We start from the raw sequence: 56,812 nt of genomic DNA on the forward strand, positions 1-56,812 counted from the left end.
AGGTGGGAACCACCCGATCCCATGCCGAACTCGGAAGTGAAACCACCCCGCGCCGATGGTAGTGTGGAGCTTCTCCATGCGAGAGTAGGTCATCGTCAGGCATCTATACCAAGGCCCCGATCATGCGATCGGGGCCTTTTTTTTGTGGCTGAACTATAGGGCCGTGCGTAAAGCTTCATGGCCATTTGTAAAGCTTTAAGAAAGCTCAGGTCCCGAAATCACTGTCTGTATATAGCCCCCTCAGGTCAGAGAACGTCTGTTCATATACATTGATAAACAGGGGCGATCACTCTAGGCTTGGCAAGCTTAAAAAACGGTTATTCGATCAAAGGTAATGTATGCCAAACACAAGTCCGAGCGAGCTCCTTTTTTACTGTCGACCCGGTTTCGAGACCGACCTGGTTAATGAGCTTGTAGACAAGTTCGAGCATTCGGAATGTGCTTGGCATCCGGTGGCTACGCCTCAAAGCGGTTATGTGCGAATGGTCATCGACAATGACCTGGTCGCAAATGACGTTCATAAAGAAGTGCAGTTATCGTCTTTGGTATTCGCCCGCCAAATGCTTGTTGCCTTTGAGCCCATTGTTCTTGACCGCAACGACCGCATTACCGCAATTATTGATCAGATTGTCGCTGCGGGCTGGAGTTTCGAAGAGCTCTGGCAGGAATCTCCGGATACCAATGATGGCAAAGGGCTGGCCGGGCTTAAAAAGTCTTTGCAACGGCCCTTGGAGAGCACCTTGAAAAAGCGCCAGGCTCTTCGAAGAAAGGCCGGTAAGCGTCGATTGCATCTATTCTGGTCTTCCGGCGATACGGTGCAGGTCGCAATGAGCTTTCCGCAAAACCGCAGTGAGTGGCCAAACGGCATCAAACATTTGCGATCCCCATCGCGTGCGCCGAGTCGTTCAACGCTTAAACTCGAGGAAGCCTGGCACACCTTTATTCCGAGCGACAAATGGGAGCGACGGCTCAACGCCGGGATGCAAGGTGCCGATCTAGGTGCAGCGCCAGGTGGCTGGACTTATCAGCTTGTACAGCAGGGCATGTATGTTTATGCGATCGACAACGGACCCATGAGCGAGGAGCTCATGCGAACCGGTCAGATAGAGCATTTGCGAGAGGATGGATTTACGTGGTCACCGCCTTACCCTTTGGACTGGCTTGTATGCGATATCGTTGATCGGCCCATCCGTGTTTCAGAGATGGTTGAGCGATGGCTGGTCAATCGATGGTGCCGGCACGCGATATTCAACCTAAAATTGCCCATGAAAAAGCGATGGCAAGAAGTGAAGCGCTGCCTCGAATACCTAGAGCAACGACTAAGCGATGAAAACATCGAACATGAGTGTCTCGCTCGTCATCTCTATCATGATCGTGAAGAGATCACCGTCTATATACGACTAAAAGAGTGACAGGTGAGTCAAGTATCGACGCACGATTAAAAGGAGACTGATATGTCTGGTGAGCCCTTAAAGGCAGATGGCATACTGGATACGACAGGACTGTACTGCCCTGAGCCGATCATGATGATGCATACACGTGTCGCGGATATGGCTAGTGGCGATATTCTGCACGTAGTTGCAACCGACCCGGCAACTCAGCGCGACATCCCGCAGTTCTGCCATTACCTGGGTCATGAGCTGATCCAACAGGATACCCTGTCGGATAGCTTCAACTACTTCATACGTATCAACCGTTAGTGCACACGCTTCACTGAAAGATTGCTTCGATTTGCTCACGCGCAAGGGATGCATGGCGTGTGACCTGGGCTTGCATATGAGCCACTGTGCGCTCGAAGTTACCTTCGAGCGTTTCCACGCGATTAAGTGTTTCTCCTTGAATGAATTCCTGCATGCTCAAGGAGAGCGCGTTCAGTTCCATATCGTTCAAGATGCCCTGGCTTTTATGCTCATAGGCAATGACCAATGCTGGAGTACCGTAGCGCATTGAGATAATGCCGCTATGAAGGCGAGTCGCAATAGTGAAACGGCACTGCGCCAGCACACCACCAAGCTGAAGATCACTCAGCTCATCGAAAATGACATGGCAAGCATGCGGATGTCGCATTTTCTTGCGGATATTGTGCAGCGTGACACGATCATCTCGGTGATAACCATTAAGTCCGGTACACGTCGATACACCTATAATCACGTACCCCTGATCAATCAGTGTGTCACACGTAGAGGCCATCTGAGTTTCATATTCCTCCTGAGTGACGCCGAGAGTTCGATCGAACGGGGCAAGGCGACGTGCGGTAATCGCAACAAGTGGTTTCCTTTCAGGATTGAGCGCGCTGATGTCGTAATGTTGAGCCTCTGGAAGCAGCCAGGCTGTGTCTGCACCGTGCTGGACGTTATCAAGACGAATGTCGGCGTCACTTAGAATTTGGTCACTAACGTGTTCGCGAAGATAAACGACCTCGGGGTAGGGCAGCAGCTTCTGACATAATTCACGAAATTTCTGATGTTCAAACGGTCCCACGCTGTGTCCGATCAGATAGACCGGCTTTTGGGCCATTTTGGCGCCGAAAATGATGTCGAGCTGTGTGAACCCATACGCATCGACAATGAACGAGCCGCCTACCTGAATAATGTAATCGTATTTTTCCAGCGCATCGATGGCGTCATTATAGGGTTTAGGAAGACGCTTTCGTGTCTGTTCGATGCCCCAGTTTTTAGTGCTTGAAAGGTACATGATGCCGTTGAGGTATCTCGGCATTACCTTGCGTTTGTAAAAAGGCACTTGAAGCGTTTTTTGACGCGCCTCCTCAAACATGTCTGGTATAACCGGCACGTTGACTTCCGAGAGCACGATTTCCGTGCTGAGCGGATCTCGCGAAGCAATTTCCACGTTGAACTTGTTAAGGTCCAGTACCTCGACCAACCCTCTCAAAATGGCAGCGTCACCTCGGTTCGAGCAGGAGTGGTTTCCGATCAGTAGAATATTCTTGGTGGGCATAGATAACCAGTATCAATGGGTAAAAGGGGATAGTAGTAAAAACCAATGGCACTCAGTGTAGGTTATTGTGCTCAAACTAATACTTGAGTAAGTATTTATAACCATTTTTTTAAGTTTCTAGTTTTACTTAAAACATTCGCTTCACGTAAAAAAGCAGCGCCATGCGCTGCTTTTTTACGTGAAGCGAATGTATGTTTTTGCCCGATCATGGGGTTCAAGTGCCGGTATGTACCATGATTGCTAGAGCGTTCATGGTGTCCGGGTCCTGTTCCTTGATGCGGTTGGCAATCGTTCTCTGAAAGAAATAAATCATCTCGTGGCGGCTTTTACCGGGGTAAAGGCAGTCGTCACCCATAAGGATTGGAGTGTGTTGCACGGCCTCATCATCGACAAGAAGTGCTTCGATACTGCCGTCATTATAAAGCTGCCAGCCGTAAACCTGTTTGAGCTGCCAGGGCCCATCGCTTTCGTCCACGCAAAGCGCATGGGTTCCCTGAGTGTCGGGCAGGCTCTGAAGGAGGGTTTTTTCGTTGGTAGGCTCGTAATCGAAGTAGGCCGCCGAGTGCTCGAGCTCCATTTGCTTGTGGGACGGCGCGACGTCGAAAACGTCATCGGTTTCAGGGTCGCGATAGCCAAGGAAAACGCCATGCTCTGGGTCGTCTATGGTTTCGCAATCCACCAATGAATCGAGCCAGGGGACGACGCCGACAACATCGCCATTTGATTTCATGGCCCACCCAAGAATTGGCATGGCATAGGCAGCATCGGGGTCCGAGGCAACCTGATAGACCATTTGAAGGCCGTCGAGCTCGGGTGCCAATCGAACGATGTGGTGCTGAGCTTTGTACCGCTCACGCATTTCACTGAGGTCGATCACCTTGGCAGGCTGACGTTGCATGATTGCGCCCATAATGCCTCCTTATCGACTTGTTTTCCTTACAGCGATGCTGCTGTGAAAAGGTCCTTAACGCGTGGCTCTCTTCAATTAGTAGCACAACTTCTCTCGAAGGTTAATCACCCCTCGATCAGACCAGATCGATCAAAGCGTTCATACAATGAATAATCGGCAAATACAGCGATTATTTAGACATTACCTTGAGACGGCTGCGCGCGCACGATGCTTTAGGCGAACACCGAGCATGAGCGCCGCGGCCGAAAGCCCGATTATCAAGCCTGTCCAGTATCCGTAGACGCCTAGACCGAAGGTTTCACTCAGTACCACGCCACTGCCCAGACCAATCATCCAGTAGGCGATCAGGGTGCACCCCATTATGACGCGGGTATCCTTATAACCTCGAAGCGCTCCGGCCATGCTGACCTGTAGCACATCAGAAACCTGATAGACGATTGCGATCAGAATCAGGGAGGAGGCGAGTGCTTGAACGGACTCGTTGCCGGTATAGAGCTCAGGCAACTGGTGGCGACCGAGCCACAGAATTACATCGTTGAGCAGGGCCGATAACAGCGAAATCGCAATGCCATTGTAGGCGACGAAACGCGCACGCTCAGGGGTATTCTCCCCCAGCGCCTGCCCGACTCGCACCGTCAAGGCCATGCCGATCGACAGCGGCAGCATGAACAGCAACGAGGTCACGTTCAAGGCAATCTGGTGCGCCGAGACCACGATTTCACCCATGCCGGCGATAAGCAGTGCGATCAATGTAAACAGTGTCGTTTCGGTAAAGATTGCCACCCCGATCGGTACGCCAATATGCGCAAGCTCGCCCAGGCGCTTTATATCCGGTCGAGGCATGCCGAGCCCCTGTTTCACGAAGCGGTATGCAGAGGCTCGCCGGCAATAGGCGTACATTCCGCCATACATGACCCACATCGAGATGGCTGTTGCGATACCGCATCCCAGGGCGCCGAGTGCCGGGAGGCCGATTGCCTCGCCAAGCCACGCCATGCCAAGCGCTTGCCCCACGGCGTCTGAGCCAAAGATGAGCAACGCGTTGGCGGGAATATTGACAGCAAGCCCCAATAGACTGAACAGGAGCGCCGGTCGTGAATGGTTGAGTCCATCAGAATAGGCACGAAGGGCTTGATAGAGGGCAAGTCCTGGTAAGCCGAACGCAAGTGCCCGTAGGTAGTCCGTCGAAAGCCTGGCCACCTCTTGAGGCACGTCCATCCAACCAAAGATTCGCTCGGGCAGCAGTGTAAGAAGAAGTACGCCGAGCCCGCCCATGAACAGCGCAAGCCACAGGCTCTGGCCCTTGTAGTTCGAGACGTCTGAATGGCGCTTGCCACCGACACAGTGGGCGACAATCGGCGTCAGCCCCATCAGCGTACCGGTAATAAGCAGAATCAAGGGCACCCACAGGCTGGTGCCAACCGATACCGCGGCCAGGTCCGAGGCACTCTTGTGCCCCGACATCATGACATCCACGGTACCCATGGCGGCCTGGGCGAGCTGGGCGCCAAAAATGGGGATGGTCAATCGAATCAGCGGGCGCGCCTCATATAGGCTGCGCCGAATCAAGGTCGGCATTGAAGATCACGCATTGCAAAAAAGAAGGCGGAGCGCACAATAGCGCCGTATCAATCCGCGAGTATAGCGAAAGAGTGCGTTAGTTCATGAAACACGACCCGACTGAGTTGATGGCCCTGTTCGATGGCCTGTTCGCAGACACCTTTCAGACTCGGCTGGTCTTTGGCGCGGATGAGCCGCTGTACCTGCCGGCCAACACGAGCTGCACGTATCATCGGATCATGTTTGCCCACGGCTACTTTTCCAGTGCACTTCACGAGATCAGTCACTGGTGCATTGCCGGCGCCGAGCGACGACTGAAGGAGGATTACGGCTACTGGTACATACCAGATGGTCGGGACGCATCCCAGCAACACGCCTTTGAACAGGTCGAAGTCGCGCCTCAGGCGCTTGAATCCCTGCTGTGCGCTGCCTGCGACCATCCCTTTAACGTAAGCGTCGATAACCTCGATGGCGACGCCGAGATCGACCGCTACGCGTTCGAGGCCAAGGTGCGCGCTCGAGCCGAGCGCTATCTGCATGAGGGGCTAGCCCCGCGCCCGCGGGCGCTGTGTAATGCGCTTACGGCGCTCTATCAGCAGCAGACCCCGCTTGACCAGGCGATTGAACATGGTCGCGCGGCGCTATTCTCGATTCAGAGCTGATCTATTCCCGGTTCAGGCCTGATCCTCTGCCTCACTTTGTGCCCGCATGTGCAGCGTCAGCATGACCTGCAGCTCGTCCTCGGGCTTGAACGGCTCAAGGCCAAGTTCATTGAAGAGGTCGTTGCGCTGGCGATGCCACTCACCAAGCGTCAGGTGCTCGTATAGGCTGTCGGCCGGGGCAAGCTGAATGAACGGATCCATCCCGTATTCATCAAATAGCCACGACAGCGCCTGTTCGTCATCGACCAGACCGTTACTGTAGAGCGTTTCGTTGTAGTGATCTTCTTCAAGCTCACGCAGCACATCGATCGGGCTGACCCCCATCATGTTCAGCTCGTCTTCGGTGTAGTCGCCAAGTGAGGCGTCGCTTCGTTGAAGCCAATCCGGATCGGGTTGAATGAGGGTGTGCTTGAGCTGGCCATCGGGCAATGTCCAGGCGATGGCGACCGGCAGGTCCTCATCACCGACTTCGATGGCAATAAATCCAGGCAGATCGGCCATGGTTACGCGTCCTCGGTCAGGGGCAGATTGAAAAAGCGGCGAGCGGTTTCCGTGCTCGATACGCTGAGCTCATGCTCGCGTTCGCCTCGGTAATGGGCGATCTCGCGCACGATCCAGGGTAATAGCGCCGGTTCGTGACGACGTCCCTTGAGCTTTGCCGGCAAATTTCGCGGCAGCAGATACGGGCAATCGGTTTCCACCATTAATCGATTCGCCGGAATGTCTCGAACCAGTGAGCGCAGGTGGTGCCCCCGACGTTCATCGCACAGCCAGCCGGTCAACCCGATGTGCAGATCAAGATCCAGATAGCCGTAAAGCGTTTCCTTCTCACCGGTAAAGCAGTGAATGACGGCGTCGCCAATATCATCGCGCCACTGCTTGATCATATCGAGCATGTCGACGCCGGCGTCCCGCTCGTGCAGAAACAGCGGCTTTTGCGTACGTGCAGCAAGTTCGAGCTGTGCTTCGAAGGCCCGTTTCTGATCGGTTCTGCTCGAAAAGTCGCGGTTGTAATCCAGGCCGCACTCGCCAATGGCTTTGACGCGTTGGTGCTGGGCAGCGCTTGCCATCCAGTCGGCAAAGGCCGGGGTCCAGTCGCTTGCGTGATGGGGGTGAAGACCTGCTGTGGTGTGAAGGGTCACGAGAGCGTCGCGTTCGCAAAGCGTAAGGGCTGCCTCGATGGCAGCGCGCTCCGTGCCGGTCAAAATAAGTGTGGTGACATTGGCCGAGCGAGCACGTTCGAGCACGGCATCCAGATCGGCTGCAAAGCTCTCATGGGTCAGGTTGGCACCGATATCGACCAGCGGCGCGGGCGCGGTAAAGGTTAGGGCGTCCGGTAACATGACGGTCCTTTAGGAAATCGGAAGCGAATTTGAGGTCGTGCATTGTAACGGCCCCGAAAACCCCCGGCTATGCGTTACACTAGCGCGCTGACATTTTCTGCGGGAGGCGGCACATGACGCTGCTGCGACTGGAACAACTTCATCTGGCCTACGGCACGCACGTGCTGTTGGATGGCGCCGAACTCACGATTGAGAAGGGCGAGCGACTGGCGCTGGTCGGGCGCAACGGCGCGGGTAAATCGACGCTCTTGTCGTTGGTCTCTGGCAAGGTCGACCCGGACTCCGGCACGATCTGGCGCGCGCCGGGCCTTCGTATCGGAGTACTCGAGCAGGATCTGCCCGACGCCGAAGGGCGTCGAATTTTCGATGTGGTGGCCGAAGGACTGCCAGACGTCGGTGCTTTGCTTGCGGAGTACGATCAGCTCGTTGCCTCGCCAGACCCGGACATGACGCGGCTTTCGAGCCTTCAAACCGAGCTCGAGGCTCGTGATGGCTGGTCCTATCATCAGCGCATCGATACGGTACTCACCCGGCTCGGGCTTCCAGCTGACGAGTCCATGAGCAAACTCTCCGGTGGCTGGCGCCGGCGCGTGGCGCTGGCGCGGGCACTGGTGACCGACCCTGATGTACTGCTGCTCGATGAGCCGACCAACCATCTGGATCTGGACACCATTCTCTGGCTCGAGGAGCAGCTTCTTCAGTTTAACGGCGCGGTACTGTTCATTACCCACGACCGGGCCTTTTTGAAAAAGCTGGCTACGCACATTCTCGAACTCGACCGCGGGCGCCTTGGGCGCTACCCCGGCGATTACGACAAGTATCAGCAACAGAAAAACGCTGAGCTTGACGCTGAAGCGCGCGAACGGCGCGAATTCGACAAGAAGCTGGCCCAGGAAGAAAAGTGGATACGCCAGGGCATCAAGGCACGCCGCACCCGCAACGAAGGCCGCGTGCGCGCTCTTGAAAGCATGCGTGCCCAGCACGCCGAGCGCCGTCATCAGACCGGCAACGCCCGTCTTAACGTCGATAACGCCGACCGAAGCGGCAAGCGTGTGGTCGAGCTCGAGCACGTCAGTCAGTATTTCGGAAGTGAGGCTGTACTCAAGGACGTCTCGCTCGAAGTCCAGCGCGGTGACCGCATCGGGTTTATCGGTCGAAACGGCGCCGGCAAGACCACGCTTTTGAAGATCATGCTTGGCGAGCAGGCACCGAGCGAGGGCCAGGTTCGTATGGGCACCAATTTGCAGGTGGCCTATTTCGATCAGCTTCGCGCGGGGCTTGAGCCTGAAAAGACCGTGTATGACAACGTCGCTCAGGGGCGCGATCGCGTGACGGTCGGCGGCAAGGACCGCCACGTCATCAGTTATCTGCAGGATTTTCTGTTCACCCCCGAGCGAGCGCGTCAGCCGGTCAAGGCGCTCTCCGGCGGGGAGTCGAACCGGCTGCTGCTGGCGAAGCTCTTCACTCAGCCGGCCAACGTGCTGGTGATGGATGAGCCGACCAACGATCTGGACGTTGAAACGCTCGAGCTTCTGGAAGAACTGCTGATGCAGTTCGAGGGCACGCTGCTTCTGGTCAGTCACGACCGAGACTTTCTGGACAACGTTGTGACAAGCGTCATTGCCTTTGAGGGCGAGGGGCAGGTCCGTGAATATGTGGGGGGCTATCACGACTGGGTGCGCCAGGGCGGCACGCTTCCTCCAGCGCCGTGGGACAAGGGGGCTGAACCGACGGCAAGGTCTGACGCCAAAAAAGCGGCCAAGACACCGGCGGACACGGCAGCACCTGCGGCCAAAGCCAAGCCGAAGAAGTTGTCCTACAAACTGCAACGAGAGCTTGATGAGCTTCCGGCGCGGATCGAAACACTCGAGGCCAGCGTGGCCGAGCTAGAGGCAACGATTTCCGACCCTGATTTCTACGGTCAGGACGCGAGCACGGTCTCAGAAACCCTTGAGGCGCTTGGCAAGACTCAAGGCGAGCTGGATGAGGCGATGGAGCGTTGGATGGAGCTTGAAGCCCAGCAAAACGACTGAGGTTAATGCTGCCTCGCCCTGTATCGGTTGTGGGCGAGGCAGCGACACTCAGTTTGTGCGATTACTCGGCGGCGGTCTTGTCGTTGCCGACGCGTACTGCCAACACATCGCACTCCGCACCGTGGAGCACGCCGGTTGAGGTCGAGCCGAGCAGCAGAGCGAACCCATGACGCCCATGCGAGCCGACCACGATCAGATCGACCTGGCGCTCCTTGGCAAAGCGCTGGATTTCGGAGTCGGGCATGCCGACCACGACATGTTGATCGGCGGCGCTGATGCCATGGGGTGTGGCGATGTCACTCAAGCGCTCGCGCGCGTGCCCATCAAGCTGTTCCTGAATGCTGGTCAAATCCATCGGGATATCCCCGCCGTAGGCAAACCCCAATGGCTCCAGTGTGTGCATGATCGAGATCTTGGCCCCGTTTCGCTCAGCGATCGGCAAGGCGCGTTTGAGCACCAGGTGTGAATCCTTGGTGAGATCGACCGCGACCAGGATATGGCGGTATTCGTTGCTCATGGCGTGTCCTCATGGCCGTAAAAAGAGAATCGGTTCTACTTTAGAACGCGCCATTACCATACACAATCGCATTTGACGCGTTACTTTGGCGCAGTGCGATAACTCAAGCAGAGAGAGTCATGACCGTTTTCTGGATTATTGCCGGATTGATTTTCGTGGCGTTGGCACCGGTGATCAGTCTGAATCCCTCACGGCGACAGCGTCAGATGGTGGCGCTCAGAGACCGGGCGCGCGTGTTGGGGTTTCGAGTGGAGCTGAATCCGCCGGGCCGCCCGCATGCGTCCGAGCGAGATGTGTTGGCGTATCGGTTGATGTATCTGGGTATTCGTCAGGGGCCTGCGTTTCGCTGGACGCCTGATGGGGGCCTCATGGAGGAGGACGGCGCGCTTGATTCGGATCAGCGGGCCTTGTTGGATCGGGTCATCGATGCATTGCCTCAGGATACGCTCTTGCTCACCTCGGGCACGGCCACACTGACACTTTGGTGGCAAGAGCGAGATGAACTCGAGCGTTTCGAAGCGGTCGCTCAGCGGCTACTTGAGTTGCGCCAGGCCATCGCCCCTTATGAGGAGACCTGCTGAGGCTCATCGGCGTCGCAGGTCGATCCCTGTTCGGCGCATAGAAGCTTTTGACCGTTTTTCTCGATGGCATCGAGAATGCTGTCAAACTGATCGAGCGTCTCCTGGTCGAGCCCTGCGAGCATTTCAACGCGCGCCTGTTGTACTACCGACTCAATCTGCTTGAGCAGTGGCATGGCGTTCGGCGTGAGATACACCAGTTTTGTTCGGCGGTCGCTTTCGCTTGGACGGCGCTCGATCAGTGACTGCTGCGTCAGTTGGTCAAGCGTGCGGACCAGCGAGGGCGCCTCGACGCCGATCGCCTTGGCAAGCTCGCACTGAGGCAGCCCTTCACCGTAATGCGACAGATGATAAAGCGTGGTCCAGCGTGTCTGTGTCAGACCCAGAGGCGCAAGGCGCTCATCGATGATGGCGCGCCAGAGCCTTGGAATACGGGTCAGTTTGAGGCAAAGAGTCTCATTCATTTAAAAGATACGTCAGAGTGGTGTGTTCAAAGATTGTCCGAATCTGGTCTTGCTTATGCAAGCGTAATCTTGTGGCAAGCCGTGAATGAGCGCTCCCTAGTCGGTATTGAGCCACCCGATGCCCGGGGTGTGGCGCTGTTCGCCATCAGCGCGCTCGGCACTTGAGGCATCGTCATTGACTTCAAAGCGAATCACGCCGATCCGCTGTCCTGTGGCGGTCATGACATCGACCTGCCAGCGCCCGGTGGAATCTTCCGGAAAATGCAGCTTGTGAGACCAGGCTCGATAGCCGTCGGCGCCGGTTCCACGGATGGTCAGCTTGATGCGGTCAACGACTTTGCCATCATGGCGCCAGACGTGATAGATCGTCTCGTTCAAGCCCCGTGGCGCGTGCACCGAGGTGTACGCATACAGTCCATTCGACTTAAGCGCAGCGTTGGTCAGCGCGATATTGCCCATTGGGGCACGCTCGGCGCGATTGAACGCAGGCGACAGCGCGCTGCTTGTGATCCAAAGCGTTGCGGGTGGAATCCAGGTGCGCCCCATCCAGGCCGCACCGCTTAGCGCGACGGCAAGCCCAATCATTGCAAGCCAGTCCAGTACCCCTCGTCCCTGAAACAGTGTCATTAGACTCGGAAGGCTCAGGATGGGGACCGCAAGCGTTGCCATCAAAAAGCTTTGGCCGGTCGTTACATGCAATAAAAGCGGCGCCGACACCAGAATCAACACGAACGCGCACAGGCCGTGAAAAGCGAAATAGAGCCAGCGTACCCGCTCGGCGAGCTTGAAGTAGAGCGGGTCGATCACGGAAAGCAGCGCGCAGCCAACCAGAATGACCGCGAACAGCGCCTGTCCAGTTCCCCAGGCGGTGGTGACCAGAATGAAGGGCAGGCAGAAACAGAGTGTTTCCTGATGCGTCAGTTGGGTGACAAAGGTCGCGACCAGTCGAGGAAGCCGGGATTTCGCCCGATGCTGGCGCAGGCTGCTCCAGACGTTTTCGCCGATCAAAAGAACCCAGGTGCCAAGAAGTGCCACCGCCAGAAAGCCCCCGAGCGATTGCTGCCTCGTGACCAGAAAAAAGCTGATGACGCCGCTTGCGAAGCTGACGACCGGCCACAGATAGTGATAGCGCTGAAGGCGGTCCATCCAGGCCTTGAGCCAGCCGGGAAGAGCGAGTTCGTTAACCATGAGCTAAAGTAGGCCCTTGAGTCGGTGGGGTGAATGATCTTGATACGTGATACATCGGTATAGATGACCCTGTGCTTGACCATGGTCTTAGACCAAGGTTCATCTTGGCCGACTTGACCCGTTGCTCGCACTCGCCGACGATAAGGATTCAAACACTCGTTTAAATTGGCGGCTGCGGTCACACATCGCCTCTATCACTCAGGACTCTATCACTCAGGAGTAGTGCTCATGCTCTACCAGGGACAGACCTTAAGCGTCGAGATGGATGAGAATCGATTGGCGTGGCTGGTCTTCGACGCCAGCCAAGGCTCCGTCAATACGCTTTCCCAGAACGTTGTGGGCGAGCTCGATGAGGCCATGACCGCATTGGAGAGTCAAACGGAGTGTCAGGGCCTGGTCTTTTCGAGCGCTAAAAAGGCGTTCATTGTCGGTGCCGACATCAGGGAATTCCACGGTGTCTTCGCTGGCGGCTCTCACGCCATTCAAACCATGTGCGAGCGTGTGCATGCGCTGTTCAATCGCATCGAGGATCTCCCGTTTCCGACCGTCGCAGCCATCAATGGCATGGCGCTGGGCGGCGGGCTCGAGCTCGCGCTGACCTGTGATTTTCGCGTACTGGATAAATCGTGCCGTGTCGGGCTTCCGGAAACCAAGCTCGGGATCATCCCCGGATGGGGCGGCTGCGTTCGACTGCCCCGGTTGATTGGCGCCGACAATGCGCTCGAATGGATCGCAGGCGGCGGCCAGCATCCGGCCGATGAGGCGCTCAAGGTCGGTCTTGCCGATGCGGTGCTCGAGGGTGAGCGTTTAACAGAAGCCGCGCGCGATATCCTCGCTCGCGCTGGAAAGGGTGAGTTCGACTGGCAGGCGCGCCGTGCGCTCAAGACTGAGCCTTTGATGCTCAATAGCGTCGATCAGATGATGGTGTTCGAAACGGCCAAGGGCTATATCGCCTCCAAGGCGGGCAAGCATTATCCAGCGCCGGTGCGGGCGGTCGAGGTCGTTCAGAAGGGGGCCGGCGAGACTCGCCTGCGGGCGCAGGCCATCGAGACCAGTACGTTTGCGGCGCTGGCGCAGACCTCGGTGTGTTATCAGCTGGTTGGCCTCTTCGAAAGCGATCAGTTCGTCAAGAAACAAGCCGGGCGCTACGAGAAACAGGGGCGTGAAATAACACTCAGCGGCGTGCTTGGCGCTGGCATCATGGGCGGCGGCATCGCCTATCAAAGCGCCTACAAAGGCACTCCGATTCTGATGAAAGACATCAACAACGAGGCGATCGAGCTTGGGCTCAAGGAAGCGCGCAAGCTAGTGGGTAAGCAGGTCTCGCGCGAAAAGCTGACCGCCGAGGAGGGCGCCAGCGTGCTCGGACGCATTCGACCGACGCTTTCCTACGGGGATTTCGAGCATGTGGACGTAATTGTTGAAGCCGTGGTCGAAAACCAGAAGGTCAAGAGCACGGTGCTTTCGGAGGTGGAACAGTCGCTCGATGACCGCGCCATCCTTTGCTCGAACACGTCGACGATTTCGATCGATACGCTGGCTGACGCATTAAAGCGCCCTGAAAATTTCTGCGGCATGCACTTCTTCAATCCCGTACACCGGATGCCGCTGGTGGAAGTGATTCGTGGCAGCCGCTCAAGCGATGAAACCATCGGGACCGTAGTGGCCTACGCACGCCACATGGGCAAGACGCCGATTGTGGTCAACGATTGCCCCGGATTTCTGGTCAACCGGGTGCTGTTCCCCTACCTGCAAGGCTTCGAGTTCCTGCTGCGTGAAGGCGTCGATATGGTGCGCATCGATAAGGTGATGGAGGGCTTCGGATGGCCGATGGGCCCGGCGTATCTTCTGGACGTCGTCGGACTCGATACTGCCGATCATGCCGCCCAGGTGCTGGCTGAAGGCTATCCCGATCGCATGAAAATCGAAGGCAAGACCGCCATCGAGAAGCTGCTTGATGAGGATCGAAAAGGTCAGAAGAACGGGCTTGGGTTCTACAAGTACAGCGAGGACAAGAAGGGCAAGCCGCGTAAGGAGTCAGACGACACCGTGGCCCGCCTGCTCGAGGGCCACGCCGAGCGCCACACCGACATCGACGACGACACTCTGATTGCCATGCTCATGACGCCTCTGTGTCTTGAAACCGTGCGTGCGCTGGAAGAAAACATCGTGGGCTCCCCCCAGGAGGCCGACATGGCGTTGATCTACGGCATCGGATTCCCGCCGTTTAGAGGCGGCGCGCTTCGCTACATTGACCAGGTCGGCGTCAAGGCGTTTGTCGATCAGGCAACCGAACTCGCTCAGCGCTATGGCGCGCTGTACGCGCCGACGCCCAAACTGCTGGCGCGCGCCAACGAACAGACGCCTTTTTATGACACCGCCGAGGAGACCGCCTGATGCGCTACCATGATGATGATGTCGTAGTTGTCGATGCGCTGAGAACGGCCATGGCCAAGGCCCGCGACGGCGCATTTCGTAATGTACGCGCCGAGAACCTTTCGGCCTCGGTAATGACCGCGCTTCTTGAACGGCACGAGGCGTTTGACCCGGCGTTGATCGACGATGTGATCTGGGGCTGCGTCAACCAGACCCTCGAGCAAGGGTTCAACGTGGCGCGCAATGCCGCGCTTATGACCCGAATTCCTCCGGCGGTGCCTGCGCAAACGGTCAACCGCCTCTGCGGGTCGTCGATGACCGCGCTGCACTCGGCGTTTGCCAACATCAAGGCGGGGCTTGGCGATCACTACCTCGTTGGCGGTGTTGAACACATGGGGCATCTTGAGATGACCCATGGCGTGGATGTCAATCCGGCGGTAAGTCGTCACACGGCCAAGGCGGCCATGATGATGGGGCTGACCGCCGAACTGCTTGGGAAACTCAATAACGTCAGCCGGGCCCAGCAGGACGCCTTCGGCGTTCGCTCCCATGAGCGGGCCGCCGCTGCGCGCCGCGACGGGCATTTCGATCGCGAGATCATCGGTGTCGACGGTCACGACGCTGACGGCTTTCGAGTCCGCGTCGACCGTGATGAGGTCATTCGAGAGGATGCCAATATCGAGGACATGGCCAAGCTCAAGCCGGCCTTTGATCCCAAAAACGGCACCGTCACGGCAGGGACCTCGTCGGCGCTGTCGGTCGGGGCCGCAGGGCTTCTGGTCATGCGGTACTCGAAGGCGCATGAGCTGGGTCTTGAACCGTTGGCCCGGGTGATTTCGGTCGGTGTAGCCGGCTGTGACGCCTCGGTCATGGGCTTTGGGCCGGTGCCTGCCACACAGAATGCCCTCAAGGCCGCCGGGCTCGGCATGCGCGACATCGATGTGGTCGAGCTTAACGAGGCCTTTGCCGCCCAGGCCATTCCAGTGCTGCAGTCACTCGATCTGGAAAGCGTGATCGATGACAAGGTGAACCTCTTTGGCGGAGCGATCGCGCTCGGCCATCCGCTTGGCTGTTCCGGGGCGAGAATCTGCACCACGCTTATGAACGTCATGCAGCACAAACAGGCAACGCTTGGCCTTGCCACCATGTGCATTGGTATGGGGCAGGGCGTGGCGACCATTTTTGAGCGCCCCTGAGCTTAATCAAGCCGCGTCACAAAAAAGCCCGCATTGCGGGCTTTTTTTAGGTCGATGGGGTGGGTTTCGACGTGGCGCGCGCACTCAAGGCTGCGATGGACAGCACGAAGGTGGTCAGTGCAGCGATCAGTCGGTACTCGTTGCGTTCGCGCCAGAGTGCGCGAATGTCGACCCAGTCGCCCGGCATCGCGATCGGGTTCCACGCCTGAATATCGTGGTTGATCGGTACCATCATCAACTTGGTGTAGGCAACGATGCCGCCGAGATAAACGATCAGGGCCAGAATCGTCATAACAAACGACGGGCTTCGCCAGCGCTTGATGTCGAACGCCGCGCTCAGTGCAAGAAATGCCGCGCCGCCAAAAAACATGAAGAGAAAAAACGGGTTTCGAAGATCATGGGTAATCTCGGCCTGAACGGTGCCGTAGATGTCAGCGCCCATGTTCATCATGGCGGGTTGGAGGGTTACCCAGTGCATGGCGAAGTAGCCGGTGATCAGCCCGGTCGTCATGACCGCGAGCATCAAGGGCAGGTTGTCGGCGAAGGTATAGCCCGCGCGTGAAGACATGCGTGTTCCCTGAATCGAAAATGAATTGTCGGTGTGGGGCAATCAAACCATAAAGTGGGGGGCGGGTGTAGGTTCGTTTTGAATTTGCCATGAAAAAGCCCGGCATGTGCCGGGCCTTGAGTACAAATGCGTCGTTAAATGGGCTTAGAACCACATTTCCATCTGGGTGCCAAAGCTCCACTCGCCGCCAGTGTAGCCGTTGGTGCCGAGTGACTTAACATCGTTGTTGCCGGAGGCGTAGTTGTTGAGGTCGCTGTCCCAGTCGGCGTAGGTGGCGAACAGACGAATTTCGGGCCGGACCCAGAATCCGCCAACCTGCGGCTTGAACGTTGGTGCGATGGTGAACTTGGTGTAGTCGCCATCGACCGAGTTGAAGCTGTTGTAGCCCTGCGGATCAAGATCCATGGTCTGCCAGCTCACCTCGTACTGCATCTCGAAGTTCTCGGACAGCTCGTTGGCCACGCGGGCGTTGAGCGTCAGCCACTTGTAGCTGTCGCCGCTGACGTAGCGGTCCTTGCTGTGTTCGGCCAGAAGTGAGGGCGCGAAACGCCAGCTGGGCGTCAGGTAGGTCGTGCCGTATACGGCAAGGCGCACAGACTCGGCGTCTTCGGTCAGATTGCCGTCAGAGCCCAGACTCTTGACCTCGGCACCAAGGCCTTGTCCGTAAAGAACCGCAGCCTTGTAGGTGCCGTCACGAAGGCCGAAGAAGCTCTCGCCGTGGTAGGCCACCATGGTGTGAGCACCGTGCTCGGCCAGGTCGGCCCGTGGGTCGGGCGGAAGCATCCCCGGGTCTAGCTCACGGTCGTCGTTGTTCTTGGCCGACAGCCCATTGAGCATCCACTGCCAGTTACCGATGCGGTTGTTGAGGGTGAAGATGTAGCTCTCGACCTCATCGCCAAATCCCTCGTCACCGATGTAGCCATAATCGCGGCCATAGATGGAAACGTTGCTGGTCCAGTCGTCGGCGACCTGAATGTCGTAGAGACCGGCACCGGTACCTGCAAGGAAGACGACGTCGCTGTCGAGCCAGTGGATGTCGAAGTTGTCGCGGTCAAAGCGCTTACCGGCCCAGATCGAGGCGTTTTCGAGCGGCCCGCCGAAATCGGGAAGGCTTCCGAACTCGGCAAAGATCTGGCGCACGTTGAGGCTACTGTCCCCACCGGTCCAGTCATTACTGCTTTCAACGCCGTCGGCCAGCATGATCTTGTAAAGCGAGGTCGAGCCGTTCTCGTACTCGGCGCGGTGCTCGAGCACGATTTCTGCGTAGTTGTCATCTTCGTTGCCAAGACGGCCAACCGCGCCGCCAACCGAGCCTGCCGGTGTGATGTACGGACCGCCTTCGGTACCGGTCAGCTCGTCATCGAACAAAAGCCCTGCGCGCGCGTAGCCGTTGAGCGTCAGACCGAGCTTCTTGTCCGCATTGCCTTCAAGCTTCGCCACGCGTTGTTCCATGCTCGGCGCATCGCCGGCCGGGCCGACGCTCGGCGCGGAGGGGGCGCTGCTGTCGCCGAGACTTCGTGTCTTGGAAGTGGTGGTTTGCTGTGAGGCCGTCAATTGTTCGACGGTGGCTTCGGCTTTCTGGGCGCGGGCTTCGGCGGCTGCGACGCGGGCTTCGAGCGCAGCGAGTCTATCCTCGATGGAGGCATCGGTGCCCGCTGCGGCGTACACGGTGGTGGTGCCGAGCGAGAGCGCTACGGCAAGCGCGATCGGCGTGCGAGTCGGTTTCTTGGCCATTTTGGAGTGTTCCCTGACATTTTTATTGGCGATTTTTGAACAGTTATCGCTTGGTAACACGATTCCGCAACTTAATCGTTTAAGCCCTTAAAAACTACCTAGCCAATAGTCGATAGGCCTTAGGGATGAGCGCCCAATGTCTAATGGATTTAGCGATGTGTGGTCCTTATGTTGATCGAACTTAATCGATTAAGAAGTGCAGTTTTTCTTGGAACAGTACTTAACGTGAGGGGATGCCCCATGAAGCTCAAGTTGATGACCGCCGGTGTACTTCTGGCGATGGCAAGCCCGGCGATGGCCGCCGAACTAACGATTTCCTGCGGCGCCGTCGGCGCGGAGCTGACCCTGTGCAAGGACGGCGTCAAGCAGTGGGAAGACAAGACCGGACATACGGTCAACGTTGTGTCGACGCCCAACTCGTCCACCGAGCGGCTTTCTCTGTATCAACAGATTCTGAACGCGCATTCCAGTGACATCGACATCATGCAGATCGATATCGTCTGGCCCGGCATGCTGGCCCCGCATCTGCTCGACCTGAACAAGTACTTGCCAAAGTCCGCCACAGAGGGCGTATTTCAACCGCTGATCGACAGCACCAACGTCGAGGGCCGTCAGGTCGCGATTCCCTGGTTCACCGACGCAGGCGTTTTGTTCTATCGAAAGGATCTGCTCGAAAAATACGACGCCGAGGTGCCGGAGACCTGGGGCGAGCTGACCGACACGGCCGATAAAATTCAAAAGGCTGAGCGCAAGGCCGGAAACGACGATTTCTGGGGTTACGTTTTCCAGGGCCGCGCGTATGAAGGGCTGACGGTCAATGCGCTTGAGTGGCTTGCAAGTTTCAATGGGGGAACCATCGTTGATGATCAGGGCGACATTACCGTCGATTCTCCCGAGGCCGCCAAGGCATTGACGATGGCCCATGGGTGGGTCGACACCATTTCACCGCCGGGCGTACTCAATTACACCGAAGAAGAAGCGCGAGGCGTATTTCAGTCCGGTCACGCGGTGTTCATGCGCAACTGGCCCTACGCGTGGTCTCTGGCTCAGGCCGACAGCAGCGACATCAAGGATAAGGTCGGTGTGACCCAGCTGCCCAAGGGGGGCAGTGACGGTCAACACGCCGCCGGGCTCGGCGGGTGGAACCTGGCGGTCTCGCGCTACAGTGACAACCCCGAACTTGCCGCGGACCTGGTCGCGTTTCTAACCAGCCCGGAAGAGCAGAAGCGCCGCGCGCTCGAGGGCGCCTACAACCCGACCATCGCCTCGCTTTACAAGGATCAGGAGATCCTGGACGCCACGCCGTTTTTCGGCACGCTCTACGAGACGTTTACCTCTGCCGTCGCTCGACCGTCTGCCGTGACCGGTGACAATTATCCCCGTGTCTCGAACGCGTTCTTCAATACCGTACACGAAGTGCTTTCAGGCTCGGTCACTGCCAAAGAGGGGCTTTCGTCGCTCGAAGGTGAGCTGAAGCGGATCAAGCGTCGTCACTGGTAAGCGCTAAGCAAAGGACGTGTCATGACTGTTCACGAAACGACAACAGCCACCGCCGGGCCAAAGAAGGCCCGGCAGGATGCACGCGGCACCAAGGTGCGCCGGCGCCGGGTGAGGGCGGCCTGGCTGTTTTTGACCCCGATGCTGGTGGTGCTTGCGCTGGTTGCCGGCTGGCCACTTCTTCGAACCATCTGGTTCAGCTTTACCGACGCAAGCCTCAGCCAGATGGGCAGTGCCAACTTCATTGGTGTCGAAAACTATCTGGTCTACGACGAGGGCTGGTACGGCCTGCTTGCTGACCCGCTCTGGTGGCAATCGGTCTGGAATACGCTCTTTTTCACGGTTATATCGGTCGGACTTGAAACCGTATTGGGCGTCATCGTTGCGCTGGTGCTGAACGCGAAGTTTCGTGGCCGCATGGTGGTTCGGGCCGCAATGCTGATTCCCTGGGCAATTCCAACCATTGTCTCGGCCAAGATGTGGGCCTGGATGCTCAACGACCAGTTCGGCATTCTCAATCACATGCTGATGGGGCTTGGCATTATCTCGGCGCCGCTTGCCTGGACCGCCGATGCCGATCTCTCCATGTGGGCGGTGATCATCGTTGACGTGTGGAAGGCTACTCCGTTTGTTGCCCTTTTGGTGTTGGCGGCCCTTCAGATGCTGCCGTCGGACTGCTACGAGGCGGCGCGTGTCGATGGCATTTCACCGGTTCGGGTCTTTTTCAAGGTCACGCTGCCCTTGATCGCACCGGCATTGATGGTCGCGGTCATTTTCCGCGCGCTCGATGCGCTTCGCGTGTTCGATGTGATCTACGTGCTGACCTCGAACGCCTCGTCGACCATGACAATGTCGATCTACGCGCGTCAGCAGTTGGTCGAGTTTCAGGACGTCGGCTACGGCAGTGCGGCCTCGACGCTTTTGTTCCTGATCATCGCGCTGTTCACGATCGTCTATCTCTACCTCGGTCGTCGGCAACTGGGAGGTGACCAATGACGCTTACGCACTTGAAGCGCGCCGTATTGAAGCTCGGATTCTGGCTGATGGTCATTGCCCTGGTCGTATACGCCACCTTTCCGTTCTATTACGCGGTAGTGACCTCGCTCAAGCCGTCGAGCGAAATGTTTCAGGTCGGCTACTGGGTCGATTCCGTCGACTGGTCGAACTACGTGGCGGTGCTGTCTCAGGACTCATTCGTACAAAGCATCATCAACTCCGTGATCGTTGCCTTCAGCGTGGTCGCGATCGCGTTGTTGCTGGGGTTAACGGCGGCCTACGCGCTTGGGCGGGTCCGTTTCAAGGGCCGCACTCGGGTGATGATGCTGGTGCTCGGGGTCTCCATGTTCCCGCAGGTGGCGGTGCTTTCGGGGCTCTTTGAGGTCATTCGCGTGCTCGATCTGTACAACTCGCCGGGCGGGCTGATTCTGAGCTACACCATTTTCACACTGCCGTTCACGGTGTGGGTGCTGACCACGTTCATGCGCCAACTGCCCGATGAACTCGAAGAGGCCGCCATCATGGACGGCGCCTCGCCCTGGGTCACCCTGACCAAGGTTTTCATGCCGCTTCTGTGGCCCGCGATGGCCACGACCGGTCTTCTGGCGTTCATCGCCGCCTGGAACGAATTCCTGTTCGCCCTGACGTTCACACTGACCGACTCCGAGCGCACCGTGCCGGTGGCCATCGCCCTGATTTCAGGCGGCAGCCAGTATGAGCTGCCCTGGGGACCGATCATGGCGGCCTCGGTCATTGTCACGGTCCCGCTGGTGATTCTGGTGCTGATCTTCCAGCGCCGCATCGTCTCCGGTCTGACCGCCGGCGCCGTCAAGGGATGAACATGCACACCGACAGACAAGGAGCATCTATGGCCAGCGTTCAACTGGAGCGGGTCAGCAAGCGGTTCGGCAGTACCCACGTTATCGACGAGGTGTCGCTGTCCATCGATCACGGCGAATTCGTGGTGTTCGTCGGCCCCTCGGGCTGCGGCAAATCCACGCTCTTGCGCCTCATCGCCGGGCTTGAATCGATCAGTGACGGTGATCTGATGATCGGCGGCAAACGCGTCAACGAGCTGTCGCCGCAGGAGCGGGGCGTCGGTATGGTGTTTCAGTCCTACGCGCTGTACCCGCACATGAGCGTCTATGAAAACATGGCGTTCGGTCTCAAGCTCGGCAAGGCCTCAAGCGAAAGCGTGGCCGAGCGGGTGAACGAGACCGCCCGTATTCTTCAGCTTGAAGCGCTGCTCGAACGCAAGCCCAAGGCCCTCTCGGGCGGGCAGCGTCAGCGCGTGGCAATGGGGCGGGCGATTGCCCGCGAGCCGGACATTCTGCTGTTCGATGAGCCGCTCTCCAACCTCGACGCCTCGCTTCGCGTTCAGATGCGCAACGAGATCGCGCGTTTGCACGGACGCCTGGGCTCAACCATGGTGTACGTCACTCACGATCAGGTCGAGGCCATGACGCTTGCCGACAAGATCGTGGTGCTGAACAAGGGCCATATCGAGCAGGTCGGCTCCCCGCGCACGCTGTATGAACGCCCGGCGTCGAAGTTCGTGGCGAGTTTCATCGGCTCGCCGTCGATGAACTTCCTCGAAGGAACCTGCCGGTCTACCGATGCCCGTGAAACACGCGTCGAGCTCAAGGCGCTCGGCGAGGTGGTGCTGCCGTACGGCGTCGACTCAAACGCCGTGGGCAGCCCGATTACGCTTGGCATTCGCCCGGAGCATCTGACGCCGGTACAGGCAACGGGCAGCGACGCCTTTGAGGTCATCAACGTCGAGTACCTTGGCAACGAGTCCTGTGTGTACGTTGATAGCGACGCGGAAGCGTTTCTGACGTGCCGGGTCGAGGCCGACACCCCAATTGCCCGTAATGACACGGTTTCGCTGCGCATCGATACCGCTCAGGCGCACCTGTTCGATGAGCACGGCCAGGCGCTTGCCCGGGCTCAAGACAGCGCCTTATAAACATGCGATCAAATGAAAAGGAGTAGGGCCACCGGGTCGACCGGCGCGGTGGCCGAGGTTCCTTTTTACAAACGGCTCAAAGGCGGTTTTCAAGACGGTTTCAAAGATACTTTTTAAGACAGTTTCAAAGACAGTTTCAAAGATGGTTTCAACGACGGTTCAAGGAGACAGCAATGAGTGCGCAGGCATGGTGGCGCGATGCGGTGATCTATCAGATTTATCCGCGAAGCTTCAAGGACAACAACGGCGATGGCATCGGTGATCTGCCGGGTGTGACGTCAAAGCTCGACTATCTGGCAGAGCTTGGTGTCGATGCTCTGTGGCTGTCGCCGTTCTATCGCTCGCCGCAGGCCGATGCGGGCTATGACGTCGCCGATTATCGCGACGTCGACCCCTTGTTCGGAACGCTTGCCGATTTCGATGCGATGCTGGAAGGCGCCCACGCGCGCGGTCTCAAGATCATCGTCGATCTGGTGCCCAACCACACCTCCGATGAGCACGTCTGGTTCAAGGCCGCGCTCAACGCAGACCCCGAAAGCCCCGAGCGTGACCGCTACATGTTCCGCACCGGCAAGGGTGAACACGCGGAGCGTCCGCCCAACAACTGGCAGAGCGTGTTCGGCGGCCCGGCCTGGACCCGTGTCGAGGGCGAGGATCAATGGTATCTTCACCTCTTTGACAGCAAACAGCCGGATTTGAACTGGGAAAACCCGGAGGTGCGCGCCGAGTTCGAAGACGTGCTGCGCTTCTGGCTGGACCGGGGCGTCGACGGCTTCCGGGTCGATGTCGCTCACGGCATGATCAAGGCGGAAGGGCTGCCCGATTTCGGCCAGAGCCAGTGCATGATCGAGGGGGGCAACGTCGGTCCGATGTGGGATCAGGACGGCGTCCATGAGATTTATCGTGCCTGGCGCCGGGTGCTCGATGAGTACGACGGTGACCGGATGATGGTGGCCGAGGCCTGGGTGCAGCCGCAGGAGCGTCTGGCGCGTTACGTTCGCCCCGATGAGATGCAGCAGGCGTTCAACTTCGACTACCTGCTGGCGCGTTGGAACGCCGACGCGCTCAAGAGCGTGATCGACACCTCCATCATGCACTCCGACAGCGTGGGTGCGGTGCCGACCTGGGTGATGTCGAACCACGACGGTGTACGGCATTCTTCCCGCTTGGGGCTTTCTGATCCGGGCCGTCGGCCCAACGGCCTGACCGCCCACGACGAACAGCCCGATGAAGCGCTTGGCCTTCGTCGCGCTCGCGCGCTGATCATGCTGACGCTTGCGCTGCCGGGCTCGGCGTATGTGTATCAGGGGGAAGAGCTTGGCCTGCCGGACCACACCACCATGGACGCCAAGTACCGTCAGGATCCGACGTTTCATCGCACCAATGGCGAAGAGACCGGGCGCGATGGCTGTCGAGTGCCGCTGCCCTGGAACGCGAGTCAGCCTGCGTTCGGCTTTGGCGGTGAACAGACCTGGCTCCCGCAGCCAGAGAACTACGCCCGCTACGCGGTGGACGCTCAGCTCGACCAGAGCGACTCGACGCTTGCCTTGTATCGTACGCTTTTGGCGCAGCGCGCCGAGCACGCACTTGGCCGTGGTCGTATCGTCTGGAACGAGACCGGGCGGTCTGATGTGCTGTCCCTGACCAATGGCGCCATAACGGTGGTGCTCAATCTGAGCGACCGTGACGTTGAGCGGCCCGAGGGCGACGTGATCGTCGAAAGTATCCCGGGCATTGGCAATGGGCAGGTAGTGCCGGCCAACAGCGCCGTCTGGCTTGGCTGCTGACGGCTTTTTAAGCGAAGAGGCTGACCCGGCGCCCAGATTCGTTTGATCATCGAGGAAGGATGGTGTGAAAAAGCGTGAAACAGGCGCGTCGGGTCAGTCGCTGACGCTCAAGGAAGTCGCCGAACATTTGGGCGTGTCGACGGCAACGGTCTCCAATGCCTTCAACCGCCCGGATCAGTTATCGAAAACGCGCCGGCAGGAGATTCTGGCGGCGGCGAAAGCACTTGGCTATCGTGGCCCGGACAGCCGTGCTCGTAGCCTTCGAACCGGCCATAGCCGAATCATCGGTGTCATGCTCTGGGATACCCTGAGTTTCAGTTTGAGCGACAGCGTCGCAAGCGAATTGCTGTCCGGGATTTCCGAAGTGCTCGATGAGCACGACTACCGCATGCTGCTGTTGCCCCAGTCGACCCGACCGGCGCAACGGGAAAACTTCAACGGCGTCGCCGATGGTTACCTGGTGTACGGCACCATGCCCGATGGCACCACCGAGCGGTTGCAGCAGGGCGAGTTCAGCCCGGCCGTGACCATCGACAAGACCTACGGCAATTACCCGACGATTTGCATCGACGACCGCGCAGCCAGTCGCGGCGTCGCCGAGCTGGCGCTTGCCAAGGGCGAACGACGCCCGGCCATTGTTGCCCTTCGAATGACGCTCGATGCCCCTCCAGGCCCGTTCAAGCGACAGGCGCGTCCGCGTCAGTTCAATGCCATGGCACAGGCTCGACTGGGCGGGTTTGATGATGCCCTGACAGCGGCCGGCATCGAGCCTTCATCGGTGCCGATCTGGAACGTCGATGGCAATACTTTCAATCAGGCGGTGCCTGTGATCGAGGCGCTTCTTGACGGTTCAACCGCAGACACGCTGCTGTGCATGTCCGATCAGCTGGCGCTGGCGGCGCTGGCGGTTGCCGAGCAGCGTGGACTTGACGTACCGGGGGCGCTTGCGATCACGGGATTTGATGGTGCGCCTGAGGGCCAGCAGCGCCGGCCGATGCTCACGACCGTTTATCAGGATAACCGGGCAAAAGGGCGATTGGCTGCGCGGATGATTCTCGATCAGATCACTGAGCACGACGCGACGCTTCCCACCTGGCTGATTCATGGTGATACCTGTTGAGCAACCGGCGGTTCGAGTAACGGCGCGTCAGGCGCTTCGGTAGGCGCCCGGCCACTCCGCCAGCAGCCCCTTGCCACCGGCAAGCGTCAGAGCTAGGTCAGTCAGGCCATCCCAGAGCGGCAGCGCATGTGTGCCCTTGACGGCTTGATCGATGCGCTGTGAGAACATCAACAGCTTGTTCAGACGCTTGTGGGGAAGGCGTGCCAGCGCGTTTTGATAATAGGGGCGGCGCTTTTCCGGAATCATCGGCTTTTGCGCCTTGCAGGCGTGCTCGACGCTTTGTCCCTGATCAAGCAATTGCCTGAGCGACAAAAGCGTTCTCAGTTCCCGCGTCAGCGCCCAAAGCACCACCGGCGCTTCGACCCCTTCGCCCTTGAGACCGGCAACGATACGTACGGCCCGGGTCGGCTCGCCTCGAAGGCAGGCATCGGTCAGGCTGAAAACGTCAAAGCGGGCGCTGTCCTCGACGTTATCGACGATGGCGTTACCGTCAAGGCGTGTGCGTTTGGGGTGATACAGCGCAAGCTTAACAAGCTCCTGATCGGCGGCCAGCAGGTTGCCCTCGACGCGCTCGGCGAGCAACTGCGCGGCCTCGCTGGTCAGTTCGAGCTGGTGGCGCTCGGCCCGGTCCTTGATCCAGTAGCCCATGCGCTGTGTGTCCACCGGCCAGACCGGTACGAACACGCCGACCTTGTCGAGGGCCTTGAACCAGCTGCTTTGCTGGGCCTTGCGGTCGAGCCTGCCGGCGGTAATCAAAAGCACGTTGTCGTGCTGGGTGGACTGCGCATACTCGGTCAGAACCCGGGCGCCTTCCTGGCCGGGCGATTGGGTGCCAAGGCGCACTTCGATCAGCTTGCGCGACGAAAAAAGCGACAGCGCATTGGCGCTTTCAATCACCTGCCCCCAGGCAAAATTGTTGTCCACGTGAAGCACTTCCCGCTCGTCGATGCCTTCGCGCCGCGCGGCGGCCCGAATACTGTCGCAGGCTTCCATATGGGTCAATGGCTCGTCGCCCGCCACCAGATAGATGGGGGCGAGCGATTTGGCGAGTGCCGGGTCAAGCTTATTGGGAAAGACTTTCATTATCTGCCTGAGGCTGATCGGTCCCTGGTGCGTCGCTCTTGCCGGTTTCACTGGACTCAAGGCGCTGTGCGTTCGGCTTGAGCGTCTGCAGTCGCTCGATCAGCTGTTGTGCGGCCTCGCGGCGAAGGTCGTCCTCGAGATCGCTTCGCTGGCTGTCTCGGCTGAGCAGGCGGTCTTCACTGGTGGTGTAGGTGCCGCTGGTTTCGACGCTTTGCTGGTCTTCGAGGTAGGCGCCATCGCGTGTGCGCTGCACCGAGTAGGGCAGAGTGAACACGACCTGGCGTTCCTGACTGCCGGCGTCGCCGAAGGTCAGTTCGCGCTCGTCAAAGCTACTCTTGCCGAGGTTCAGGCGAAGCGGTGCGGTGGCATCGAGCGTAACGTCTGCGTTTTTCAGTGCGCGGGTCACGGCCTGATAGGCCAGGTCGCGGGTACCGCCGCCGTCGCTTGAGTTCACGGTCAGTGTCGAGAAGGGCAGCGTGGTGTCCTGATAGCCACGAAGCTGAAAGCCGCAGGCGCTCAGCGTCAGAGTGGCGGCAAGGGCGAGTGTGGTGCTTAAAAGGGCGCGTCGTTTCACGAAGGCCTCCTGGCAGTGAAGGCGGGCCGTATGCCCGCCGGTCCTTGAGGGTCAGATCGATCGGTGCTTTTGGCCGATCAGTTGGCGACGATGTTGACGAGCTTGCCGGGCACGACGATGACCTTGCGCACGGTTTTGCCCTCGATGTGGCGGGCAACGTTTGGAAGCGCGCGCGCACTTTCCTCGATCGCGTCCTTGTCGGCATCCGGGGCGACATCGAGCCGGTCGCGTACCTTGCCGTTGACCTGAACCACCACCGTGATGCTGTCGCGCTTGAGTGCCGACTCATCGAGGGCGGGCCACTCGGCGTCGATGGCGGGGGTGTCATGACCCAGCGCCACCCAGAGCTGATGCGTGATGTGAGGCACGATCGGCGCCAGGATCAGAACGCTTGCCTCCACTGCCTCGCGGGCAACGGCCAGTCCTTCGGCGCTGTCGTCGTCGAAGCGGCCGATGGCATTGGTCAGCTCCATCACCGCGGCGATGGCAGTGTTGAACGTTGTGCGACGGCCAATGTCGTCGCTGGCCTTGGCAATCGTTTCATGAGTCTTGCGGCGAAGCTCACGCTGGGCATCGCTCAGGCGTTCGGTATCAAGCGTGGCCGGCGTGCCCTGGGCCAGGTGATCATGCACCAGACGCCACAGGCGCTTCAGGAAGCGGTGAGCGCCTTCGACGCCGCTGTCGGACCACTCGAGCGACTGCTCGGGGGGCGCGGCGAACATCATGAAAAGACGCACGGTGTCGGCGCCGAAGCGGTCGATCATGGACTGGGGGTCGACGCCGTTGTTCTTCGACTTCGACATCTTCTCGACGCCGCCCATCTCGACCGGCTGACCGTCTGAGATCAGCACTGCTCGTACCGGGCGCCCCTTGTCGTCGCGCTCGACCTCGACGTCGGCCGGGTTGTACCACTCCTTGCTGCCGTTGCTGTTCTTGCGGAAGAAGGTTTCGGCGATGACCATGCCCTGGGTCAGAAGCCGCTTGAACGGCTCGTCGCTCTCGACCAGGCCGAAATCACGCATCAGCTTGTGGAAGAAGCGCGCGTAAAGCAGGTGCAGGATCGCGTGTTCGATGCCGCCGATGTAAAGATCCACCGGCAGCCAGTAGTTGGCGCGCTCATCGAGCATGGCGCTGTCGTTGTCGGCGCAGCAGAAGCGAGCGTAGTACCAGCTCGACTCCATGAAGGTGTCGAACGTGTCGGTTTCGCGAACCCAGCCGTCGCCGAGGTCATAAAACGCCGGGGACTTCTTGAGCGGCGAGCCGGTGGCGTCGATTTCGATTTCGGTGGGAAGTGCAACCGGCAGTTCGTCATCGGTCAGGGCCTTGGTTTCGCCGTTCGGCCCATACTTGACCGGGATCGGCGCGCCCCAGTAGCGCTGGCGGGCCACGCCCCAGTCGCGCAGGCGGAAGTTGGTCTTCACCGTTCCTTTCCCGAGCGCTTCAAGCCTGGCGGCGATGGCGTCAAACGCGGCCTGGAATTCGAGCCCGTCGAATTCATTTGAGTTGATCAGAACGCCGTGGTCGGTAAAGGCCGTCTCGCTCAAATCCGGTGCGGCCTTTGTCTCGGCATCGGCAATCACGGGCTCGATGGCAAGGCCATACTTGCTTGCGAATTCGAAGTCGCGCTGATCGTGGGCGGGCACTGCCATGACGGCGCCGGTGCCGTATTCCATCAGTACGAAGTTGGCAACAAAAATCGGCACTTCGCGGCCGCTCAAGGGGTGAACCGCGGTGAACCCGGTGTCCATGCCGCGTTTTTCCATGGTCGCCATGTCGGCTTCCGAGGTGCCGCCCTGACGGCACTCCTGGCGGAAGGCTTCCAGACCGTCAACGGTCTTGGCCGCTTCGATCGCCAGCGGGTGATCGGCCGCGATGCCGAGATACGTCACGCCGAAGAGAGTGTCCGGCCGGGTGGTGTAGACGGTCAGCTCGGAGAGTTCACGGCTGCCGCTGACACCGAACTCAAGCTCGACGCCCTTGGATTTGCCGATCCAGTTGCGCTGCATGGTCTTGACCTGCTCGGGCCAGTCGACGTGATCTAGATCGGACAGAAGCTCTTCGGCGTAGTCGGTGATCTTCAAAAACCACAGCGGAATTTCCCGACGCTCGACAGGTGCGCCGGAGCGCCAGCCGCAGCCATCCACCACCTGTTCGTTGGCAAGCACGGTCTGATCGACGGGGTCCCAGTTGACCGTGGACATTTTCTTGTAGACCAGGCCCTTTTCAACCAGCTGAGCGAAGAACCACTGCTCCCAGCGGTAGTAATCGGTGTCGCAGGTGGCAAATTCGCGATCCCAGTCGTAGGCAAACCCGAGTGCCTTGAGCTGGCCGCGCATGTAGTCGATGTTCTCATGCGTCCACTTGGCCGGCGGAACGTTGTTCTTGATTGCGGCGTTTTCTGCCGGCATGCCGAAGGCGTCCCAGCCCATGGGCTGTAGCACGTTACGGCCGTTCATGCGCTGGAAGCGAGCGACCACATCCCCGATGGTGTAGTTGCGGACGTGCCCCATGTGCAGCTTGCCGCTGGGGTAGGGGAACATGCACAGGCAGTAGTATTTTTCGCGGTTGGCGTCTTCGATGGCCTTGAAGCATGCGTTCTTGGCCCAGAAGGTTTGTGCACTGCGCTCTACATCGTGGGGGGAATATTGTGCATCCATCGTGATAGCTTGATTACCTTGCCGTATTCTGGGGTGCGGTGATAACGAACGGCCTACCCATCCGCCTCGGATGTCCCGGAGGATGTCTTGCGGATTAGGGTCTATACCCAGAGGACGGGTAGGCGTTTGTTGACGCGTAACTGGGCCATAAGCATACCCCAGACGCCTGGCAACAGGTAGGGGAGCAACCGTTGGGAGTAGATGCCATGAGTGAATCCGAGCGTTATCAGCGATTGAAAGAGGCCTATGAGCGCGCGCTCGACCGAGTCGGTACGCGAGAGCACGCGCGCGACACGCGGGGGCTTGAGGAAGAGCTCGATGAAATCGTCAAGTTCGAGGCGGATCTTGAACGGTTTACCAAGGATGAAGCGGCGCTTTTAAAAGCCTGGCTCGAGCGCGATCTGAAGGCGTTCGGTTCCTATATGGCCGAAGGCGGGGGAGGCGTGGCGCAGTGGATGGGCATCGATCTCGACTATTTGTCCGAGCGCGTGCGCACGGCGCTGTTTTCGATTGCCGATCGTACCGCGGTGGATCAATTCCGGTTCGAGGACGACCTGGAAGCGGCACAGGCCGATTACTGCGAAGGCGAGCTCGCGCTGCCGGGTCGGATGCGCTGCGTGCACTGCGATCATCCGGTCACCCTCACCACCTCGAGCATGATCGAGCCCTGTCATGCGTGCGGGCATCGTTATTTCAAACGTGCCCGCGCCTGACCAGGCAACGATGGCCGGCCCTAGTGGCCGGCTATCCAGCCCATGTACTCATGCAGCGCCCATCGGCTCCGCTCGAGACTGTCGAACTGGGGCGCCCACCAGAGCCAACCGCCGGAAATGTCGCTGCCAAAGCCTGTCGGAGCGGGCACGACGTCAAGGCCTGCACGCTCGAAATCACGCTGAGCACGGGCCATGTGAAAGGCGGTCGTCACCAGAACGACGCGGTTCACGCCATCCCTTTTAAGAAGCCGGGCACTGAACTCGGCATTTTCCTCGGTGTCGGCGCTCTTGGTTTCAAGCCACGTTGCCTTGAGTCCGAATTCCTCGGTCAAACTTCGCTGCATCAGTTCGGCCTCTGAGGCACGGCTCCAGGGCTCCTTGCCGCCGGTCAACAGAATCGGCAGCCCCGTCTTCCGAGCGATCCGGGCGCCTTCTGCCAGACGCGCCAGCGCCAGGGGGTTGGTGCGGTCGCGCCCATTCAGTTCCGGGGCGCCGTAATCCCGGCCATTGCCGAGCACGACAATGGCACCGGCACTTTCCCACTGCGCCGGCGTCGAGGGCATGACGCGCTCGACCGGGCCCAGTAGAAGGCTCGAGACCACCGGCGTCGAGATCAGCCACAGCACGGCAAGCGTTGCGCCACTTAAACAGCGCATGAGTTTCGGATAGCGGGGCATCAACATCAAAAAGCCCAGCAGCAGCACTAAAAAGAGCCCCGGTGGCAGGATGAATACCTTGATCAAGGTGATCATGCGGCAGCGGCCTCTTTACGTTTCTGGACAAGGCGCACAAGTGCACCGGTGAGCGCCATTAGCGCGGCAAGAATACCGGCAGGCCAGGAGCCCAACACTGTAAAGGGCGTCATGCCTTTCATCGGATAAACCATACCGGTCAGTACGGCCGGTTCGAAGCGGGGGGCTTTGGCCGTGATCTTGCCGGTGGAATCGACGATCGCGGTCAGCCCGTTGCTGGTGGCGCGCAGTAGATACCGGTTATTTTCAAGCGCGCGCAGACGCGCCATCTGCATGTGCTGGAGCGGGCCGATGGAGTGGCCGAACCAGCTGTCATTGGACACGGTCAAAAGGGCGTCGCTTGAATGTGCGCGCTGCCGAACAAGGTCGGGATAGACGATTTCGTAGCAGATTGCGACACCCAGCGAGAGCCCGTCGGCGTGAAGCGGCTCGGGATCGCTTGGGCCGGCCTTGAAGTCCGACATGGGCAGGTTGAAGAAATCGATCAACCCTCTTAACAGCGAGTCAAGCGGCAGGTACTCGCCAAACGGCACCAGGTGTGCCTTCTTGTAGACGCCGTGGCCGTCTCCAAGTGTGATGACGCTGTTGAAATAGTGGCCCTTGGCGTCCTGCTGAACGAGCCCGGTAATGAGCGTGGTCTCGGAATCAAGCGTTGCCTGCATGCGCTCCAGAAACGGAATCGCCTGCTGCTCGAGCATCGGCAGCGCCGTTTCGGGCCAGACAATGATCTCGGCGTTATCGGCATCTCGCCGGGTAAGTGAGGCGTAGGTGTTGGCTGCCTGGCGCTGGCCGTCAGGTGTCCATTTATCGAGCTGGGCCAAATCGCCCTGGACCAGCGCCACGGATTTGGGGGTGTCGAGCGGTACGGCCCATTCAAGTGGCAGCGCCGACGGTGAAAGCCAGAGGAGCGCGACCATAACGGCCGCAACCCAGGAACGCCGCTCCACAAGTCGTGCGATCAGACCACCGGTCAACGCGATGACAAAGCTCAACAGGTAGACTCCCCCAAGAGGCGCCAGCGTGTTGATGGGCGAATCGACCTGAGCGCTGCCCAGATAAAGCCATGGAAAGCCCGTGAAGGCCCAGCTTCGAAACAACTCGCCGATCACCCAGATGCCGGCGAACGCCCAGGCATTGAGCAGGCCGCGGGGGCGACAGAAGCGGTAAAGGCCGAACATTGCCATGTAAAAAAGCGCAAGCGTTGCCACAAACAGCGCCGTCAGAAACAGGGCCAGTGGCGCGCCGGTGTAGCCAAAGTCGTGGATCGATACATACACCCAGGAGGTGCCCGTGCCAAAAAGGCCTACCCCGAACAGCCAGCCGCGCCAGAGCATGCGCTTGAGGCGGGCGCGCTGAGCACAGGTAAAGACGAGCGCCATCAGAAGCGGTGCGAGCCACCAGGCGTTAAAGGGCGCAAACGTCAGCGTCATGGCTGCCCCGGCACCCAGCGTTAGAAGATCGCTGAGCCAGGGGCGATCATGAAGGGGCGAAGTCAATGTCTTCATGGCATTCCTTGTTGCACGGGGCGAAAGGGCGCGGTGCGATGCACCCGGGGGGCCAGGGATGAGCGCAGGCCTTCGACGGGATCGAAAGGACAGGGGCGGCGCCGGCCCAGGACGGCGCCTTGGCCTTAGTAGGACGTATCCTGAGCGTTTGATGCGTGCTCACTGTCGTCGGCGGTATACCCCTTGCCGAGCGGTGTGGCCTTGAGCAGGCGAATACGTCGATTATCGGCGTTCATGACCGTGAAACGCCACTGCTCGAGATCGGTCGACTCAAGGCGTCTCGGCAGGTGCCCGAACCGCTGCATGACCAGCCCGCCGACGGTGTCGAACTCGTCATCTGAAAACCGGGTTTCGAAACGCTCGTTGAAGTCCTCGATCGGGGTCAGTGCCTTGACGGCAAAACTGCCATCGCCGAGGTCGCGGATGTCGTCCTCATCCTCGATGTCGTGCTCGTCCTCGATGTCGCCAACGATCTGTTCGAGGATGTCCTCGATCGTGACCAGTCCAGCGGTGCCGCCATACTCATCCACCACGATCGCCATGTGGTTGCGGGTATCGCGAAATTCCTTGAGCAGATTGTTCAGCCGCTTGGATTCCGGAATGAACATGGCGGGTCGCATGAGCTTGCGCATATCAAACAGGGCGCGCTGCTCAGCGTTTTGCATGATCAGGGGCAGCAGGTCCTTTACGAGCAGAACGCCTATGATTTCATCGAGATTGTCATCGACCACGGGATAGCGCGAGTGCGCACTCTCCATGATGATGGGCAAAAAATCGTCCGGTTGCTGGTCAGCGCTGATCGCAACGATCTGGGAGCGAGGGATCATCGCCTCCCGAGCTTGCTGACTGCTGATTTCGAACGCGCCTTCGATGATGGTCATGCCGTCCTGATCGAGGCTTAGCCGAGTGCCGGCGTCACGCAGGAAGTTCTTCAGCTCATCGACGGAGCTGGGTTCTTCACTGTCGTTTGAAAAGGCACCGAGCAACTTATCAAGCCAGGACTTGCTGCCCTGGCTACTCGATCGGTCATCGCTCATGCGAGTTGTCTCTCATCCTCTTTGATGTGATTAACGGTACGGATCACTGATGTCGAGCCGGGCAAGCAGTTCGCGTTCGAGCTGCTCCATTTCCTCGGCCTCGCTGTCATCTATATGGTCATAGCCAAGCAGGTGCAAGCACCCGTGTATCACCAAATGGGCGTAGTGATCCATCAAGGGTTTGGTTTGTTCAACGGCTTCACGCTCAACGACCTGAGTACAAATGACCAGATCGCCCAGCAGGGGCAGCTCGATACCGGGCGGGGCCTCGAACGGAAAGGAGAGCACGTTGGTGCTTTTGTCCTTGTCGCGGTAGGTGTGGTTGAGCTCGCGGCTTTCCGGTTCATCGACGAACCGGACGGTAAGCTCGGGCGCCTCGAGTTCGAGGCGCTCGGTCACGGTATCAAGCCAGCGCTCGAGCTGGGCCACCTCCGGCAGCGTCTCGGCCGACGTTGCCACCTGGCGGTCGACAATCACCTGGCTCATTGGTAGCTCGAGTCCTCGAAGCGGTCATAGGCTTCGATGATGCGCTGAACGAGGGGGTGGCGAACGACGTCCTTGGCGGCGAAATGAGTCATGCCGATGCCGGGTACGTCCTTCAGGATATTCATCACGTGAATCAATCCAGAGCTCTGCCCCTTGGGCAGGTCGACCTGGGTCGCATCGCCGGTGATCACAGCGGTGGAGCCAAAGCCGATGCGCGTCAGGAACATCTTCATCTGTTCGCGGGTGGTGTTCTGACTTTCATCGAGAATGATGAAGGCGTTGTTGAGCGTACGTCCGCGCATGTAGGCAAGCGGGGCAATCTCGATCACCTGACGCTCGATCAGTTTGCCGACCTGCTCGAACCCGAGCATTTCATAAAGGGCGTCATAAAGCGGGCGCAGATAGGGGTCGATCTTCTGGGCGAGATCGCCTGGCAGAAACCCGAGCTTTTCACCGGCCTCGACCGCCGGGCGTACCAGAAGAATGCGCCGCACCTGCTGCTGGTTGAGCGCCTCGACGGCGGCGGCCACCGCCAGGTGGGTCTTGCCGGTACCGGCCGGGCCGATGCCGAAGTTGATGTCGTTTTCGTGAATGCTTTTGACGTAGGCCTGCTGATTGAGGCCACGAGGCTTGATCATCACCCGAGGGGTGCGAATGATCACGCCGCCGCCCTCGGCGTCGTTGCCAGCGCCTTCCTCGTTCTCTTCCTCTTCGAGCGCTTCCATGCCGGATTCCTGCAGATAGAGGTGCACGGCTTCAGGCGTTAGCTCGCTGGTGGCGGTTTCGCGGTAGAGATGCTCGACCAGGGTTGAGGCAATCTTGGCCTTGGCGTTGGGGCCTGCAATCTGGAAGGCATTGCCCCGGTTTCGAATGGTGACGTCGAGTCGGCCTTCGATGAGCTTTAAGTGTTCATCCTGCTGACCGCACAGGCTCGACAGCCGCATCGGGTCATTGGGTTCCAGCGACAGCTGGATAATTCGGTGCGCGTTACCGGCGTTTTGGGTCAAGATGCGTGTCCATGCTGGTTGCTGAATGTATGCGGCCAGCTTACTGCGATGCATGCACGAGGGGCAATAACATCAGGCAGGGCATGAAGAATTAGCCTCGTCTCCATGCCCGTGGCAGGCAAGATCAATGGCGTGCGTCGGAAATCAGTTCACCGCGCAGGGAATTCGGATAGGCCGTGGTGATGGTAACGTCGACGAAATGGCCGATGAGCTCGATCGGGTTGGCGGCCCGGAAGTTGACCACGCGGTTGTTCTCGGTGCGGCCCGAGAGCTCGCCCGGATCCTTGGGCGAAAACCCGGTGACCAGAATGCGCTCGGTATTGCCGACCATGCGCCGTGAAATCGCCATCGCCTGCTGGTTGATTCGCTCCTGCAGGATGGCAAGGCGCTGTTTCTTGAGCTGCTCGGGGGTGTCGTCCTCGAGATCGGACGCCGGCGTGCCGGGGCGCTTCGAGTACACGAAGCTGAACGACATGTCGAAGCCGATGCGATGAATCAGATCCATGGTGTCTTCGAAGTCGGCCTCGGTCTCGCCGGGAAAGCCGATGATGAAGTCAGACGAGAAACTGATGTCGGGTCTGAGCGCGCGAATGCGCTCCATCTTTTCGATGTACTCGTCTCGGGTGTGACCGCGTTTCATCATTTCAAGCACGCGGTTGGAGCCTGACTGCACCGGCAGGTGCAGGTGACTTACAAGCTCTGGAATCTCGCCATAGGCCTCGATGAGGCTATCGGAGAACTCGACCGGGTGCGAGGTTGTAAAGCGAATGCGGTCGATGCCGTCCACGGCCGCGACGCAGCCGATCAGCTCGGCCAGATCGATCTCGTCGCCGTTTTGATCAAGGCCCTGATAGGCGTTGACGTTCTGGCCGAGAAGGTTGATCTCGCGGACGCCCTGATCGGCCAGATGCACGACCTCGCTCATCACGCTTTCAAACCCGCGCGAGATTTCCTCACCGCGGGTGTAGGGCACCACGCAGAAGCTGCAGTACTTCGAGCAGCCCTCCATGATGGACACAAACGCGGTGGCGCCGTCGGAGGTGGGCTTGGGCAGCCGGTCGAACTTCTCGATCTCGGGGAAGGTCACATCGACCACCGAAATCTGGTTTTCGGCGCGCGTGTTGAGCATGTCGGGGACCCGGTGCAGCGTCTGTGGGCCAAACACCAGATCAACGTGCGGCGCGCGCTTGTTGATGTTGGCGCCTTCCTGGCTTGCCACGCAGCCGCCGACGCCGATGACCAGGTTCGGGTTGGCTTCTTTCAGTTTCTTCCAGCGCCCGAGCTGATGGAACACCTTTTCCTGCGCCTTTTCACGAATGGAGCAGGTGTTCAGGAGGACCACATCAGCCTCGGTTTCGTCGTCGGTCAGCTCCATCTGATGCGAGTCGCCAAGCAGATCCGCGATCCGGTCGGAGTCGTACTCGTTCATTTGGCAGCCGTGGGTCTTGATGAAGAGTTTCTTCGTCATGATCGAAGTCGTTCTCTCGAAGGCGTAGGCCTTGTTGCATGTCAGGGTCGATCGACGACGACGTGATCGATCACCGGCCTAGAGCCAGGTCAGAGGGCATCAGGTAAGGAAAAAGCGGTGAACGTGCGGGCCGGGCCCGGATGGGTGCATCGTCGATGTTTGGCGTTTGCGCGGTATTATACGGAGCTATCGGGCCCACGACCAGAGGCGCAGTGCAGTGTCGTGACTCTGTGGTAGACTCGCGGTTTTTGTGTCGTCAACCCATGACAGTGCGGGGAGGGGCAGGCGCGGATGCCAGCCAAATCGGTGTATCGAGTCATCTTTCATCAACAAAACGAGGTCTGGGAGCTTTACGCCCGCGAGATCTATCAAAGCGACCTGTGGGGGTTTCTCGAGGTCGAGGGGGTGGTGTTCGGTGACACGTCCTCGGTCGTGGTCGACCCGAGCGCCGAAAAGCTCAAGAAGGCCTTCGAGGGCGTTCAGCGAAGCTACATTCCCATGAACGCCATCGTTCGGATCGATGAGGTCGAGCGGGAAGGCGAGGCGCGCGCGGTCAAGGCCAGCGGCAATGTCGCGCCGTTTCCGACGCCACCGAACTGGGGACAGCGAGACGACTAGAATGGCAGCGGGTATGCTGGTGGTTAAAAAGTGAACAATCTGTTGTGATCATAGAGCATTCGGCACTTTAAAAACGTCCGACGACCTGTTGTCCAAAATGTTATCCACAGAATGTGTGGATTAAACACCTCGATAAAAAACGTGGCGTGGGACCTGCGCTCACCGCCACCTGGTACAGGCTGTCCGGTACGAGGGTACAGGCAGCTCCAACGGCGAGAAGATGATGTGATCATGTCTAAAATCAAACGCTTAACAATAGGTGCGGTGATGCTCTCGATTGCGGGTGTCGCCCACGCCGAGCCGTCGCGCTGGGTCAGCGACGATCTGACCACCTATGTTCGAAGCGGGCCGACCGACGAGTACCGCATCGTGGGTACCCTGACCTCTGGGGATAAGGTCACATTACTGCAAACCAGTGGTGACTACAGTCAGGTTCGAAGCGAAGGCGGCGACACCGTGTGGATAATGAGCAGCGATCTTCAGGCTCAGCGAAGCGATGCCGAGCAGGTCCCCGCACTCAAGGACAAGGTGGCCACACTTCAACAGAAGCTCGACACCGTCAACAACCGCTGGGAAGACAAGGTCTCGGGCTCGACGCAGTTGCTCAATACGCGTCAGCAGCGCATCGCCGACCTCGAGCAGCAAAATGGCGAGCTCGACCAGGAACTCAGTCAGGCCCAGGAGCAGCTTCGTACCTACAAGGCTCGGCTCGACAGCGAGCGTGACGACCTGCTGATGCGCTATTTCGTGTATGGCGGAAGCGTCGCCGGTGCGGGGCTTCTTGTCGGACTGATGGTGCCGCATCTGCCGCGCCGTCGGAAAAAACGCGACCGCTGGTTCTAATCGCCCGGTGGCTGTCGCCGGGCGGAGCCAGGACGCATCAAACGTCAGCCTGGTTATGGGATGGCGTTCAACCACTGCTCTAGGCGTTCAACCACTGTACTAAGGACGTTCGAATGACCAACGATGCCTGGCTCAGTCGCTGGGACGAAGGGCGCATCGGGTTCAACCTTGAATCCCCGCATACCGGGCTGACCGATTACTGGTCAGCGCTTGCACTTGCGCGGCATACACGCGTCCTGGTGCCGCTGTGCGGCAAGAGCGTCGACATGCGCTGGCTTGCCCATCAGGGGCATCCGGTCGTTGGGGTCGAGCTTGCCCAGGCGGCACTTTTGCAGTTCACCCAGGGCAGCGACGATGACGTCGAGCATGTCTCACGCGATGGGTTCAAGGGGATTCGCCAAAGCGGGGTCGAAATCCTGTGTGGGGATTTCTTTCAGTTTCGGCGCGACCACGGTGGCTCGTTCGGCGCCTTCTACGACCGCGCCGCCCTGATTGCCTTGCCGCCAGCCAGGCGTCAGCGTTACGCCTTTCATCTTGCGCAGCTGCTGCCGCCGGGCGCCGTCGGGCTTTTGATCACGCTTGAAAAAACCGGAGAGGCGATCAAGCACGGCCCGCCGTTTCATGTCTCAAGAAAGGAGCTTGAGCATCTGTTCGATGCCAACTTCGAGCGTACGTGGCTGGGCGAATTTACCGCCATCGACGGCGAGCGCGAGGACATCTGGCAGCTGGTGCGCAAGGGCCCTGTCGATGACGAGATTCAGGTGCAGCGTTAAGCGCTGCCCCGTTGGGCGCCATTCGAGTTCGGCATGAGTCAGAAGCGGCGGGCATTAGACGGCACCTGTGCAGGGCCGTAGATTGGCGGTCCTGTCTAATCGCAACCGGATACCGTCATGAATGCTGCCTTTCGTTTGGAAAAAGATTTATTGGGTGAAAAGGACGTCCCTCAAGAGGCCTATTACGGCATTCAAACCCTGCGCGCGGTCGAAAACTTCAATCTGACCGGGGTGCCGCTGTCGCACTACCCGAAATTCGTTGTCGCACTGGCAATGGTCAAGCATGCGGCAGCCGACGCCAACCATCAGCTTGGCTACCTCAATGATACCAAGCACGGCGCCATCACCCAGGCGTGTCAGAAGCTGATCGATGGGGAGTTTCACGAGCAGTTCGTGGTCGACATGATCCAGGGCGGTGCCGGTACGTCGACCAACATGAACGCCAATGAAGTCATCGCAAACATTGGCCTTGAGTGTTTGGGCCACGAGCGTGGGGCGTATCATCACCTGCATCCCAACAATGACGTCAACATGGCTCAATCGACCAATGACGCCTATCCCACCGCGATTCGAGTCGGCCTTCTTCTAGGGCATCAGTCCCTGCTCGATAGTCTGTCCGAGCTGTGTGACGCCCTTGGTCGAAAGGGCGATGAGTTCGCCTCCGTCTTGAAAATGGGCCGAACCCAGCTTCAGGACGCGGTGCCGATGACCCTAGGTCAGGAATTTCACGCCTTTGCCAACACGCTGCGCGAAGATCTCCAGCATCTGGAGCGGATGGCCCCTGAGCTTCTGGTCGAGGTCAATCTGGGGGGCACCGCGATCGGCACCGGCATCAACGCCGACCCTGCCTATCAGCGATTGGCCGTTGAGCGTTTGGCCGAGATAAGTGGCATGCCGCTGCGTCCCGCGCTTGACTTGATCGAGGCGACGTCGGACATGGGCGCATTCGTTTTGATTTCAGGCATGCTCAAGCGGTTGGCGGTCAAGCTTTCAAAGATCTGCAATGACCTGAGGCTGCTTTCCAGTGGCCCACGCACCGGGCTGAACGAAATCAATCTGCCGGCCCGCCAGCCGGGCAGTTCCATCATGCCGGGCAAGGTCAATCCGGTCATTCCCGAGGCAGTCAATCAGGTGGCGTTCGACGTCATCGGCAACGACCTGGCCGTCACCATGGCCGCCGAAGGCGGGCAGCTTCAGCTCAACGTCATGGAGCCCTTGATTGCCTACCGCACGTTTGATTCAGTGCGCCTTTTGAGCCGGGCCATGACCATGCTGCGCGCGCACTGCATCGAGGGGATCGTCGCCAATGAGGCGCATTGTCGTAGTCAGGTAGAGCACTCGATCGGGTTGATCACGGCGCTCAACCCCTACATCGGCTATGAGAACGCGACCCGCATCGCGCGTGAGGCGCTGGCAAGCGGTCGTGGCGTGCTGGAGCTTGTCCGTGAAGAGCGGCTGCTTGACGAGGCTGTTCTAGCCGACATTCTGCGTCCTGAAAACATGATCGCGCCACGTTTGAAGCCGCTGGCGCCCTAGGTTCAACGCATCTTGGGTTCAACGCATCTTGGGTTCAACGTATCTTAGGTTCAACGCATCGATTGGAGACCGCCCTATGACGGGAAGCGTCCACATTCTGTACACCGGTGGCACCATTGGCATGCGTGAAGGCCCCAACGGGCTGGCGCCGGCCGATGGCCTTGACCGGCTGGCCCGAAACCATCAGGCGCAGTCGACGTGGGCCACGCCGCTGCCGGCGTGGTCATTTCAGGCACTCGCGCCCCTGATCGACAGCGCCAACATGACCCCGGCGCACTGGCGGCGGATAATCGAGGCCGTGCGCGCGAGTGCGCGCGCAGGCGCCTCCGGTGTGGTCGTGCTGCACGGTACCGACACGCTTGCCTACAGCGCGGCGGCGCTTTCGTTCTGGCTCAAGGACATCGACCTTCCGGTAATCATTACCGGCTCGATGTGGCCGGCAGGTGTCGAGGAGGGGGATGCCTGGCCGAACTTCTTCGGAAGCCTCCAGGCGCTTGAGCGCGCACCGAACGGCGTCAGCCTGTTCTTTCATGAGACGCTGATGCCGGCCACGCGTACGCGTAAGGTGAAAAGCCACGGCTGGCAGGCATTTCAGGCGGTGCCCTACGCCGATGATCGGGTAAAGGAGCAGGCGCGCACTCAGGTCCCTGTCACGTGTGAACTGCCCGAAACGATGCCGAAGGTCGGTGTTTTTCCACTCTATCCAGGCGTTGACCCGGCGTTACTTGAGTCCATGTTGGATACAGGCCTCGATGCCGTGGTGCTTGAGTGCTTCGGCAGCGGCACCGGGCCGTCCGAGAACGGAGCCTTCATGGCGGCGCTCAAGCGTGCCCGCGACGAAGGCGTTCTGGTCGTCGCGATCAGTCAGTGCGCGCAGGGCGGGGTTGCGCTTGCGACCTATGAGGCCGGGCAGGTGCTGCAAGGCGTCGGCGTGCGCTCGGGCGGTGACATGACTCGAGAGGCGGCCTACGCCAAGCTTCACTTCGTGTTGGCTCAACGCGGCTTGTCCGCGGCCGAACGGGCAGAAGTGATCGATCTGAATGTGTGCGGGGAGCGCTCGATTTGACGCTGCCTCTCGTGCAGACGTCACCTCGAGCGCGGTTCAGAACACGCACTTGTGCCTGAAGGTTCTGTGCTTGAAGCTCCTGTTTTTCAAAGGCCCTGCTTTTCAAAGGCCCTGCTTTTCAAAGGTTTTACTTTTTAAAGGGCCTATTTTTTTAAAGGCCCATGGCGCTTGAGGTGGCCCGGCGCGGGTCAGCGCCGCCCTGAAACTGGCCGTCCTCGATCAGAATCGATTCGCTGGCCCCCATGGCCGGTTTGGTCACCACGTTATGGCCCATGGCTTCCAGTAGCCTCACGGTATCCGGGCTGATCCCCTGTTCGATGCGAAGCTCCTCCGGCAGCCACTGATCGTGAATGCGCGGTGCGCTGACGGCGGATTGGATGTTCATGTCGTGATCGATCACGTTCATGATGACCTGCAGCGTGGTCGTGATGATGCGGGAGCCGCCCGGACTTCCGGTGACCAGGAAATTCTTGCCATCCTTCTTGACGATGGTCGGCGACATCGACGACAGCATGCGCTTGTTGGGCTCGATGGCGTTGGCTTCGCCGCCGATCAGGCCGTAGGCGTTGGGCACGCCGGGCTTCGATGAAAAGTCATCCATTTCGTTGTTGAGCAAAAAACCGGCACCAGCAACGGTCAGCCCCGAGCCGTAGCTGAAATTGAGGGTGTAGGTGTTGGATACCGCAAGCCCCGAGTCATCGGCCACCGAAAAGTGTGTGGTTTCGTTGGATTCGTAACGCTGAACCGGGCCGGGGCCAATGTCGCTTGAGGGCGTCGGATGGGCGAGATCGAACTCGGCGCGAAGCGTCTTGGCGTAGTCCTTGCTGGTCAGTGCCTTGAGTGGGACATCGACGAAATCGCTGTCGCCCAGGTACTTGGAACGGTCGGCGTAGGCCCGTTTCATGGCCTCGCTCATCACGTGAATCGTTGCGGCCGAGTTGAGCCCCATCGCACCGATGTCATCGCCTTCAAGCATGTTGAGTATCTGAATGATGTGGACGCCGCCAGAGGAGGGCGGCGACATCGAGTAAACGTCATAGCCGCGGTAGGTGCCATGCACCGGCGTACGTACCTTGGGCGTGTAGTTGGCCAGGTCGTCTTTGGTCATCATGCCGCCGTGAGCCTGAATGGTGTCGATCAGGTAGTCCGCGGTCTTGCCGGTGTAAAACTCCTCTGGCCCATGTGCGGCAATGCGCTTGAGGGTGGCGGCCAGCTCCGGTTGGATGAAGCGCTCACCGGCCTGATAGGCGCTGCCATCGGGCTTGTAGAATGTTTTGGTGCTCTCCGGCCACTTGGTCAGCCGCTCTCTGGCCTCGATCAGGCCATCGGAGAACCGCTTGGGCACGATGAAGCCGTCTTCGGCCAGCGTGATGGCAGGTGCCAGCGCCTTGGCCAGTGAATACGTGCCGTAGTGGTCAAGCGCGAGTGCAAGGCCTGCGACCGTGCCGGGCACGCCCGATGCGTTGGCGGAAAAGCGCGAACGCTCCTCGACCACATTACCGTCGTCGTCCTGGAACATGGTGCGATAGGCCGCACTCGGCGCCGTTTCGCGATAATCGATCGCGATGACCTTGTCGTGCGCGTCATCGGAAATCAGCATGAACCCGCCGCCGCCAATATTGCCCGAGCGCGGCTGAGTGACCGCCAGGGCAAAACCTGCTGTCACTGCGGCGTCGACGGCGTTACCGCCCTCTGCCAGCACCTTCCTGGCAACCTCGCTTGCAAGCTGGTGGCTAGTCGAGACCATGCCGTGCGTGCCGTGTTCCGGTTGAAAACGTTCGCCTTCGAGGATCGCTTCACTGGCGGCAATGGCCTGAGGGCCTGACATCATCAGCGTGGTGACCAGTGCAAGCCACGTACCGGGGCGTTTTATGGATCGACGCATCGCTTTTTCCTTGGTTGTTGTTGAACGTTGACGTGGTTTCACTTTAGCAGCTGCTGCACACGTGCACGGTCTGCTATATCTTCAGAGTACGTGTTGTCGAATGAATGACACGGGTTTTTGATTGTGAACGTGACTTGATGAGAGAGGTGAGCAATGCCGGATCGAGCGCCAGGTCCCCGTAAGGCCGAAATTCAGAAGGTCGAGCGTGGTGTCACGCCGGAAGGCGAGACAGTGTATGTGTACGAACTTCGAGGTGTTACGCCCGAAGACGGTATCTTGCTCAGCGAATACGAGGATCTTGCAGACGCAGAAGATGCCAAGCAGCGCTACGAAAGCGCGGAATAACGTGCAGTGACAGGGGCGGCTTCGGCCGCCTTTTCTTTGTTATACTTTTTTTCCTTTCGATGTCGGATCTATAGGAGCGTTTTGTGACCGATTGCCGTATTGCCCCGTCCATCCTGTCTGCCGACTTTGCACGTCTGGGGGCCGAGGTGGAAAACGTGCTTGCCAGTGGCGCGGACATGATCCACTTCGATGTGATGGACAACCACTTCGTCCCGAACCTGACCTTCGGTGCGCCGGTGTGCAAGGCGCTTCGAAACTACGGCGTCACCGCGACCATTGACGTCCACCTGATGGTCGACCCGGTTGACCGGTTGATCGGCGATTTTCTCGATGCCGGCGCCGACATCATCACCTTTCACCCGGAAGCGAGCGCACACATTGACCGCTCCCTGTCCTTGATCAAGGAGGGCGGTGCCAAGGCAGGTCTTGTGTTCAACCCGGCGACGCCTCTTGCGTATCTGGATTACGTCATGGACAAGATCGATATGGTGCTCATCATGAGCGTCAATCCAGGCTTTGGCGGTCAGTCTTTCATACCTACCGCGCTTGATAAGCTTCGTGACGCGCGCGCGCGCATCGACGCAAGCGGCCGGGACATCTGGCTCGAGGTCGACGGCGGCGTCAAGGTCGATAACATCAAGGAGATTGCTGCCGCCGGCGCCGATACATTCGTTGCGGGCTCGGCAATCTTCAATCACCGCCGCGACGACGACCCGAACGGCTACGATTCGGTCGTCCGCGACTTGAAGGCCGAGGCCGCCAAGGCGTGAGCCGCGACTGGTACCTGTATATGCTTCAAACCCGGCGCGGTACGCTCTATACCGGCATTACCACCGACGTTGAACGCCGATGTGCCGAGCATGAGGCCGGGCGAGGGGCCAAGGCGCTTCGCGGCAAGGGGCCCCTGGTGCTCATGCACTGGGAGTGGGTCGGTGATCACGGCGATGCCTTGCGCCTCGAGGCGGCGATCAAGCGCCTTTCCGCGCTCGAAAAACGCCGCTGGCTTGCGGCGCGGTCATCCGCTGACGCGGTGCGTTGAGCGTGTTAATATGCAGGTGCCCCGCGATTGGACCGAGCGGGGCTAAAATCGATAGGGTGCCGTAGAGTACTTGATGAGAAGCACGCCACGCGGTTGTACCGGGTGGCGTTTTTTTTGTGCCGTTTTCATGGCCTGGGTGTATTGAACGTGTGTGTTGAACGTGATGAGACCATGAACACAGTCGTGCTGGGTGCCGGAGCGGTCGGCTGTTTCTTTGGCGGGCTTTTGGCCGAGGCCGGGCATTCGGTGACGTTGATCGGCCGGGCGGTTCATGTTGAACGCATCCAGGCTGAGGGGCTTCGGATCGAGACGGCCTCAGGGCGTCGCTGGGTCCGAGACATCGCCGCAAGTACCGGCCTTGAATGTCTTAAAGGAGCCTCGCTGGTGCTCTGCTGCACCAAGAGCGCGCAGATAGATGAGGCCGCACAGTTCTTGGGCGCGCGGTTGAATGCGCATGTGCCGGTACTGAGTCTTCAAAACGGGCTGACAAGTGCCGAGCGGTTGCGAAAGGCGTTGCCAAACAATCCTGTCTGGCCAGCACTGGTGTACGCCGCGGTCGGGATGAATGAGCCGGGTGTGGTGGCGCATCGTGGCGGACAGCGTTTGTGTCTGGACGCGCGCTGTCGAATCGAGCCCTTTTTCAATGTGCTGTCAGACAGTGCGATCGAGTGTCAGCTGTATGCCGACATGGAGGCGATGCGCTGGCACAAGCTGTTGGTCAATTGCGCCCTCAACGCGCTTTCCGCCATCAGTCAGTCCACCTATGGGGCGTTGCTCGAGGTGCCGGCACTCAAAACGTGGCTTGGCGAGCTGATCAGGGAGTGCGTGGAGGTGGCCCGCGCCTGCGGTATCGAGGTGGGGGCAACGCTTGAACATGACGTGCTCGAGCTCATGCAGGCCATGGCGCATCAGCGCTCCTCAACCGCGCAGGACCTGGCGCGCGGCCGCCCGACCGAGATCGATGAATTCAACGGATTTCTGATGCAAAAAGGGCGCGAGCACGGTGTGCTCACGCCCATCAACACGACGCTCTACACTCTGATCAAGGCGCTCGAGACGCCGAGCGCCTGAGCCGGTTTCAGTGCAGTTTCATGCGCGGTCGAATCCAGGTATTGATGCCATCGACCAGCATGGTCATGCCCGCCTTGGCAGTGCCATGGATGGTGCGCTGATGCATCCGGTAGAGCGAGGCGTAGAACAGCTTCGCAAGCTTGCCCTCGACAAACAGCCCCTTGGACGAGTTACTTCGCATGAGATTGCCGACGGCGTCGAAATGCGACAGCGACACAAGTGAGCCCATGTCCCGGTAGCTGAACTCCTTCAGGGGTTTGTCGTCGATTGCCGCCAGAAGGTTCTTGTAGAGGCGGCTGGCCTGCTGATGAGCCGCCTGAGCTCTCGGCGGCACAAGCTTGCCGCCGGGTTGGGGGCATGCCGCGCAGTCGCCCATGGCGAAGATATTGCTGTCATCGACGCTTTGAAGGGTCTGATTGACCATGACCTGATGGTTGGACTGGGTCGAAAGCCCCAGCTCCGAGAGAAAGGCCGGGCCTCGAATGCCCGCCGCCCACACGGTCAGATCGGCATCAATGTGCGCGCCGTCGGCGGTTTCGAAGCCGCCGTCATCGGCCTGAGTGACCTTGGTGTCGGTGTGTATACGCACGCCGATGCGCTCGAGCTGGCGATGCACGGGGGCACTGATACGCTCGGGCAGAGCCGGCAGTACCCGCGGCGCCGCTTCAATCAGGTGCACCGTGAGCTTATGGCGGTCCATGCGGGTGACGCCGTAGCTGTTGAGCATGTCGCTTGCGTCCAGAAGCTCTGCCGAAAGCTCTACCCCGGTCGCACCGGCGCCAACGATTGCAACGCTGAGCGGGCGGGTCGACTGGGTTTCCTGGTCGTAGTTATGACGCAGGAAGGTGTTCAACAGCGCCTTTCGAAAGATTTCGGCCTGCTTGGGGCTGTCCAGAAAGTAGCAGTGGTCGGCTACGCCCGGGGTACCGAAATCGTTGCAGACGCTTCCAAGTGACAGCACGAGGTAGTCGTAATCAAGCGTCCGCTCGGGCAGGATTTCATGATCATCGTCATCGATGATGGCGCCGAGCTGAATGCGGCGGTTTTCCTTGTCGAGCCCGGTCATGGTGCCGCGTTGAAAGCGGTAGCCGTTATGGCGCGAATGGCCCTGATAGGACACTTCATCGAGCCCGGAGTCGAGCTTGCCGGTCGCCACTTCATGCAAGAGCGGTTTCCAGATGTGCGTCGGGTCCCGATCGACCAGTACGATGTCGGCCTTGTTGCGCTTGCCGAGTTTCTTGCCAAGCCGGGTGACCAGCTCCAGGCCGCCGGCACCGCCGCCGACGACCACGATTCGCGGATGTTTCATCGATGCTCCCGAATTGAGCAGGCCGCGCGGCGCTGATGCGCTACGCTGTACCTGCGTCTTAAGTTGAAAAGATTCAAACCTGAAAATGTGTATCGGTAGAATAGCGTGCGCGGCAAGGCGATGATAGCGCCTCGCATTTCCTGGCCTATGGAGACTCAATGCATCACTTACTTGACTCGATCGATCTGATTCTGTTCGACCTGGACGGCACGCTGGTGGATTCGGCTCCCGACCTCGGCGGCGCCCTTGCCGAAGCCATGAGCGAGCGAGGCTATCCGGCACCCAAGCTTGAGGCCGTGCGTGACTGGGTCGGCAACGGCTCGTATGTTCTGGTTGAGCGGGCCTTGAACGCCGCCCGCGATCAAGGGCTGATCTCGCCGTTTAACGAGGCGACCGTCGACAGTGTTCATCAGCGCTTTCTTCATCATTACGGTCAACGGCTCTGCCGCAACACCGACGTATATCCCGGCGTACGAGAGAGTCTTGCCGCCTTCAAGCAGTCCGGGCGCCGCCTGGCGGTGGTCACCAACAAGCCGGCGCTGTTCATTACCCCGATTCTTGAAGGCCTTCAGCTCGGCGGTTTGTTCGATCTGCTGGTCGGCGGCGATACGCTTGCGGTCAAAAAACCCGATCCCGGCCCCCTTGAATATGCGATGGACGTCTTTTCAGTGCCGCCCGAGCGCACATTGATGGTGGGTGACTCGATCAATGACATACGCGCCGCTCAGGCTGCCGGCTGTCAAAGCGTCGCGCTCACCTATGGCTATAATCACGGTCAACCCATTGACGAGGCAGGCGCGACGCTCGTTATTGAATCGCTTGCGCAACTCGTTTAGGGTAAATCTGCCGTCCTGAACGGCCTTTTCTTGATTTCTGATGTGCGTTGAGCCTACCCATGACCCCCACGGTGCCCGAATCGATGCAAAAGGTATTACGCTGGCGATGGTGACGCCCACCCTCGTACGACGCTTGAGCCCACCGGGCTTTTTGTTGCAATGATGCGCCCAGCGCAGCTGCCTTGAGGTCACCCATGACACCCGAACGCTTTGATGAGCTGGCACACGCCGGCTATACCCGTATCCCGGTTTCGCGCGACATTCTCGCGGATCTGGACACGCCGCTTTCTACCTATTTGAAACTGGCCAACGAGCCGTGGACCTTTCTGCTTGAATCCGTCCAGGGCGGCGAGAAGTGGGGGCGGTATTCCATCATCGGGTTGCCGTGCCGTGAGCGCATTGAAGTGCGTGGCTTCACCATTCGCCACATCATTGACGGCCACGACGCGGGCGCCACCCAGGTTGAGGATCCGCTTGAATGGATCGATACCTTCCGTCAGCGCTTCAAGGCGCCGGAAGACGATAACCATCTGCGTTTTTCAGGCGGGCTGGTGGGGTACTTCGGCTACGACACCATTCGCTATATCGAGCCCAGGCTTCAAGGCGTCGAGAAGCCCGACCCGATCGACGTGCCGGACATTTTGTTGATGGTGGCCGAGGAAGTGGTGGTTTTCGATAACCTGTCCGGCAAGCTGACGCTTCTGGTGCACGCAGACCCTGCAACGCCTGATGCGCTTTTACAGGCGCGAGAGCGGCTCGACGTGCTCGAGGCGCAGCTGCGCGCGGCGGTGCTTTCGGCCTCGAGTACCGGCACCGGGCGCGATGACATCGGCGAGAACGACTTCTTTGCAAGCTTTTCCGAGCAGGGCTACAAGGACGCGGTCGCCCGGATCAAGGATTACGTGCGCGCAGGCGATGTCATGCAGTGCGTGCCGTCCCAGCGGATGTCGATTCCCTTCAGCGCGCCACCGCTCGATCTTTACCGAGCGCTTCGCCACCTGAATCCATCGCCCTACATGTTCTTTTTCAATCTCGACGATCATCACGTGGTTGGCGCCTCCCCGGAAATTCTGGCGCGGCTCGAGGGTGAGGAAATCACGCTGCGACCGATTGCTGGAACACGCCATCGCGGTGCAACGCCTGAAGAGGACCGAGCACTTGCCGAGGAGCTTCTGGCCGACCCGAAAGAGCGCGCCGAGCATGTGATGCTGATCGACCTTGGGCGCAATGACGTGGGGCGCATCAGTACGCCGGGCTCGGTCGAGCTGACCGAGAACATGTCGATCGAGCGCTACTCGCACGTCATGCACATCGTTTCGAACGTGACCGGGAGGCTCTCACCGAAACTTGGGCCGCTTGATGTGCTGCGCGCGACCTTCCCGGCCGGCACGCTCTCGGGGGCGCCGAAGATTCGGGCGCTCGAGATCATCGACGAGCTCGAGCCGGTCAAGCGCGGTATCTATTCCGGCGCCGTGGGCTATCTGGACTGGTCCGGCAACATGGACATGTCGATCGCGATTCGCACCGCCGTGATCAAGCGTGGCGAGCTTCATGTGCAGGCCGGTGGCGGGATCGTTGCCGACTCCGACCCCGATGATGAGTGGAACGAAACGCTCAACAAGCGCCGGGCGATGTTCCGGGCGGTGGCCATGGCCGAGAAGGGTCTCGACAACCTCTAACTGCCCGCGTTCCTGCGCTTGACAGTGTGGGTGAGGGCAACACACTATGATGTACATGATGCCGATAAATGACGTACGCACCGACGCAGTTTCAACGTGGTGGCCTTTCTAACGCGAGGCGGCCCCGGTGTGTTCGTAAGCAATGAATACCCTAAAAAAGCCGCCGCTCAGGCGGCATTTTTATGAGTGTCCGCCGCGTGGTGGCCTGCACGTTTGTCGAGTAAGGAGATAATACGTGTCCGTTTTGATGATCGATAATTACGACAGCTTTACCTACAACATCGTTCAGTATCTGGGCGAGCTGGGCGCTGAGGTTACAACGCTTAGAAATGACGCGGTGACGCTTGATGAGGTGGCCGAGACCTCGTTCACCCACTTGATCATCTCCCCGGGGCCCTGCACGCCGAACGAGGCGGGCATCTCGATGGATTTGATCAGGGCCTATGCGGGCAAGGTGCCGATTCTTGGCGTCTGCCTTGGCCATCAGGCCATCGGCCAGGTGTATGGCGGCGATGTCGTGCGCGCGCCTGAAGTGATGCACGGCAAGACGTCGTTGATTCATCATGAAGGTCATGGCGTGTTCGACGGGCTTTCCAATCCGCTGGAAGTGACGCGCTATCACTCGCTGGTGGTCGACCGGGCAACGCTTCCTGAGTGTCTCGAGGTGACGGCCTGGACCGGTGACGATGACGTGACCCCCGGTCAGATCATGGGGCTTCGTCACAAGACGCTTGATATCGAAGGTGTTCAGTTTCACCCCGAGTCGATCCTGACCCACCAGGGGCATCAGCTGCTGGCAAACTTCCTGCGCCGAGGGGAGCATCCACTCGATGTCCTGCCGGTGGCCGACACACGCGCTATTGCCTGAGCGTTTTATTCGATCCAAGAACGGGAGTCGTGTACGTGGAGCTTAAAGAAGCCATTGCCCGAGTAAGTCGGCGTGAAGACCTGAGCCTTGATGAAATGCGCTCGGCCATGCGTCAGATGATGAGCGGCGAGGCCGACCCGGTTCAGATGGGCGGGCTTTTGATCGCCCTGGCCATGAAGGGTGAGAGCACCGATGAAATCACCGCAGCCGTCGAGGTCATGCGGGAATTGATGACGCCTGTGCACATCGAGGCCGAAAACATCGTGGATATCGTGGGCACCGGCGGGGATGGGGCGGGCCTTTTCAACGTCTCGACCGCGTCCAGCTTCGTGGCCGCCGCCGCAGGTGCCCATGTGGCCAAGCACGGTGGCAAGGGCGTCTCCAGCACCTCCGGCAGCGCCGACCTGCTTGCCCGCGCCGGCATCACGCTCAATCTGGCGCCGGAGGAAATCGGTCGCTGCGTGCAGGAAGTGGGCGTTGGCTTCATGTTCGCGCCCAACCATCACACGGCGATGCGCCATGCGGTGCCGGTGCGCAAGTCGCTCGGGGTTCGCACCATGTTCAATATCCTGGGCCCGCTCACCAACCCGAGCGGGGCCAAGCAGCAGGTCATCGGTGTCTATGATGAATCACTGGTCGCCCCGTTTGCCGAAGTCCTGAAGCGCGTGGGCAGCACACACGCGTTGATCGTTCACGCCGCCGATGGTCTCGATGAGTTTTCCATCGCCGCCACCTCGCGGGTCGCCGAGCTCAAGGACGGTACCATCACGACCTTTACGCTCGAGCCCGAGGATGTCGGTTTACCGCGCCATTCATTGGATGCGCTCAAGGTCGATAATGTCGATGAGAGCCTGGTGATGGTCAAGCAGGCCCTCAAGGGCGAAGGCGCCGCTGCCGACATGGTGGCGTTCAACGCAGGGGCTGCAATTTATGTGTCCGGGATCGCCGGCTCCATCAAGGAGGGCGTCGCCATGGCGCAGGACGCGATGGACACCGGGCTTGCCCATGAAAAGATGCGCGAACTGTCGCATTTCACATCGGTCTTCGAAGGAGATGGCGATGAGTGAGCTGCCAACGATTCTTGCACGAATCATTGCGCGCAAGCGCGAGGAAGTGAGCGAACGCCGTCAGGCGGTCAGTGAGGCCGAACTCAAGGCACGCATAGCTCAGTGCTCACCCACTCGCGGGTTCATCAAGGCGCTGGAGCGAACCATGCTGGCCGGTGATCCGGCCGTGATCGCCGAGGTCAAGAAGGCCTCGCCGTCCAAGGGGGTGATCCGTGAGCAGTTCGATCCGCCGGCGATCGCCAGGGCCTATGAAGACGCCGGCGCGAGCTGCCTGTCGGTACTCACCGACGTCGATTTCTTTCAGGGCCATGACGACTATCTGGCGGCGGCGAAGGACGCCTGTGCGCTGCCGGTGCTGCGAAAGGATTTCGTGGTCGACCCCTATCAGGTGCTTGAGTCCCGCGCGCTCGGTGCCGACTGCATCCTGTTGATTGTCGCGGCGCTGGACGATGACACGCTCAAGGCGCTTCATGATCAGGCCCGTGCCCTCAGCATGGATGTCCTGGTTGAGGTGCATGACGCCCATGAGCTCAACCGGGCGCTGGCGCTCGAGCTCGAGCTGGTCGGCATCAATAACCGTGACCTGCACACGTTCGATACCACGCTTGATACCACCTTCAGCCTGCTGCCGATGGTGCCGGAAGGCGTAACGGTCATCACCGAATCGGGCATTGCCTCGCGAGACGACGTGCACCGCATGCAGGCCCACGACGTTAACGGATTTTTGGTGGGTGAAAGCTTCATGCGTGACGACGACCCGGGTGCTGCGCTTCGTCGGCTGTTTTTCTAGGGGCCATGCCCTGGTTTGACGCCTAAAAAAAACGCCCGCGCATTGCGGGCGTTTTTGGATGTGGGCCGTCGCTGACGGGGCTAGCGGGCGGAGTCGAACTCCGGAAAGCTCAAGGGGTTATCGCTGATGACGCCTGTGATGCCGAAGTCCCACCAGGGCTCGAACTCTTCGGGCTGGTTAACGGTAAAGCACAGCAGGTGATAGCCCGCTTCCCGTATTTCCCTGACCCGCTCCTCGCTCATGTAGCGCCAGTCGACATTAATGCTGACCGGCGACAGCCGTTCGGCGTCCCAGTGCCAGTTCCTTGGGATCTTTTCATCGAACAGGATGCCGATCGGGGCGGTATCGTCCAGCTTTCGAATGTGGTCGAGCGCGTCCATCGAAAAGCTCGACAGCAGCAGACGCTCTTCCGGCACCTTCTCCCGCACCGTTGAAAGAACACGCTCGACCAGACCGACCGGGTCTTCCTGCTGGCCGATCTTCAATTCCAGATTAAGCCCGAGCCCGCGCTCGTTGAGCGTGTCGAGCGCCTCATCAAGCGTTGCCATGCGCTCGCCTTCAAAGCGCGGGTCGAACCAGGCGCCGACGTCGAGGGCCTTGGCCTGATCGAGGGTGAGCTCGCTCAAAAGGCCCTGACCATCGCTGCAGCGGCGAACGTGGCTGTCATGCCAGATCACCGGTGTGCCGTCGCCGAGGCACTGTACATCGAGTTCAACCCATTTTATTCCGGCATCGGCGGCGGCGTGGAGGGCGGCTCGGGTATTTTCCGGCGCCTGAGCGCTTAAGCCACGGTGTGCGATAAATTTAGCGAGCATGATTTGGGGTCCTGCGAAAACGTGTATGACACGACGGGTGTCGCGCTCAAAGTATAGTTGTTCTGGTCGGATATGCCCTCGCTGGCTACTGCGCGATGGCCTGCGGCTGTGCTAGTCTGCGCCCCACATTGTGCCGTTGGCACAGGCGTATGTCAGTCAACAATGAGTCTCCGAATGAGAGTGGCCGAAATAAAAGATCCTGCAGCGCGGGAAAGTTGTGTGGCGCAGCTGTGCGCTGATGTCTACGGCATGGAAGCGGGGCTCAAGCCGCTGGTCGTATTCACCGGAACGCTTGCCGCGTTCATTGATAATGAGGTGGCGCGCGTGGTGGCGCTGCTTGACGGTGATCAGAAAATTCTGAGCATGGCCCTGCTGGCGCTCGACAGTGAAGGCGATGGGCTCGAGCTTCAGATGCTCGCCACGCCCGAGCGGCTGCGAGGCAAGGGGTACGCCCGTGAGCTGGTTGAGCGTTTGACCGCGACCACAAGCCTTCGCGTCGAAACGCGTGACCCGCGCCTTGAGCAGTTTCTGTTCGGGCTTGGGTTCAACAAGTGGTTCTACGCCGACACCGGGGCCCGCGTGGGCTTCAACGCGCTTGCCAAGGTCACGGCGCTTGGGGATGCACCGGCGCCCTCACGCTTTGATGAAGACGCGATCATTCGAAGCTTCAAGCACAAGAGCGACCTGTTCGAGACCTACAAGCAGCGCTTCACCGATGCGCTTGCGCGCGCCCCCGAGCTGATGCCGGCGTCTGCCTGATCCTTGGCTCGATGACTTGAGCGCGCCTAGGGCGCGCTCAAGTTCCTCCATCTGTCTTCACTAGTCTCCCCATCCGCCCCCCACTCGATCAGCGTTTCGCTTTTTTGCGGCGCAGCTTGTCCATGTAGAGATACACCACCGGGGTGGTGTAGAGCGTCAGCAGTTGGCTCACGATCAGCCCGCCCACGATCGCGATGCCAAGCGGTGCGCGGATGTCGGCGTTTTCATCAGTGCCGAACACCAGCGGCAGGGCGCCTAGAATCGCGGCGAGCGTGGTCATCATGATCGGTCGGAAGCGAACGATGGCCGCCTCCCGAATGGCGTCCAGTGGCGAAAGCCCCAGACGACGCTCGGCGTCGAGCGCAAAGTCCACCAGCATGATGGCGTTTTTCTTGACCACCCCGATCAACAAAATGATGCCGATGGCGGCGATCAGGGTGAACGGCTTGCCGAACACCATCAAAAGCAGCAACGCCCCGATGCCCGCGGAAGGAAGCGTCGACAGGATCGTAAGCGGATGGACGTAACTCTCGTACAAGATCCCGAGCACCAGATAGACCGTTAAAAGCGCGCCCAGAATCAGAAGCGGCATGGTCAGCGCGCTGTCCTGATAGGTGCCCGCGCTGCCCTCAAAACTGGTTTGAATCGAGGTGGGCAGGTTCAGTTGGTCCAGGCGTGCATTGATGTCGGCCGTGGCCTGACTCAGCGGCACTCCCTCGCGCAGGTTGAACGAGACCGTGGCGGCGGCGAACTGGCCCTGATGGCTGACGCTTACCGGCGTGTTGCCGCGCTCGATGCGGGTGAAGGCCGACAGCGGAACGCGCTGACCGTCGTTGCCAATCACGTGAAGCGTCGACAGCACCTCCGGCGAGCGCCGGTGGTCAGGCGCCAGTCCCATGATGACGTAATACTGATTGACGCCCTGGTAGATGCTTGCGACCTGATGCTGGCTGAAGGCGTTTTGCAGCAGCGTATCCACCATCGCCACGTTCACGCCGAGCTGGCTGGCGCGGGCGCGGTCGATGCGCACGACGCTTGAAAGCCCTTGCGTCTGACTGTCACTGCTGACACTCGTGATGCTTTCGACCTCGCGCATGGCCTCGCTCACGGTCGAGGTCCATTTGCCGAGTTCATCCAGGTCGTCGCTCTTGAGCGTCAGCTCGAACTGGCCATTGCTTTCGCGGCCGCCGAACTGAAGGTCCTGCATGGCCCGAAAGTAGACGTTCAGACCGGGTTCGTCCCTGAACGTTTCGCTCAGGCGGTTGGCGACGGCGTCAGTCGAGGCAGTGTGGTCTTTCTTGAGCGTCACAAACATCGTGACGGAGCTGCTGCCGCCGCCGCCCGGGCCTCCGCTACCGCCAAGCATACCGAGCACCTGCTCGACGTCAGGGTCGGCAAGCAGCCGCGTTCGAACGGCGTTGACCTTGTTGGTGAGCGCGTCGTAGGAAATGCTTTGATCGGCCTGAGCGCGGCCCATCAGCCGCCCGGTGTCCTGATTCGGAATCAGTCCCTTGTCGATCGCGGTATAGAGATAGCCATTCAGGACGATCACCGCGACCAGGGAAAGGAGCGTCAGGCGCCGATGATTGAGCGCGATATCGAGCGTTCTGGTGTAGCCACGCCCGATCGACTCGCCCAGCCGTTCGATGGCGCGTTTCCAGCGTACCCGGCCTTCGGGCTGGGTGTCGTGACGAAGCCAGCGCGCGCAGAGCATCGGCGTCAGCGTCAGCGACACTAAAAGCGACACCAGCACCGCAATGGAGAGCGTCATGGCGAACTCGTGAAACAGTCGTCCGACGAAGCCGCCGAGCAGCAACAGCGGAATGAAGACCGCAATCAACGAGATGCTCATCGACATGACGGTGAAACCGACTTCCCGGGCCCCGAGCAGGGCGGCGCGGAAGGGCGATTCGCCGCGCTCGATGTGTCGGGCGATGTTCTCGGTCACAACGATGGCGTCATCGACCAGAAAGCCGATCGCAACGATCAAGGCCATGAGCGACAGGCTATCGAGTGAGTAGCCGAGCAGGTACATCAGGCCGAACGTGCCGAGCACCGACACCGGAATCGTGGCGCTTGGAATCAACGTGGCGCGAAAGCTTCTGAGAAACACGAACACCACCATCACCACCAGCACCACCGCGATGATCAGCGTGAACTGGGTCTCGTTGAGCGAGGCCTTGATGCCGGGGGAGCGGTCCATGATGGTGGCAAGCTTCGCCCCCGGCGGCAGGGCGCGCTCGACGCCTGGCAGGCGTGCCTTGATGTCGCTGATGGTCTGCACCACGTTCGCGCCGCTGACGGTCTTGACGATCAAAAGGATGGCTTTTCGATCGTTGACAAAGCCCGTGCGGTAGAGGTCCTCGACCTGCTTGTCGATCGTCGCGACATCGCCCAGCCGAGTGATCTGGCCGTCGCCGTTGTCCTTGAGCACCAGCCGCTTGTAGCCCGCCACGTCGAACATCTGGCTGTCGGCGTCGATTTCCCAGCGGTAACGGTCGCTGTGCAGAAAGCCCTTGGGCGAATTGCTGTTGGCGTTTTGAATGGCGGTGGCGACATCGTCGAGCGCGATGCCTGCGTGATCGAGCGCGGCAGGGTCGAGGTCGACCCGAATGGCCGGCGATGAGCTGCCGGCGACCGAGACGCTGCCGACGCCGTTGACCTGAGCAATCTTGGGCGCGACCTGTTCGTCGGCGATCGAATAGAGCGTGCCCTGATCGATGTCGTCCGAGGTCAGCGCCAGAATGAAGACCGGCGCCGAGGCCGGGTTGAACT

General features: G+C 59.7%; 52 protein-coding genes and 1 rRNA gene (1 of these 53 cut by a window edge). 30 read left to right on the forward strand and 23 right to left on the reverse strand.

Annotation, left to right across the window (positions count from 1 at the left end; genetic code table 11):
- The 3 genes from rrf to tusA all read left to right on the forward strand — a co-directional run.
- Window positions 1-101, forward strand: a 5S ribosomal RNA gene (gene rrf / locus NAT49_RS00005); the annotation flags it as partial.
- A gap of 237 nt (window positions 102-338) precedes the next feature.
- Window positions 339-1,412, forward strand: a complete 1,074-nt coding sequence (gene rlmM / locus NAT49_RS00010; protein WP_251589374.1) for a 23S rRNA (cytidine(2498)-2'-O)-methyltransferase RlmM — start codon at window positions 339-341, stop codon at window positions 1,410-1,412.
- Window positions 1,413-1,454: 42 nt separating this feature from the next.
- Window positions 1,455-1,700: a sulfurtransferase TusA gene (gene tusA, locus NAT49_RS00015; protein ID WP_251589375.1), complete on the forward strand. Its 246-nt coding sequence runs from the start codon at window positions 1,455-1,457 to the stop codon at window positions 1,698-1,700.
- A 10-nt stretch (window positions 1,701-1,710) separates the two neighbouring features.
- Here tusA and NAT49_RS00020 read toward each other — a convergent pair whose 3' ends face one another.
- The 3 genes from NAT49_RS00020 to NAT49_RS00030 form a co-directional block, all read right to left on the reverse strand.
- Window positions 1,711-2,958 (reverse strand): polysaccharide pyruvyl transferase family protein, encoded by a 1,248-nt coding sequence (locus tag NAT49_RS00020; protein WP_251589377.1) that lies wholly within the window; start codon window positions 2,956-2,958, stop codon window positions 1,711-1,713.
- 214 nt (window positions 2,959-3,172) lie between these two features.
- Window positions 3,173-3,868, reverse strand: coding sequence for a hypothetical protein (locus NAT49_RS00025; protein ID WP_251589379.1), 696 nt, complete (start codon window positions 3,866-3,868; stop codon window positions 3,173-3,175).
- 180 nt (window positions 3,869-4,048) lie between these two features.
- Window positions 4,049-5,446, reverse strand: coding sequence for an MATE family efflux transporter (locus NAT49_RS00030; RefSeq protein WP_251589381.1), 1,398 nt, complete (start codon window positions 5,444-5,446; stop codon window positions 4,049-4,051).
- Between the two features lie 86 nt (window positions 5,447-5,532).
- Between NAT49_RS00030 and NAT49_RS00035 the strand changes: the two genes are divergently transcribed.
- Complete coding sequence (locus tag NAT49_RS00035) at window positions 5,533-6,090, forward strand: elongation factor P hydroxylase (protein WP_251589383.1); 558 nt, start codon at window positions 5,533-5,535, stop codon at window positions 6,088-6,090.
- Window positions 6,091-6,102: 12 nt separating this feature from the next.
- Here NAT49_RS00035 and NAT49_RS00040 read toward each other — a convergent pair whose 3' ends face one another.
- Complete coding sequence (locus tag NAT49_RS00040) at window positions 6,103-6,591, reverse strand: hypothetical protein (RefSeq protein ID WP_251589385.1); 489 nt, start codon at window positions 6,589-6,591, stop codon at window positions 6,103-6,105.
- Between the two features lie 2 nt (window positions 6,592-6,593).
- Window positions 6,594-7,433 carry a TatD family hydrolase gene (locus NAT49_RS00045; protein WP_251589387.1) on the reverse strand — a complete coding sequence of 280 codons (840 nt, stop codon included), beginning with the start codon at window positions 7,431-7,433 and terminating at the stop codon, window positions 6,594-6,596.
- 113 nt (window positions 7,434-7,546) lie between these two features.
- Here NAT49_RS00045 and NAT49_RS00050 point away from each other — a divergent pair, with 113 nt between their 5' ends.
- Window positions 7,547-9,466, forward strand: coding sequence for an ATP-binding cassette domain-containing protein (locus NAT49_RS00050; RefSeq protein WP_251589388.1), 1,920 nt, complete (start codon window positions 7,547-7,549; stop codon window positions 9,464-9,466).
- A gap of 61 nt (window positions 9,467-9,527) precedes the next feature.
- On the opposite strand, the gene NAT49_RS00055 is transcribed toward NAT49_RS00050, so the two are convergent.
- Entirely contained in the window at window positions 9,528-9,983 is a 456-nt protein-coding gene (locus NAT49_RS00055; protein ID WP_251589389.1) for a universal stress protein, read from the reverse strand.
- Between the two features lie 119 nt (window positions 9,984-10,102).
- Between NAT49_RS00055 and NAT49_RS00060 the strand changes: the two genes are divergently transcribed.
- A complete protein-coding gene (locus NAT49_RS00060) occupies window positions 10,103-10,564 on the forward strand; it encodes a hypothetical protein (RefSeq protein WP_251589390.1) in 462 nt (153 codons plus the stop codon).
- Here the strand turns inward: NAT49_RS00060 and slyA are convergent.
- Together slyA and NAT49_RS00070 are read right to left on the reverse strand one after the other, a co-directional pair.
- Complete coding sequence (slyA, locus tag NAT49_RS00065; RefSeq protein WP_251589391.1) at window positions 10,546-11,025, reverse strand: transcriptional regulator SlyA; 480 nt, start codon at window positions 11,023-11,025, stop codon at window positions 10,546-10,548. The genes NAT49_RS00060 and slyA overlap by 19 nt on opposite strands.
- A gap of 96 nt (window positions 11,026-11,121) precedes the next feature.
- Window positions 11,122-12,213, reverse strand: coding sequence for a DUF5924 family protein (locus tag NAT49_RS00070; RefSeq protein WP_251589392.1), 1,092 nt, complete (start codon window positions 12,211-12,213; stop codon window positions 11,122-11,124).
- A gap of 228 nt (window positions 12,214-12,441) precedes the next feature.
- On the opposite strand from NAT49_RS00070, the gene fadB reads away from it, so the two are divergent.
- Window positions 12,442-14,610, forward strand: coding sequence for a fatty acid oxidation complex subunit alpha FadB (gene fadB / locus NAT49_RS00075; RefSeq protein ID WP_251589393.1), 2,169 nt, complete (start codon window positions 12,442-12,444; stop codon window positions 14,608-14,610).
- Window positions 14,610-15,785, forward strand: coding sequence for an acetyl-CoA C-acyltransferase FadA (fadA, locus tag NAT49_RS00080; protein ID WP_251589395.1), 1,176 nt, complete (start codon window positions 14,610-14,612; stop codon window positions 15,783-15,785). The genes fadB and fadA overlap by 1 nt, the downstream gene beginning before the upstream one ends.
- A 46-nt stretch (window positions 15,786-15,831) precedes the next feature.
- Here fadA and NAT49_RS00085 read toward each other — a convergent pair whose 3' ends face one another.
- Together NAT49_RS00085 and NAT49_RS00090 are read right to left on the reverse strand one after the other, a co-directional pair.
- Window positions 15,832-16,353: an anthrone oxygenase family protein gene (locus tag NAT49_RS00085; RefSeq protein WP_251589397.1), complete on the reverse strand. Its 522-nt coding sequence runs from the start codon at window positions 16,351-16,353 to the stop codon at window positions 15,832-15,834.
- 144 nt (window positions 16,354-16,497) lie between these two features.
- On the reverse strand, window positions 16,498-18,087 hold the full coding sequence (locus tag NAT49_RS00090; RefSeq protein ID WP_251589399.1) for a carbohydrate porin: 1,590 nt from the start codon (window positions 18,085-18,087) through the stop codon (window positions 16,498-16,500).
- A gap of 240 nt (window positions 18,088-18,327) precedes the next feature.
- On the opposite strand from NAT49_RS00090, the gene NAT49_RS00095 reads away from it, so the two are divergent.
- The 6 genes from NAT49_RS00095 (at window position 18,328) to NAT49_RS00120 (ending at window position 25,456) form a co-directional block, all read left to right on the forward strand.
- Window positions 18,328-19,587, forward strand: coding sequence for an ABC transporter substrate-binding protein (locus NAT49_RS00095; RefSeq protein WP_251589400.1), 1,260 nt, complete (start codon window positions 18,328-18,330; stop codon window positions 19,585-19,587).
- A 21-nt stretch (window positions 19,588-19,608) separates the two neighbouring features.
- A complete protein-coding gene (locus NAT49_RS00100) occupies window positions 19,609-20,580 on the forward strand; it encodes a carbohydrate ABC transporter permease (protein ID WP_251589402.1) in 972 nt (323 codons plus the stop codon).
- Between the two features lie 47 nt (window positions 20,581-20,627).
- A complete protein-coding gene (locus NAT49_RS00105) occupies window positions 20,628-21,419 on the forward strand; it encodes a carbohydrate ABC transporter permease (RefSeq protein WP_374708797.1) in 792 nt (263 codons plus the stop codon).
- A gap of 29 nt (window positions 21,420-21,448) precedes the next feature.
- Entirely contained in the window at window positions 21,449-22,549 is a 1,101-nt protein-coding gene (locus NAT49_RS00110; protein ID WP_251589406.1) for an ABC transporter ATP-binding protein, read from the forward strand.
- A gap of 173 nt (window positions 22,550-22,722) precedes the next feature.
- A complete protein-coding gene (locus NAT49_RS00115; RefSeq protein ID WP_251589408.1) occupies window positions 22,723-24,336 on the forward strand; it encodes a glycoside hydrolase family 13 protein in 1,614 nt (537 codons plus the stop codon).
- A 64-nt stretch (window positions 24,337-24,400) separates the two neighbouring features.
- Window positions 24,401-25,456: a LacI family DNA-binding transcriptional regulator gene (locus NAT49_RS00120; protein ID WP_251589410.1), complete on the forward strand. Its 1,056-nt coding sequence runs from the start codon at window positions 24,401-24,403 to the stop codon at window positions 25,454-25,456.
- A 27-nt stretch (window positions 25,457-25,483) separates the two neighbouring features.
- Here the strand turns inward: NAT49_RS00120 and holA are convergent, their stop codons facing one another.
- The 3 genes from holA to leuS form a co-directional block, all read right to left on the reverse strand.
- Window positions 25,484-26,539 (reverse strand): DNA polymerase III subunit delta, encoded by a 1,056-nt coding sequence (gene holA, locus NAT49_RS00125; RefSeq protein WP_251589411.1) that lies wholly within the window; start codon window positions 26,537-26,539, stop codon window positions 25,484-25,486.
- Window positions 26,520-27,113: an LPS-assembly lipoprotein LptE gene (locus NAT49_RS00130; protein ID WP_251589412.1), complete on the reverse strand. Its 594-nt coding sequence runs from the start codon at window positions 27,111-27,113 to the stop codon at window positions 26,520-26,522. The genes holA and NAT49_RS00130 overlap by 20 nt, the downstream gene beginning before the upstream one ends.
- A gap of 77 nt (window positions 27,114-27,190) precedes the next feature.
- Window positions 27,191-29,770, reverse strand: a complete 2,580-nt coding sequence (leuS, locus tag NAT49_RS00135; protein ID WP_251589413.1) for a leucine--tRNA ligase — start codon at window positions 29,768-29,770, stop codon at window positions 27,191-27,193.
- 206 nt (window positions 29,771-29,976) lie between these two features.
- Between leuS and NAT49_RS00140 the strand changes: the two genes are divergently transcribed.
- Entirely contained in the window at window positions 29,977-30,483 is a 507-nt protein-coding gene (locus NAT49_RS00140; protein ID WP_251589414.1) for a zinc ribbon-containing protein, read from the forward strand.
- Between the two features lie 20 nt (window positions 30,484-30,503).
- Here the strand turns inward: NAT49_RS00140 and NAT49_RS00145 are convergent, their stop codons facing one another.
- The 6 genes from NAT49_RS00145 to miaB all read right to left on the reverse strand — a co-directional run bounded on the left by NAT49_RS00145 (window position 30,504) and on the right by miaB (window position 36,738).
- Window positions 30,504-31,235, reverse strand: coding sequence for a YdcF family protein (locus NAT49_RS00145; protein ID WP_251589415.1), 732 nt, complete (start codon window positions 31,233-31,235; stop codon window positions 30,504-30,506).
- Window positions 31,232-32,740 carry an apolipoprotein N-acyltransferase gene (gene lnt, locus NAT49_RS00150; RefSeq protein ID WP_251589417.1) on the reverse strand — a complete coding sequence of 503 codons (1,509 nt, stop codon included), beginning with the start codon at window positions 32,738-32,740 and terminating at the stop codon, window positions 31,232-31,234. Before lnt ends, NAT49_RS00145 begins: the two co-directional genes overlap by 4 nt.
- Window positions 32,741-32,865: 125 nt before the next feature.
- Window positions 32,866-33,777, reverse strand: a complete 912-nt coding sequence (locus NAT49_RS00155) for a CorC family transporter (protein ID WP_251589419.1) — start codon at window positions 33,775-33,777, stop codon at window positions 32,866-32,868.
- 30 nt (window positions 33,778-33,807) lie between these two features.
- The gene (gene ybeY / locus NAT49_RS00160) at window positions 33,808-34,263 is read right to left on the reverse strand and encodes an rRNA maturation RNase YbeY (protein ID WP_251589420.1); all 456 of its coding nucleotides are present in this window, start codon (window positions 34,261-34,263) and stop codon (window positions 33,808-33,810) included.
- A complete protein-coding gene (locus tag NAT49_RS00165) occupies window positions 34,260-35,270 on the reverse strand; it encodes a PhoH family protein (protein WP_251589422.1) in 1,011 nt (336 codons plus the stop codon). Before NAT49_RS00165 ends, ybeY begins: the two co-directional genes overlap by 4 nt.
- Before the next feature lie 124 nt (window positions 35,271-35,394).
- Complete coding sequence (miaB, locus tag NAT49_RS00170) at window positions 35,395-36,738, reverse strand: tRNA (N6-isopentenyl adenosine(37)-C2)-methylthiotransferase MiaB (protein WP_251589424.1); 1,344 nt, start codon at window positions 36,736-36,738, stop codon at window positions 35,395-35,397.
- Window positions 36,739-37,029: 291 nt separating this feature from the next.
- Here miaB and NAT49_RS00175 point away from each other — a divergent pair, with 291 nt between their 5' ends.
- From NAT49_RS00175 to NAT49_RS00195, 5 genes are all read left to right on the forward strand, one after another.
- Window positions 37,030-37,356, forward strand: coding sequence for a DUF1820 family protein (locus NAT49_RS00175; protein WP_251589427.1), 327 nt, complete (start codon window positions 37,030-37,032; stop codon window positions 37,354-37,356).
- A 267-nt stretch (window positions 37,357-37,623) separates the two neighbouring features.
- A complete protein-coding gene (locus NAT49_RS00180; RefSeq protein ID WP_251589428.1) occupies window positions 37,624-38,199 on the forward strand; it encodes a TIGR04211 family SH3 domain-containing protein in 576 nt (191 codons plus the stop codon).
- 113 nt (window positions 38,200-38,312) lie between these two features.
- Window positions 38,313-38,972, forward strand: coding sequence for a class I SAM-dependent methyltransferase (locus tag NAT49_RS00185; RefSeq protein WP_251589430.1), 660 nt, complete (start codon window positions 38,313-38,315; stop codon window positions 38,970-38,972).
- Window positions 38,973-39,089: 117 nt separating this feature from the next.
- A complete protein-coding gene (aspA, locus tag NAT49_RS00190) occupies window positions 39,090-40,508 on the forward strand; it encodes an aspartate ammonia-lyase (RefSeq protein ID WP_251589432.1) in 1,419 nt (472 codons plus the stop codon).
- 76 nt (window positions 40,509-40,584) lie between these two features.
- Window positions 40,585-41,574 carry an asparaginase gene (locus NAT49_RS00195; protein ID WP_251589434.1) on the forward strand — a complete coding sequence of 330 codons (990 nt, stop codon included), beginning with the start codon at window positions 40,585-40,587 and terminating at the stop codon, window positions 41,572-41,574.
- A 151-nt stretch (window positions 41,575-41,725) separates the two neighbouring features.
- On the opposite strand, the gene ggt is transcribed toward NAT49_RS00195, so the two are convergent.
- Window positions 41,726-43,459 (reverse strand): gamma-glutamyltransferase, encoded by a 1,734-nt coding sequence (gene ggt / locus NAT49_RS00200; protein WP_374708793.1) that lies wholly within the window; start codon window positions 43,457-43,459, stop codon window positions 41,726-41,728.
- A gap of 153 nt (window positions 43,460-43,612) precedes the next feature.
- Here ggt and NAT49_RS00205 point away from each other — a divergent pair, with 153 nt between their 5' ends.
- The 4 genes from NAT49_RS00205 (at window position 43,613) to NAT49_RS00220 (ending at window position 45,914) form a co-directional block, all read left to right on the forward strand.
- Window positions 43,613-43,804, forward strand: coding sequence for a hypothetical protein (locus tag NAT49_RS00205; RefSeq protein WP_251589436.1), 192 nt, complete (start codon window positions 43,613-43,615; stop codon window positions 43,802-43,804).
- A gap of 83 nt (window positions 43,805-43,887) precedes the next feature.
- A complete protein-coding gene (rpe, locus tag NAT49_RS00210) occupies window positions 43,888-44,574 on the forward strand; it encodes a ribulose-phosphate 3-epimerase (protein WP_251589438.1) in 687 nt (228 codons plus the stop codon).
- Window positions 44,571-44,843, forward strand: coding sequence for a GIY-YIG nuclease family protein (locus NAT49_RS00215; protein ID WP_349773768.1), 273 nt, complete (start codon window positions 44,571-44,573; stop codon window positions 44,841-44,843). The genes rpe and NAT49_RS00215 overlap by 4 nt, the downstream gene beginning before the upstream one ends.
- A gap of 171 nt (window positions 44,844-45,014) precedes the next feature.
- The gene (locus NAT49_RS00220) at window positions 45,015-45,914 is read left to right on the forward strand and encodes a ketopantoate reductase family protein (protein ID WP_251589439.1); all 900 of its coding nucleotides are present in this window, start codon (window positions 45,015-45,017) and stop codon (window positions 45,912-45,914) included.
- A 7-nt stretch (window positions 45,915-45,921) separates the two neighbouring features.
- Here NAT49_RS00220 and NAT49_RS00225 read toward each other — a convergent pair whose 3' ends face one another.
- A complete protein-coding gene (locus NAT49_RS00225; protein WP_251589440.1) occupies window positions 45,922-47,223 on the reverse strand; it encodes an NAD(P)/FAD-dependent oxidoreductase in 1,302 nt (433 codons plus the stop codon).
- 158 nt (window positions 47,224-47,381) lie between these two features.
- On the opposite strand from NAT49_RS00225, the gene NAT49_RS00230 reads away from it, so the two are divergent.
- The 5 genes from NAT49_RS00230 to trpC all read left to right on the forward strand — a co-directional run bounded on the left by NAT49_RS00230 (window position 47,382) and on the right by trpC (window position 52,463).
- Window positions 47,382-48,059, forward strand: coding sequence for a phosphoglycolate phosphatase (locus tag NAT49_RS00230; protein WP_251589441.1), 678 nt, complete (start codon window positions 47,382-47,384; stop codon window positions 48,057-48,059).
- Window positions 48,060-48,253: 194 nt separating this feature from the next.
- Complete coding sequence (gene trpE, locus NAT49_RS00235; protein WP_251589442.1) at window positions 48,254-49,738, forward strand: anthranilate synthase component I; 1,485 nt, start codon at window positions 48,254-48,256, stop codon at window positions 49,736-49,738.
- A 235-nt stretch (window positions 49,739-49,973) separates the two neighbouring features.
- On the forward strand, window positions 49,974-50,606 hold the full coding sequence (locus NAT49_RS00240; RefSeq protein ID WP_445352061.1) for an anthranilate synthase component II: 633 nt from the start codon (window positions 49,974-49,976) through the stop codon (window positions 50,604-50,606).
- Between the two features lie 35 nt (window positions 50,607-50,641).
- Window positions 50,642-51,673, forward strand: coding sequence for an anthranilate phosphoribosyltransferase (gene trpD, locus NAT49_RS00245; RefSeq protein ID WP_251589443.1), 1,032 nt, complete (start codon window positions 50,642-50,644; stop codon window positions 51,671-51,673).
- Complete coding sequence (gene trpC / locus NAT49_RS00250) at window positions 51,660-52,463, forward strand: indole-3-glycerol phosphate synthase TrpC (RefSeq protein WP_251589444.1); 804 nt, start codon at window positions 51,660-51,662, stop codon at window positions 52,461-52,463. The genes trpD and trpC overlap by 14 nt, the downstream gene beginning before the upstream one ends.
- An 80-nt stretch (window positions 52,464-52,543) precedes the next feature.
- On the opposite strand, the gene NAT49_RS00255 is transcribed toward trpC, so the two are convergent.
- Window positions 52,544-53,278 (reverse strand): glycerophosphodiester phosphodiesterase family protein, encoded by a 735-nt coding sequence (locus tag NAT49_RS00255; RefSeq protein ID WP_251589445.1) that lies wholly within the window; start codon window positions 53,276-53,278, stop codon window positions 52,544-52,546.
- Window positions 53,279-53,497: 219 nt separating this feature from the next.
- Here NAT49_RS00255 and NAT49_RS00260 point away from each other — a divergent pair, with 219 nt between their 5' ends.
- On the forward strand, window positions 53,498-54,037 hold the full coding sequence (locus NAT49_RS00260; RefSeq protein WP_251589446.1) for a GNAT family N-acetyltransferase: 540 nt from the start codon (window positions 53,498-53,500) through the stop codon (window positions 54,035-54,037).
- An 88-nt stretch (window positions 54,038-54,125) separates the two neighbouring features.
- Here the strand turns inward: NAT49_RS00260 and NAT49_RS00265 are convergent, their stop codons facing one another.
- Window positions 54,126-56,812, reverse strand: partial view of an efflux RND transporter permease subunit gene (locus NAT49_RS00265; RefSeq protein WP_251589448.1) — the 3' portion only. Its footprint extends 391 nt past the window's final position; the window shows 2,687 of its 3,078 coding nt (coding positions 392-3,078); its start codon lies beyond the right edge, outside the window — the gene reads right to left on this strand; it ends in the stop codon at window positions 54,126-54,128.

The sequence above is a fragment of the Larsenimonas suaedae genome (assembly GCF_023712105.1).
Classification (GTDB): domain Bacteria; phylum Pseudomonadota; class Gammaproteobacteria; order Pseudomonadales; family Halomonadaceae; genus Larsenimonas; species Larsenimonas suaedae.

Excerpts from the sequence above, each read along its gene's own strand:
- rlmM (WP_251589374.1), top strand. The coding sequence starts at position 339 with ATGCCAAACACAAGTCCGAGCGAGCTCCTTTTTTACTGTCGACCCGGT.
- tusA (WP_251589375.1), top strand. The coding sequence starts at position 1,455 with ATGTCTGGTGAGCCCTTAAAGGCAGATGGCATACTGGATACGACAGGA.
- NAT49_RS00020 (WP_251589377.1), bottom strand. The coding sequence starts at position 2,958 with ATGCCCACCAAGAATATTCTACTGATCGGAAACCACTCCTGCTCGAAC.
- NAT49_RS00025 (WP_251589379.1), bottom strand. The coding sequence starts at position 3,868 with ATGGGCGCAATCATGCAACGTCAGCCTGCCAAGGTGATCGACCTCAGT.
- NAT49_RS00030 (WP_251589381.1), bottom strand. The coding sequence starts at position 5,446 with ATGCCGACCTTGATTCGGCGCAGCCTATATGAGGCGCGCCCGCTGATT.
- NAT49_RS00035 (WP_251589383.1), top strand. The coding sequence starts at position 5,533 with ATGAAACACGACCCGACTGAGTTGATGGCCCTGTTCGATGGCCTGTTC.
- NAT49_RS00040 (WP_251589385.1), bottom strand. The coding sequence starts at position 6,591 with ATGGCCGATCTGCCTGGATTTATTGCCATCGAAGTCGGTGATGAGGAC.
- NAT49_RS00045 (WP_251589387.1), bottom strand. The coding sequence starts at position 7,433 with ATGTTACCGGACGCCCTAACCTTTACCGCGCCCGCGCCGCTGGTCGAT.
- NAT49_RS00050 (WP_251589388.1), top strand. The coding sequence starts at position 7,547 with ATGACGCTGCTGCGACTGGAACAACTTCATCTGGCCTACGGCACGCAC.
- NAT49_RS00055 (WP_251589389.1), bottom strand. The coding sequence starts at position 9,983 with ATGAGCAACGAATACCGCCATATCCTGGTCGCGGTCGATCTCACCAAG.
- NAT49_RS00060 (WP_251589390.1), top strand. The coding sequence starts at position 10,103 with ATGACCGTTTTCTGGATTATTGCCGGATTGATTTTCGTGGCGTTGGCA.
- slyA (WP_251589391.1), bottom strand. The coding sequence starts at position 11,025 with ATGAATGAGACTCTTTGCCTCAAACTGACCCGTATTCCAAGGCTCTGG.
- NAT49_RS00070 (WP_251589392.1), bottom strand. The coding sequence starts at position 12,213 with ATGGTTAACGAACTCGCTCTTCCCGGCTGGCTCAAGGCCTGGATGGAC.
- fadB (WP_251589393.1), top strand. The coding sequence starts at position 12,442 with ATGCTCTACCAGGGACAGACCTTAAGCGTCGAGATGGATGAGAATCGA.
- fadA (WP_251589395.1), top strand. The coding sequence starts at position 14,610 with ATGCGCTACCATGATGATGATGTCGTAGTTGTCGATGCGCTGAGAACG.
- NAT49_RS00085 (WP_251589397.1), bottom strand. The coding sequence starts at position 16,353 with ATGTCTTCACGCGCGGGCTATACCTTCGCCGACAACCTGCCCTTGATG.
- NAT49_RS00090 (WP_251589399.1), bottom strand. The coding sequence starts at position 18,087 with ATGGCCAAGAAACCGACTCGCACGCCGATCGCGCTTGCCGTAGCGCTC.
- NAT49_RS00095 (WP_251589400.1), top strand. The coding sequence starts at position 18,328 with ATGAAGCTCAAGTTGATGACCGCCGGTGTACTTCTGGCGATGGCAAGC.
- NAT49_RS00100 (WP_251589402.1), top strand. The coding sequence starts at position 19,609 with ATGACTGTTCACGAAACGACAACAGCCACCGCCGGGCCAAAGAAGGCC.
- NAT49_RS00105 (WP_374708797.1), top strand. The coding sequence starts at position 20,628 with ATGGTCATTGCCCTGGTCGTATACGCCACCTTTCCGTTCTATTACGCG.
- NAT49_RS00110 (WP_251589406.1), top strand. The coding sequence starts at position 21,449 with ATGGCCAGCGTTCAACTGGAGCGGGTCAGCAAGCGGTTCGGCAGTACC.
- NAT49_RS00115 (WP_251589408.1), top strand. The coding sequence starts at position 22,723 with ATGAGTGCGCAGGCATGGTGGCGCGATGCGGTGATCTATCAGATTTAT.
- holA (WP_251589411.1), bottom strand. The coding sequence starts at position 26,539 with ATGAAAGTCTTTCCCAATAAGCTTGACCCGGCACTCGCCAAATCGCTC.
- leuS (WP_251589413.1), bottom strand. The coding sequence starts at position 29,770 with ATGGATGCACAATATTCCCCCCACGATGTAGAGCGCAGTGCACAAACC.
- NAT49_RS00140 (WP_251589414.1), top strand. The coding sequence starts at position 29,977 with ATGAGTGAATCCGAGCGTTATCAGCGATTGAAAGAGGCCTATGAGCGC.
- NAT49_RS00145 (WP_251589415.1), bottom strand. The coding sequence starts at position 31,235 with ATGATCACCTTGATCAAGGTATTCATCCTGCCACCGGGGCTCTTTTTA.
- lnt (WP_251589417.1), bottom strand. The coding sequence starts at position 32,740 with ATGAAGACATTGACTTCGCCCCTTCATGATCGCCCCTGGCTCAGCGAT.
- NAT49_RS00155 (WP_251589419.1), bottom strand. The coding sequence starts at position 33,777 with ATGAGCGATGACCGATCGAGTAGCCAGGGCAGCAAGTCCTGGCTTGAT.
- ybeY (WP_251589420.1), bottom strand. The coding sequence starts at position 34,263 with ATGAGCCAGGTGATTGTCGACCGCCAGGTGGCAACGTCGGCCGAGACG.
- miaB (WP_251589424.1), bottom strand. The coding sequence starts at position 36,738 with ATGACGAAGAAACTCTTCATCAAGACCCACGGCTGCCAAATGAACGAG.
- NAT49_RS00175 (WP_251589427.1), top strand. The coding sequence starts at position 37,030 with ATGCCAGCCAAATCGGTGTATCGAGTCATCTTTCATCAACAAAACGAG.
- NAT49_RS00180 (WP_251589428.1), top strand. The coding sequence starts at position 37,624 with ATGCTCTCGATTGCGGGTGTCGCCCACGCCGAGCCGTCGCGCTGGGTC.
- NAT49_RS00185 (WP_251589430.1), top strand. The coding sequence starts at position 38,313 with ATGACCAACGATGCCTGGCTCAGTCGCTGGGACGAAGGGCGCATCGGG.
- aspA (WP_251589432.1), top strand. The coding sequence starts at position 39,090 with ATGAATGCTGCCTTTCGTTTGGAAAAAGATTTATTGGGTGAAAAGGAC.
- NAT49_RS00195 (WP_251589434.1), top strand. The coding sequence starts at position 40,585 with ATGACGGGAAGCGTCCACATTCTGTACACCGGTGGCACCATTGGCATG.
- ggt (WP_374708793.1), bottom strand. The coding sequence starts at position 43,459 with ATGCGTCGATCCATAAAACGCCCCGGTACGTGGCTTGCACTGGTCACC.
- NAT49_RS00205 (WP_251589436.1), top strand. The coding sequence starts at position 43,613 with ATGCCGGATCGAGCGCCAGGTCCCCGTAAGGCCGAAATTCAGAAGGTC.
- NAT49_RS00220 (WP_251589439.1), top strand. The coding sequence starts at position 45,015 with ATGAACACAGTCGTGCTGGGTGCCGGAGCGGTCGGCTGTTTCTTTGGC.
- NAT49_RS00225 (WP_251589440.1), bottom strand. The coding sequence starts at position 47,223 with ATGAAACATCCGCGAATCGTGGTCGTCGGCGGCGGTGCCGGCGGCCTG.
- NAT49_RS00230 (WP_251589441.1), top strand. The coding sequence starts at position 47,382 with ATGCATCACTTACTTGACTCGATCGATCTGATTCTGTTCGACCTGGAC.
- trpE (WP_251589442.1), top strand. The coding sequence starts at position 48,254 with ATGACACCCGAACGCTTTGATGAGCTGGCACACGCCGGCTATACCCGT.
- trpC (WP_251589444.1), top strand. The coding sequence starts at position 51,660 with ATGGCGATGAGTGAGCTGCCAACGATTCTTGCACGAATCATTGCGCGC.
- NAT49_RS00255 (WP_251589445.1), bottom strand. The coding sequence starts at position 53,278 with ATGCTCGCTAAATTTATCGCACACCGTGGCTTAAGCGCTCAGGCGCCG.